Here is a 57,391-nt window from a genome sequence, read left to right on the forward strand (position 1 = left end):
GCCTCAATGACGCCGTATGCGGTGGTGATGGGCTGCATGGTCGCTCCTTGATTGAAGTGGGGGGGGTCATGATTGGCGGTTCTTTTCAGAGTCGCGGCATCCTTCGGTCAGCCGGGCGAATTCCGTCCTGGTCAAGGGCCGCCTGAGTTCCCAGGCCCGCTGGCGGACGGTGTTTACAAGATTCGGGATGGCTGTGTCCGGGCAGTGCAGGTTGAAATCGGCCAGGGCGTTGACCACGGCCCCGCGTCCGCTCTTGCCGCCCACGGCGATGCGCCGACCTGCGCCGATGCGAGCCGGATCGTAGGGCTCGAAGAGGTCCGGCGACTTGCTCAGGGCGTGGGCATGCAGCCCGGACTCGCAGGCAAAGATGTCATCGCCCGCAATGGATTTGGTCCTGGGGATCGGCACTCCGGCTGCCTTTGACACGAAGCGGCACAGGGCGCGCAGGCCGTCGGTTCGATAGGGGCGGCAGGGGCTGTTGTTTCCGTTGAGGCAAAGATGGGCGGCCAGCTCCTCGGTGGCCGCTATGCCTGACCGCTCGCCGATGCCAAGCACGCTGGCGTCGGCATAGTCCGCGCCCGCGTCCAGGGCCGTGACCGCGTTGGCCGTGGCCATGCCGAAGTCGTCGTGGCAGTGCACGGCCAGATCAATGTCCAGGGCGGGCCGGAACAGGTCGATGAGCGCCTGCATCCGCACCGGGGTCAGGATGCCCAGCGAGTCCGAGAGGCGCACCCGCGAGGCTCCGGCCTCGGCAGCGGTCAGGGCGGCGGTCAGGGCGAAACCCAGGTCGCTGCGCGAAACATCCTCCAGGCCGACGGACACGGCGCTGACGTCCATGAGCCGGGCAGCCAGCACGGTGGAGGTGATCCGCTCCAGCACTGCCTGCCGGTCCATGCCCAGCCGTTTCTCCATGTGCGCGTCAGACACCGGCACCCCGATGTTGACGCAGTCCACCGGCAGTCCGGCGGCGGCGCGCACGTCCGCCTCGCGGCAGGGCGACCAGACGCTCAGGCGCGTTGCGCCCGCCCGCTTGCGCATGGTTCGGACCAGGGTTTCGAGTCCCTCCTGCCCCACCCAGCCCAGTTCAATCTCCTCCACGCCGAGGTCGAGCAGACCGGCGATGATGGCTTCCCGCGTGTCCAGGGTGAAATAGGCTCCGAAGAGCTGGGCACCTTCCCTGAGTGTCGTGTCGATGAGCATGATCGTGTCCCCTGGTTCCAGGCTGTCTCTTGGTTACAGGCTTTCCCTGCACCACCTGAGCATGAAGGGTGCCAAACAATCGGATTCTTGCAACATCCAGGAATAAAAGCGTTTTCATTGAATTTCCTCCTGCGGCGGTTCGCCTACGTTTTTGTAGGAAGCAACACTCTTGGTAGGTCAGCCGTGTCGCAACCTACATTTGTGTGGGGTGCCTGTCAGCGATAGATAAGTAATAAAGTCAAGTTATTTCAATATATTATGATTCAATACTTCATGTGGCACGGGCCTTGCCTAGGGAGGGCATCAACGCGAACAAACCCCTTTGGAGGAAAATCATGAGGAAAGTAGCGATTTACGGGAAGGGCGGCATCGGAAAGTCCACCACCACGCAGAACACTGTGGCCGGTCTGGCCGAGATGGGCCGCAAGATCATGGTCGTGGGCTGCGACCCCAAGGCGGACTCAACCCGCCTGCTGCTGGGCGGTCTGGCGCAGAAGTCTGTGCTCGACACCCTGCGCGAGGAAGGCGAGGACGTGGAGCTGGACGACATCCGCAAGCCCGGTTTCGGCGGCACCTGGTGCGTCGAGTCCGGCGGACCCGAGCCGGGTGTCGGCTGTGCGGGCCGCGGCATCATCACCTCCATCAACATGCTCGAATCCCTGGGCGCCTACGAGGAGTCCGAGGGCTTGGATTACGCCTTCTACGACGTGCTTGGCGACGTGGTCTGCGGCGGCTTCGCCATGCCCATCCGCGACGGCAAGGCCGAGGAGATCTACATCGTCTGTTCCGGCGAGATGATGGCCATGTATGCGGCCAACAACATCTGCAAGGGCATCATGAAGTACGCCGAATCCGGCGGGGTGCGTCTGGGCGGCCTTATCTGCAACTCCCGAAACACCGACCGCGAGGCCGACCTGATCACCGAGCTGGCCAACAAGCTGGGCACCCAGATGATCTACTTCGTCCCCCGCGACAACGACGTGCAGCGCGCCGAGATCAACCGCAAGACCGTCATCGAGTGGGACGGAACCGTGCCCCAGGCCGATCAGTATCGCGGGCTGGCCAAGGCCATTGACGGGAACACGATGTTCACGGTGCCCACCCCCCTTGAGATCGAAGATCTGGAACAGCTGCTTCTCGACTACGGCATCATGGAAGCCTAGTTAATCAAAATCAATTAAAATCAAAATGATAGGAGATATGTAAAATGATGATCATGGTCAGAGCCATTGTGCGCCCCGAAAAATCCGACGACGTGTTGGCAGCCCTGATGGACAACGGGTTTCCGGCTGTCACCAAATACTCCGTGGCCGGGCGCGGCAAGCAGCGCGGCATCAAGATAGGCGAAGTCACCTACGACGAGATCCCCAAGACCATGCTCATGAGCGTGGTCAAGGAGGCGGACAAGGACTTCGTCATCTCCACCATCATGGAAGCGGCGCGCTCCGGCGTGAAGGGCGCGTTCGGCGACGGCAAGATATTCGTCTCCCCGGTGGAGGATGTCTACACCATCAGTTCCGGCGTGCATGACACAGCCGCTGCCGAGGAGGCGTAGCATGAAGGAAGTGATCGCAGTGGTGCGCATGGACATGATGAACCGGACCAAGGCCGCGCTGACCGCTGCCGGGGTCGATGCCTTCTTCGCCCACGAGGCGCAGGGACGGGGCAAGGGGTTTGTCAATTCCGGCGTGCTTCAGGGCGCAGAGAGCGGCTACGAGGAAGCCGCCGCCGTGCTCGGGGAAAAGGGCAAGCTCTATCCCAAGCGCATGGTCACGGTGGTGGTCAAGGACGACATGGTCGAGGACGTGATCGAGGCCATCGCCAAGGTCAACCGCACCGGCAAGCCCGGCGACGGCAAGATATTCGTCCTGCCCATCAGCGACGCAGTCCGTGTGCGCACCGGTGAAAAGGGCGCGAAGTCCATAGCCTAAGCCCTGCAAGGAGAATGTGAAATGGCAAAGACCAAGAAGGCGGTACAGTTCAACCCCGCCGACATCAAGGAAGAGCTTCTCAAGAAGTATCCTCCCAAGGTGGCGAGAAAGCGCGCCACGCAGATAATGATCAACGAGGCCCAGGAAAGCGAGACACCGTCCGAGATCGTGGCCAACGTCCGCACCATTCCCGGCATCATCACCATGCGCGGCTGCACCTACGCGGGCTGCAAGGGCGTCATCATGGGCCCCACCCGCGACATCCTGAACATCACTCACGGCCCCATCGGCTGCGGCTTTTACTCCTGGCTCACACGGCGCAACCAGACCGACGCGGGCGAGACCGGCGAAAACTACATGCCCTACTGCTTCTCCACCGACATGCAGGACCAGGACATCATCTTCGGCGGAGAGAAGAAGCTGGCGGCGGCCATTGAGGAGGCCTACGACCTGTTCCACCCCAAGGGCATCTGTGTCTTCGCCACCTGCCCGGTGGGGCTCATCGGCGACGACATCCACGCCGTGGCCAGGAAGATGAAGGCGAAATTCGGCGACTGCAACGTCTTTGCCTTCTCCTGCGAAGGGTACAAGGGCGTGTCCCAGTCCGCCGGTCACCACATCGCCAACAACCAGGTCTTCACCCATCTCGTGGGCGAGAACCAGACCCCGCCCGCAGGCGAGTACAAGATCAACCTCCTTGGCGAGTACAACATCGGCGGCGACGGCTTCGAGATCGACCGCGTGCTCAAGAAGTGCGGCATCACCAACATCGCCACCTTCTCGGGCAATTCGTCCTACGAGCAGTTTGCCTCGGCCCAGCATGCCGACCTGAGCGCGGTCATGTGCCACCGCTCCATCAACTATGTGGCTGACATGCTGGAGACCAAATACGGCATCCCGTGGATCAAGGTGAACTTCATCGGGGCCGGGGCCACGGCCAAGTCCCTGCGCAAGATCGGGCAGTACTTCGGCGACAAGGCCCTTGTCGATCGCATCGAGGCCGTCATTGCCGAGGAGCTGCCCGTTGTCGAGGCAGTGGCCGCGGACGTCAAGACCCGCACCACCGGCAAGACCGCCATGCTCTTTGTGGGCGGTTCCCGTGCCCATCACTACAACGAACTGTTCCAGGAAATGGGCATGAAGACCCTGTCCGCCGGGTACGAGTTTGGTCACCGCGACGACTACGAGGGCCGCGAGGTTATTCCGAGCCTGACCGTGGACGCCGACTCGCGCAACATCGAGGAGATCGAGGTCGAGGCCGACGAAAAGCTCTACCGGGCGCGCAAGACCCCGGAAGAGATCAAGGCCCTGGAGGACGCCGGGTACAAGTTCAAGCATTACGACGGCCTGAACAGGGACATGGACAAGGGTTCCATCATCATCGACGACCTCAACCAGTACGAGGCCGAAAAGTTGGTGGAGCTCCTCAAGCCGGACATCTTCTGTGCGGGCATCAAGGAGAAGTTCTCCATCCAGAAGCTGGGCGTGCCCATGAAGCAGCTCCACAGCTACGACTCCGGCGGCCCCTATGCGGGGTTCAAGGGCGCGGTCAATTTCTACAAGGAAATCGACAGGCTCGTGAGCAGCAAGGTCTGGAGCTACATGAAGGCGCCCTGGCAGCAGAACCCCGAACTGACGGCCACGTTCGTCTGGGAATAGGAGACAAGAGACATGCTACTCAGACACACACCAACGGAAGTCGCTGACCGCAAGGCCCTGACCATCAATCCGGCCAAGACCTGTCAGCCCATCGGAGCCATGTACGCCGCGCTCGGCATACACGGGTGCCTGCCGCACAGCCACGGCTCGCAGGGATGCTGCGCCTACCACCGCTCGGCCCTGACCCGGCACTACAAGGAGCCGGTCTCGGCAGCCACCAGCTCGTTCACCGAGGGCGCGTCGGTGTTCGGCGGCCAGGCCAACCTGCTTCAGGCCATCAACAACATCTTCACGGTCTATGAGCCGGAAGTCATCGCCGTGCACACCACCTGCCTCTCCGAGACCATCGGCGACGATCTCAACCAGATATTCGACAAGGCCCGCAGGGAGGGCAAGGTGCCCGAAGGGTGTACCCTGGTGGGTGCGCCCACGCCCAGCTACGTCGGCTCCCATGTGACCGGCTTCTCCAACATGGTCAAGGCCATGGCCCAGCTGGCCGAGCCTTCGGGCAAAAAGAGCGGCAAGGTCAACATCATTCCCGGCTGGGTCGAGCCCTCGGACATGGCCGAGATCAAGCGGCTGGCCGCCCTGGTCGGTGTGCCCGTGACCGTGTTCCCCGACACCTCCGGCGTGCTCGATGCCCCGCTCACTGGCGAGTACAAGATGTTCCCGGACGGCGGCGTGACCATCAAGGAACTCAAGGCCAGCGGCGATGCCACGGCCACCCTGGCCATGGGCGAGTGGTGCTCGGCAGATGCGGCGCGCTGGCTTGACGCCAAGTGCAAGGTGCCGTGCACCGTGCTCGACATGCCCTTTGGCCTGGCTGCCACCGACCGCTTCATCGATGTGCTGCGCACCGTGGCCGGGGTGACCGTGCCCGACGCCGTGGCAGTGGAGCGCGGTCAGCTCGTGGACCTCATCTCCGACATGCACCAGTACTTCTACGGCAAGCGCGTGGCCCTGTGGGGCGACCCGGACCAGCTCATCTCCATGTGCGAGTTCCTGGTCAGCCTCGACATGCAGCCCGCCTACGTGGTCACCGGCACGCCGGGCAAGAAGTTCGAGGAGCGCATCCGGGATATCTGCGCTGGCAGGCCGTTCGAGGTCAAGGTCAAGGCCAAGGGCGACATGTTCCTGATGCACCAGTGGATCAAGAACGAGCCCGTGGACCTGCTTATCGGCAACTCCTACGGCAAGTACATCGCCCGCGACGAGGACATCCCGCTCTTGCGCTGGGGCTTCCCCATCCTGGACCGCCAGGGGCACCAGTACTTCCCCACGGTCGGCTACAGGGGTGGCCTGCGTCTGCTCGAAAAGATGCTCGACCTGTTCCTCGACCGCAAGGACCGCGACGATCCGGAAACCTCCTTCGAACTCGTCCTCTAACAATACCGTGCGCCCGCGGCGGGGGTCACCTCCCCTCCGCCGCAGGCCGAATTTCAGATCGCAAGGCGACCAGACAAGGCGGACACATGGCGACCACTTCTTCCTTCAGCTCTCTGCATCCCTGTTTCGGGAACGGCTCGCGCCGGATTGTTGGCCGGTTGCACCTGCCCGTGGCCCCGCGCGCCAACACCCGCATCCGTTTTGCCCCGGCCCCGGCGGCAACACCGGCCATGACACCTGAAGAAGGGCTGGCCCTGGTCGACCGCACGCTGGAGCACGGCGTGGCCGTGGACATGGTGGGCATCACCGGCCCCGGCGACCCGCTGGCCACGCCCGAGACGACTCTGCGCACCCTGCGGCTGGTCCGGGACAAGTACCCGGACATGGGGCTGTGCCTGACCACCGTGGGCATGGGCGGCGCGCCCGTGGCCGGGGAGCTGGCCGCGCTGGGCCTGTCCCACGTCACCGTGTTGTCGGACGCCGTGTCCGCCGGGGTGGCCGAGGGTTTGTACGCCTGGATTCGTCCCTCCACCCGGACCGTGCCGCTGCCCCAGGCTGCCCGGACCCTCGTGGACGAGCAGCGTCAGGCCGTGGCCGCGTTCGTCGAGGCCGGACTGACCGTCAAGATCAACACCACGCTCTATCCCGGCCACAACGCGGATCACGTGGAAACCATCGCCCGGACCATGGCCGGGCTGGGCGCGTCGATCATGGCCGTGGTTCCCTTCTGGCCCGGCGGAGAAGAGGGCGGGAAAAGGGCCGAGGCCGTGTCCGGACCGGACATGGACCTGCTCGATTCGGTCCGCGAGAGGGTGGCCGGCCACATCAGCCTCATGCCCTCCTGGGGCGAGTGTGGGCGGGATCTGGTCGGCCTGGAAAAGGGGGATGCCTCCATGATGGCATTGGCGGTGGCGTCGGTGGTGGCGTCGGCGACGCTGCCCCGGCCCGTTGCCGGGCGGCCCAACGTGGCCGTGGCCAGCGCAAGCGGCATGGACGTGGACCTGCACCTGGGCCACGCGGTCAAGCTGCTCATCTACGGCCCGCGCGAGGACGGGCTGGCCTGTCTGCTCGAAACCCGCGACGCCCCGGAGCCGGGGGGCGGGACCAGCCGGTGGGAGACCCTGGCCGACACGCTGGGCGACTGTTTCGCCCTGCTCGCGGCCAGCGCCGGGGAAAGCCCCAGGGAGATTTTGAGCCGTCGCGGCGTGGCCGTCCTGATCACCGAAGGCGAGATCGAGGGGACCGTGGACGCGCTCTACGGCGGCGGCAGAAAGGGAAGGGGCCGCAAGTAGCGGCGCAACATATATAAGGAGAACGAGAAAAATGGCTACCCCCGCAAAAATGATCATCTGTTGTCAGAGCTTCCGCGCCCAGGGCGATCCCAAGGGTATCTGTCACAAGCAGACCGATGGTTTTCTCCAGTACATCGAAGAGGAGATTCTCGACCGGGGCATCGACGCCCAGGTGGTGGCCTCCACCTGCCTCAAGCAGTGCGAGTCCGGCCCCATCATGGTCGTTCAGCCTGAGAACTGGTGGTTCAAGGGCGTTGCCAGCGAGGAGGCCATCGACGCTATCCTCGACGGCCTGGAAGCCGGCGAGCAGTGCGCAGAGTTCGCGCTGTAGGGAATTGAGAGAGTCCCTGGCTCGGCCCGCGCCGTCCGGCCCGAACGATGGGGCAGGACGGCGGGGCCGGGCACCCCGCAAGGCAGGAAACAACAAGCGTTCAGCCAGCAGAGGAAGCCATGAAGACGAGCATACTGGAAGAAAGGAAGAATCAGATCCACAGGACTGGCGAGGGCGCCATCGACATCGCCTGCAACCGCGAATCCCTGGCCGGGGCCGTCAGCCAGCGGGCCTGCGTCTTCTGCGGTTCGCGCGTGGTGCTCTATCCCATTGCCGACGCCCTGCACCTGGTCCACGGCCCCATCGGCTGCGCGGTCTACACCTGGGACATCCGGGGCGCGCTCTCCAGCGGGCCGGAACTGCACCGCCTCTCGTTCTCCACCGACCTTCAGGAGACTGATGTCATCTTCGGCGGCGAGAAGAAGCTCGAAGCCGCGCTCGACGAACTCATCGACCGTCACGGCCCCAAGGCCGCGTTCGTCTACTCCACCTGCATCGTGGGCATCATCGGCGACGACCTGGAGGCCGTGTGCCGCAAGATGAGCCAGAAGAAGGGCATCCCGGTGCTGCCGGTCCAGTCCGAAGGGTTCAAGGGCAGCAAGCGGGAAGGGTATCTGGCCGCCTGCAAGGCCATGTTCAAGCTCGTCGGCACTGGCGACACGGCTGGGATATCGAAGGTTTCACTCAATATTTTCGGCGATTTCAACCTGGCCGGGGAGATATGGATCATCCGTGATTACTTCCGGCGCATGGGGGTCGAGGTGGTGGCCAACGTCACTGGCGACGGGCGCGTGGCCGATATCGGGCGATGCCACGGCGCGGCCCTGAACCTGGTCCAGTGTTCGGGAGCCACCCTTGATCTCGCCAAGATGATGCAGGAGGAATACGGCATCCCGTTCCTGCGCGTCTCCTACCTCGGCATCGAGGACATGGCCGACTCCCTCTATCAGGTGGCTGATTTCTTCAAAGACACCGCCCCTGGCATAGTGGAGCGGACCCAGGAGCTGGTGCGCGACGAGCTGGCCCGGCTCATGCCCGAGCTGGCGTGCTATCGCCGCGACCTGGAGGGCAAGAAGGTGGCCATGTACGTGGGCGGTTCCTTCAAGGCGTTCTCCCTGGTCAAGGCGTTCCGCCACCTGGGCATGCAGGTGGTCATGGTCGGCTCCCAGACCGGCACCAAGGAAGACTACGCCGAGCTGGAGCAGATCACCGACCCCGGCACCATCATCGTGGACGACGCCAACCCGCTGGAGCTCTCGGCCTTCATCAAGGAAAAGGACGTGGACCTCTTTGTGGGCGGGGTCAAGGAACGGCCCATCGCCCACAAGCTCGGCGTCGGATTCTGCGACCACAACCACGAGCGCAAGGAGGCCCTGGAAGGGTTCGTGGGCATGCTCAACTTTGCCCGCGAGGTCCACGCCTCGGCCATGAGCCCAGTCTGGAACTTTGTCCCGCGCCGCGCGGGCCGCGCCGTCAAGCGCGAACAGGAGGCCGTCAATGAGTAAGTCCGCCGTCAAAACCGGGGCCAAGAGCGCAGCCAGGCCCAACTACGTTTCCACCACCAACGCCTGCAAGCTGTGCACGCCTCTGGGCGCGTCCATGGCCTTCCGGGGCGTGGAGGGGGCCATCCCCTTCCTGCACGGTTCTCAGGGGTGCGCCACCTACATGCGCCGCTACATCATCTCCCACTTTCGCGAGCCGGTGGACATCGCGTCCTCGGCGCTTGGCGAGAAGAACGCCATCTACGGCGGCGGGCCGAACCTCAAGAAGGGCGTGCTCAACGTCATGAAGAAGTACGAGCCGACCCTGGTGGGCGTGGCCACCACCTGTCTGACCGAGACCATCGGCGACGACGTGCCCAGGATTTTGCACGAGTTCCGCAAGGAGTTCGGCGATCTCGACCTGCCGGATATCGTCCATGTCTCCACCCCCAGCTACAGCGGCACCCACACCGACGGCTGGCACGGAGCGGTGCGCTCCCTGGTTGAGCAGCTCTGTACGCAGAAGGCGGCGGATACGGGCCGGGTCAACATCCTGCCCAACATGGTCTCCTGCGAGGACATCCGGCACTTGAAGGACATCTGCCGCGATTTTGGCGTCCATGCCACCATCCTGCCCGACATCTCCGAGACCCTGGATGGTCCGGCCCTGGAGGACTACGTCAAGATTCCCTCTGGCGGCACGCCCGTGGCCGAGATTCGGGAAATGTCCGGGGCGCGGGCCACCATCGAGTTTGGCCGCTGCCTGCCCGCCAAGACCGGCGGGGTCAGCCTGGAGAGTTCCTTCGGCGTCAAGAACCACCGCATCGGCCTGCCCATGGGCCTGCGCGAGTCCGATCGTTTTTTCGAGACGCTTGAGGCTGTCACCGGCACGCCCATGCCGCGCCGCTATGAGCTGGAGCGCGGTCGGCTGGTGGACGCCTTTGTGGACGGCCACAAGTACGTCTTTGGCAAGCGGGCTGTGGTCTACGGCGAGGAGGATCTGGTGGTCGGCCTGTGCGCGCTGCTGGCCGAGATCGGCGTGGACGTGGTCCTGGCCGGGACCGGATCGCGGGGCAAGGGGCTTGAGCGGGCCGTGGCCGCTGTCACTGAAGGCGTGTCCCGGATCGCCCCGCAAGTGCGCGAGAGCGTGGATTTTCACGACATGGCTGAGGAGGCGGAGGCGCTGGCGCCCGATCTGCTCGTCGGTCATTCCAAGGGGTACACCTATGCCAGGGGGTGGAACGTCCCGCTGGTGCGCGTGGGCTTTCCCATCCACGACCGGTTCGGCGGCCAGCGCAGGCTCCACCTCGGCTACCGGGGCGCGCTCGAACTCTTCGACCGCATCGTCAACACCCTGCTTGAGAAGAAGCAGACCGACAGCGACGTGGGCTACGGCTACCTTTAACAGCTTGGTTTTCATTCACTTTCCGACATGGATTCACGAATACAGGAGCAATATCATGGCCGCCAAGGACATCACCAGGCATCCCTGTTTCAACAAGGAAACCGCTGGCACCTGTGGCCGGGTCCACCTGCCCGTGGCCCCCAAGTGCAATATCCAGTGCAACTACTGCAACCGCAAGTACGACTGCGTCAACGAGTCGCGCCCTGGCGTGACCAGCGGCATACTCAAGCCGTTCCAGGCCGCGCAGTACATGGACAAGGTGCTTGAGAAGGAGCCGCGTATCACCGTGGCCGGCATCGCCGGACCGGGCGATCCCTTTGCCAATCCCGCCGAGGTCATCGAGACCATGCGGCTGCTCAACGAGCGCCACCCGGAGCTGCTCTTTTGTCTGTCCACCAACGGCATGGGCATTCTTCCATATCTGGACGACATCGCGGCCCTGGGCGTGTCCCACGTGACCATCACCATCTCTGCCGTGGACCCGGCCATCGGGGCCAGGATCTATGCCTGGGTCAAGGACGGCAACGTGGTCTACCGGGGCGAGCAGGGTGCGGCCCTGCTGCTTGAGCGTCAGCTGGCCGCCATCAGGGGGCTCAAGGAGCGCGGCATCGTGGTCAAGATCAACTCCATCATCATCCCCGGCGTCAACGAGGGCCATCTTGTGGAGGTGGCCCGCGTCACCGCCGCGCTGGGGGCGGACATCCAGAACATGATTCCCCTCAAGCCCACCCAGGACACGCCCTTTGCCGAACTGCCCGAGCCGGGCCGCGACGTGGTCCTGCCCCTGCGCAAGGAGGCGGGCGGGTTCATCAGCCAGATGACCCACTGCAAGCGGTGCCGGGCCGATGCTGTGGGGCTGCTCGGCAACGACCAGTCCGCAGCCCTGTGCGGCACGCTCCAGGCATGTGCCAAGCTCAAGCCCCTGGAGGCCGGGGCTGCGCGCCCCCATGTGGCTGTGGCCACCCGCGAGGGCATGCTGGTCAACCAGCACCTGGGCGAGGCCAAGACCTTTCAGATATGGGGACCGGACGGGAGCGGCTACCGCCTGATCGAGGAGCGGCAGGCCCCGGCGGCAGGCTGCGGCCCGCAGCGCTGGGCCGATCTGGCCGCGCTGCTCAAGGACTGTCGCGCGGTCGTGGCTGCGGCCATGGGCGAGACGCCGAGGATGCTGCTGGAGGAACACGGCGTGGCCCCGCACAGCGTCACCGGGTTTATCGAGGACGCGCTCCGGGCGATCTATGAAACCGGCGACCTGAAGGCGCTCAAGGGACGGCGCGGCGGCATCGCGGGCGGCTGCTGCACCGGCACGGGCGTCAGCTGCGGCTAAAATTTGTCAGGCAACGCCCGGTTTCGGCGCAATCCGCCGGATTCGTCACAGTAGGGGCATCGGCGGAGAGCATCGCGCCGGGCTATCACCCCCGTGCGAGGCACGGGGGTGTGTCACCCACAACCACAGGAGTCAAGACATGAACAGGGCCACGCTTGAGAAGGTGTTCGAGTACGCGTCCAGGCCGGTGCAGGGGACCATGTCCCGCAAGCTGCGCAAGGATGTGAAGATTCAGGTCAATGAAGGCGAGGTGTACGAGGCTGCGACCCTCTTCCTGGGCGAGGAGTTCATCCGCGTCACCGCTGTCAGGGATGGCGTGGCCATGAACACCTATTACGACTGGGACAAGATCGCCTCGGTCCGCACCCTCGGTCCTGCGGAATAGCCTTTCCTGAACATGTGCCATGACGCCCCCGCGCACGTGCGCGGGGGCGTCTTTTGGTTTCATGCGGATGCGCCCCGCCGGTCACGGACTGGCGGGGCGCATCGCTGATGGGGGAGGTGTGTGGCGGGAAAATTGTTCAGGGCGCATCGGCCTCAGCGCATGCGGCGAAGGCGCGCCCTTCCTTCGGCGATCATGCTTTCCAGGTTGTATTTCTTGACCCGGTAGCCCATCTGGCGGGCGGACAGGCTCAGCGCCTCGGCGGCCTTGTACTGGACCCAGCCGCTGCGCTCCAGCGCGGCCATGACCTCGTTGCGCTCCACCTCCTTGAGCGAGGTGCAGTGCAGCCCCTCGCCGTTTGAATGGAGCGCCTCCTGGACCGTGGCGATCTGGCCTGGGGCAAGGTACGACTTGAGGAATTCCAGGCTGATGCGCTCGGTGTCGGCCATGATGACCAGCCGCTCGATGAGGTTTTGCATCTCGCGCACGTTGCCGGGCCAGTCGTAGCGGATCAGGGCGTCCAGGGCGGTTGGGGTGAAGTGGATGTGCCGCCCGTAGTTCTCGGCCACTTCGCTCAGGAAGTGGTTGAGCAGACCGGTGATGTCGTCTTTTCGCTCGCGCAGCGATGGCACCCGGATGGGAAAGACGTTGAGCCGGTAGTAGAGATCAAGCCGGAACTGGCCGTGCTCCACCAGATCGCCCAGGTCGCGGTTGGTGGCGGCCAGGATGCGAACGTCGATGTGGCGGGTGCGGTTGGAGCCGAGGCGTTCCAGTTCCTTGTCCTGGATCACGCGCAGCAGCTTGGCTTGCAGGCCCATGGGCAACTCGCCAATCTCGTCGAGGAAGATGGTGCCGTTGTCCGCCTCCTCGAAGCGGCCCGGACGGGTGTTCGTGGCTCCGGTGAACGCCCCCTTCTCGTGGCCGAACAGCTCGGATTCGAGGAGGTTGGCCGGGATGGAGGCGCAGTTGACCTTGATGAAGGGGTGCCCCTTGCGGTCGGAAATCTCGTGGATGATGCGGGCGATGAGCGTCTTGCCCACCCCGGACTCGCCGAGCAGCAGCACCGTGGCCCTGGTGGGCGAGACCTTTTCGATCTGCCGCTGCACCTCGATCATGGGCGCGCTCTGGCCCACGATGTACGGCCCCTTGGTGTTCTTGGATATCTGGTATTTGAGCGAGGTGTTCTCGCGCTTGAGCACAGCCTCGCGCTCCATGATCTTCTCGTTGAGGCTGATGAACTGGGCGATGAGGGTGGCCACCACCTTGAGGAAATCCACATCCTCCTCAAAGGCGATCTCGTCCTCGAACAACCGGTCCACATTGAGCACGCCGATGGGTTCGCCGTGCAGGACGATGGGCACCCCGATGAACGAGATCATGCCCCGGCGGATCTTGCGCGAGCCGGTCTTGTCCAGAAACAGCGGCTCCTTGTCGATATCGGGCACGAAGTAGGGCTCGCCGGTCTGGAAGATGCGGCCCGTGACCCCCTCGTCAAGCCGGTAGACGCCGCGCTGCTTCTCCTCGCGGGTCAGGCCGTAGGAGGCATTGATGGACAGGTGTCCGGTTTCGGGATCGTAGAGCGTGACCGTGGCGCGTTGCATGCTCAGCAGTTCCGACAGGATGCCAAGCACGCCGTCCAGGGCCGACTCCAAATGCAGAGCCTGATCGATGACCTGACAGATGGCCAGCAGGGCCGAGAGTTTGAGTCCGTGGACAGTGGGAGCCATGGCCTGTGGTAAGCAAAGGCAGTGCCACAATGGGTTTTGTGGAAAAATATTTAAAAAACAGATAGTTAGCTATTCAGGCGAGCAGCATTTTTGATACAAAAATGTAATATTCGCGCCGCGAGTATACATATCTGCAAATATGCGGGGACGATAATAGCTGGTCGGTCGGCGGCAGCGGCTGGCAGGGGGGAGTCCTGTCGATCAAGGCGGATCAGTGGCCGAGGCAGTGTCGGCGCATGGCCGTGACGCGGTCGATGTAGGCTGTCTGATAGAGGGGGCCGTTGGCGGTGAAGGCGCGGGCCGCCTCCAGGTGGGCGTCGCACCACAGGGCCAGGGCCGGGTTGCGGTGGATGCGCCCGTAGGCCTTGATCATGTGCAGGGTCATGTGGCAGACGGGCATGCGCTCGCGGGCGAGGACCAGCAGGTCGGTGTGGTCGCGGTCGAGATCGAGGAAGAACGCGCCCACGGCCTCGGCACTGTGGTAGTTGGCCCCGGAGGCGAGCCGTTTGAGCAGCGCATCGTCGTCCAGGCGCGTGAGACGACAGTGCGCCCGCCACTGGGCCGGCACGGTCTCGTTCTCCCGGTATTGTACCGCGCCGGTTTCGAGGAACCGGGTCACGGTGTCGGCCAGCCGGTCGGGCATGGAGGCGATGTGCTCGATGTCGCGCCGGGCGCGCAGGCCGGTGACCTGTCCGTCTTTTTCTTCCAGGGTGATCTTCAGGAACGGGCACTGGGTCTCGATGCGCTTGTCCGAGTCGGCCCAGATGCCGCCGAACACGCGGTCCATGTCGATGACATGGACGCCCGGCAGGCTGCGGCTCCAGCCGCGCAGGGTGTCTATGGCCCCGCGCGACACTTCGGTCCATCCCTTGAGATATGAGAACGGCTCCGGGCCGAACGCGGGATACGGGGTCAGCCGCGAGAGCACGAGGATGGGTGGCGACGGAAAATCGGCCCTGACGCGGGCCAGCATCTCTCCGTAGCGCTTGAGGTAGGTGGCCGGATTGGGCTCGAACATGCGGCACTCCGCCTGGGCCCAGGCCATCAACTCCTGGTTGTCAGTCAGGGCGCGCGGGTCCATGTAAAAGACGTATTTCTCCTTGTCGTGGACAAAAAGCGGCGTATTCTCGTGGAAAAGGCTCATGACGATGAGTGCGGGTTCCGGGTCGTCCGGGCCGATGGGTTGGAACTGGTGCTTGAGCTCCCGTCCGTGAAAGTAGTTGCCAAGGCCCATGGTCCGGTCGAGGCGGGCCAGGGATTCGGGAATGCCGTGGTGGCTGGGCAGAGTCAGGGGCGAGGCGAGCACGCGATAGATGGCCTCGAAGCCGCGTCCTGCCATGGCGCGGCTGAGGAAATCGGCCTGGCAGTTGCCAAGAAAGTAGAGCATGGCGCGTGTCCCCTGGTTGGCGTTATCCTGTTTTTGACTGGAATCCATCGTCATATCGGCAGGTTTGGTCGAGGACATGAGGGGTGGCTGGCGGTGGTAGGGCTTTCGAACGGCCCGCGTAACATGTCACCAAAGCGTAACAGTGACCCCATTGTGCTGTAACAGAGCCGGGCTAGTCTCTGCCCATGCCAACCACGGATTTCCACTTTCATAAATCTTATTTTCTGAGGAGACCCTTCAATGCGTAAATTTGTCAAGCTGCTCGTCGCTGTCGCCGTCATCACCTTCGGTGCCGGCATGGCCCATGCCCGCGACCAGATCAAGGTCGTTGGCTCCAGCACTGTCTACCCGTTCTCCAGCTATGTGGCCGAGGAACTGGGCGCCACCTCCAAGTTCAAGTCCCCGGTTGTCGAGTCCACCGGTTCCGGCGGTGGTTTCAAGCTCTTCATTCAGGGTGCCGGCATGGACACCCCGGACATCACCAACGCCTCCCGCCGCATGAAGTCCTCCGAGTTCGAGGCTGCCACCGCCGCTGGTGTCACTGAGATCACCGAGGCCCTGATCGGCTACGACGGCATCGCCATCGCCCAGAACAAGGAGAATGGCGAGTTCTCCATCACCATGGACGAGCTGGCCCTGGCCACCATGGAAATGGTGCCTGTGAACGGCAAGCTCGAAAAGAACCCCTACACCACCTGGGACCAGATCAACCCGGCCCTGCCCAAGCGCAAGATCATCTTCTACGGCCCGCCGACCTCCTCGGGTACCCGTGACGCCTTTGCCGAGATGGTTCTCGGTCACTTCGGCAAGGCCAACGGTGCCCTGTACGACGCCATCGCCCCCAAGGGCAAGGGCGAGAACTACAGTGCCGTGCGCCAGGACGGCATCTACGTGCCTGCCGGCGAGAACGACAACCTGATTGTTCAGAAGCTGACCAAGGACAAGGACGCCTTCGGCATCTTCGGCTACTCCTTCCTGGGTGAGAACTCCGACCGCATCGTCGGCGCCAAGATCAATGGCGTGTTCCCCGAGCCGGAAACCATTGCCAGCGGCAAGTACCCCATCTCCCGCTCCCTGTTCTTCTACATCAAGAAGGCCCACCTCGATAAGGTTCCCGGCATGAAGGAATACGTCGAGCTGTTCATGAGCGACAAGATGATCGGCCCCAAGGGGTTGCTCAAGCGCATCGGACTGGTGCCCCTGGCCGACGACATGCGCGCCAAGGTCCAGAAGGACGTGCTCTCTCTCAAGAACCTGACCCTGGACGACCTCAAGAAATAATTGCATCCTGACCCGAAGGAGACCGGCCCGGCAGCGGTCCGGTCTCCTTCGACGTTGTCGTGGAATCGAAGACAGACAAAAGGCAGGGTGTTCCGGGCGGCGGAAGCCGCGTGTCCGGGCAGCCTGAGCAGGGGCCACCGTGGAAACAGGAACCATTTTTCTCTATCTCGTTTGCGGGCTGATCCCACTCGCAGTGGTCGCCTACTTTCTGGCGACCAGGCGAACGTTCTCGGTCAAGTTCGAGGGCGAAAAATTTCATTCGACACCCGGCAGTTATGGTTGGTACGCCACCATCTGCACCCTCTCGCCAGCTCTGCTGGCCTCGTTCGTCGCCGCCGTGCTTCAGTTGACGGGTGTGGTGGAAGTGCCAGGAACCGCGCTGGTGTCCACGGTCATCGCCCTGGCCGCAGGCGGACTGTATGTGGGAGTGCTGACCGTCAAGCCCAGTCTGCGCGCCCGGGCCATCGTCGAGCAGATGGTGGTCAAGATGCTCTTCGTCGCGTCCCTGGTCTCCATCCTGACCACCATCGGCATTGTCCTGTCTGTGGTCTTTGAGGCCATCCGCTTTTTCGAGATCGTCAGCGTCTGGGACTTCATCACCGGCACCTCCTGGAGCCCGGACGGCGTCTCGGCGGGCGATTCCGATGTCAAGGGCATGTTCGGCTCCATCCCGCTCTTTGCGGGCACGTTCATGATCACGGCTATCGCCATGCTGGTGGCCATCCCCATCGGTCTCTTCGCTGCCATCTGCACGGCGGAGTATGCCTCGCCCACCTTCCGCAAGATCGCCAAGCCCGCTCTGGAGATCCTGGCTGGCATCCCCACTGTGGTCTACGGCTTTTTTGCGGCCATCACGGTCAGCCCCCTGGTGGTCCGGGCTGCGGAGTATGTCGGCCTGCAGGCGGATTTCACCAACGCCCTGGCCCCCGGTCTGGTCATGGGCGTGATGATCATTCCCTTTGTGTCGTCCCTGTCCGACGATGTCATCACCTCGGTGCCCAACTCGTTGCGCGAAGGTTCGCTGGCCATGGGCGCGTACCATTCGGAAACCATCAAGACCGTGATCCTGCCCGCCGCGTTGCCCGGCATCATATCCGCCTTCCTGCTGGCCGTATCGCGGGCAGTTGGCGAAACCATGATCGTGGTCATGGCCGCCGGGTTGCGCGCCAACCTGACATGGAACCCGCTTGAAGGCATGACCACGGTCACGGTGCGCATCGTGGACGCCCTGACCGGGGACCAGGCATTCGACAGCCCGGAAACTCTTTCCGCTTACGGCCTGGGGCTGGTGCTGCTGGTGGTCACATTGGTCCTCAACGTCATCTCGCTGGTGGTCATCCGCCGGTTCAGACAACAGTACGAATAGGCGACAGTATGAAATACTCCATCGATCCCAAAGTATTGAAAAGAAGGGCCAGCCGCGACAAGCGGTTCAGGACCTATGCCTACACCGCCATCCTCATGGCCGCGGCGTTTCTCGTCTTCTTTTTCACCGACATCATCACCACGGCCCTGAGCGCCTTCAAACAGGCCGAGTTGCTGGTGGAGGTGCACTATGTGGACGAGGCCAGGAAGATGGGCGACTACGCCCTGGACGACGATGTGAGCCCTCTGGTCAGTCGGGGCTTCACCCGTCTGATACCAAACCAGATGCGCGAGGACCGCTCGCTGCTCGGAACCGCCGAGGAGAAATGGGTCCTGGCCGAGGCCGAGGTGGACCAGTACCTCAAGGGCAAGCCCAACCGCCTCAAGAAAGACGAGAGAAAGATCGTGGACACCATGCGGGCCGAGGGCAGGGCCAGACTCGCCTTCAACATCGGCTTCTTCGAGAACGGCGATTCCAAGCTGCCGGAGATGGCGGGCATATGGGCCGCTGCCGTGGGCTCCATGTACGTGCTCATCATTACCTTCCTCTTCAGCTTTCCCACCGGGGTCATGACCGCCATCTATCTCGAGGAGTTCGCGCCCAACAACCGGATCATGCAGGTCATCGAGGTCAACATCAACAATCTGGCCGCCATTCCGTCCATCCTTTTCGGACTGCTCGGCCTGTCCATCTTCATCAACTTCTTCGGGGTGCCTCGATCCTCGGCCCTGGCTGGCGGTCTGACGCTGGCGCTCATGACCCTGCCGGTGATCATCATCTCGACCCGTGCGGCCATCCGCGCCGTGCCCGATTCCATCCGCGAGGGCTCGCTGGCCCTGGGCGCGACCCGCTGGCAGATGGTGCTGACCAACGTGCTGCCCCTGTCGCTGCCCGGCATCCTGACCGGCACCATCATCGGGCTGGCCCAGGCCATCGGCGAGACCGCGCCGCTGCTTATCGTTGGCATGATGGCCTACATTCCGGATGCCCCTACCAGTTTCACCTCCGCAGCCACGGTTCTGCCCGCCCAGATATACACCTGGTCCTCGGATTCCCTGCGCGCCTTTACCGAGCGCACCTCGGCGGGCATCATCGTGCTGCTGGCGGTCATGCTCTCCATGAACGCTGTCGCCATCTACCTGCGCAACAAGTACGAGACCAAATGGTAGCCTGAATCCAGATCGTCAAAAAGAGGGGGCATGCCGCATCGCGGCATGCCCCCTCTTTTTTGGCGGATGAACCCGGCGGTCAGTTCTGCATTCTGTCAATGGCCGTGCGCAGGTCTTCGGAAAGGGTGTTGAGCGCCTGGATGGCAGCTGCGGATTCCTGCATGGCCTCTGCGGTCTCGCCCGCGATGGTGTTGACTGTGTCCGTGGCCCGGTTGATCTGCTCGCTGGTGGCGGCCTGCTGCTCGGCGGCAGTGGCGATGTTGCGCACCTGGGCGACTGATTCCTCGACCTTGCCCACAATGGCCTGAAGCGAGGTGCCGGAGCGCTCGACCAGCTCGCGGCAGGCCTCAAGCGCCTGGTTGGCCGTGTCCGTGCTCTCGATGCTGTTTTTGGCGCTCTTCTGGATGGACTTGATGGATTCGCCCACCTCGTGGGTGGCGTTCATGGTCTTTTCGGCCAGTTTGCGCACCTCGTCGGCCACCACGGCGAAGCCTCGGCCCGCCTCGCCCGCCCGGGCGGCCTCGATGGCCGCATTCAGCGCCAGGAGGTTGGTCTGGTCCGCGATGTCGGTGATCACGCCCATGATCGCGCCGATGCCCCTGGCGTGCTCGCCCAGTTCGGCCATCTGGCTGCGCAGCCCGGCGGACTGCTCGTGCACGTCGCGGATCATGGCCACGGACCTGCCCACCACGTCCTCGCCGGAGCGCGCCAGTTCGCGGGTTTCCTCGGCCATGCGCGCCGTGTTCGAGGCATTGGCCGCCACCTCGATGACGGTCTTGTTCATCTGCTCCATGGCGGTGGACGCCTCTTCGGCCCGGTCGCGCTGTTTGCGCGCCCCGTCGCTGGCGGCGTCGATGCGCTCGGCCAGGCTGCGCGTGGCTGCCGAGACGTTGCGCGCGATCTCGTTGGCATCGCGCGCGGCCTGCTCAATGAGCGCGTTCTTGGCCTCCACGGCCCGCTTCTGGGTGCGCTCCTCGGTCAGGTCCACCCAGATGGTGATGGCCCCGATGAGCTCGTTGTCCAGGTCGTAAATGGGCGTTGCCACCACATGCAGGGTCACGGTGGCGTTGTCGTTGTCGCGGGTCAGGTCTATCTCCCATTCGGACTGGCTGCGTTTCTCCATGGCCACCTGGGTCAGGGTCCTGCGCGACGGGTCGTGGTAGACCACCTCGTTGAGCAACAGGCCGAGATATTTGTCAGGCGTCTTGCGCTTGCCCAACATGCTCACGGCGGCCTGGTTGAAATGGGTCAGCCGGTTGTCGAGGTCCACCACGGCGCAGGGAATGGTCACGCCCGCCAGCACGCCCCGGCTGAAGCCGAGCTGGGTCTTCATCTCCTGCACCATGTGCCGAAACGAGGTCACGGTGCTGCCGATGGCGTCGTTGGCGCGGTAATCGAAATCGCATTCGAAGTTGCCCCGGCGCACCTCGTCGGCCACGGCGGCCAGCCGGTTCATGGGCGCCATGAGCTGGCGGCTCATGAGCCAGATGATGCCAATGGCCAGGATCAGGGGTATGGCGCCGCTGGCCAGGGCACCCCGGATGATGCGCGCGTCCACGCCGTCGAGCAGTTCGGCGTTGGTCACGCTGGTGGCGAGATAGGCGTCCCATGGCTCTATGCGGACAACGCGGGAATGGACCGCGCCGTTGCCGGTCTCCAGAAGTCCGGTGGTCGGGTCGGAACCGTTTTTGCCCAGGGTGGCGGCGACCACGGACTGTGCAAGGTCAGGATCAAGGGGGGCAACGTCAAAGGCTCCATCGGGCCTGAAGACGTATGAGAATCCCTTGCCGCCCACGGTTACCTTTCCGATGTATTGGGCCAGTTCATCCGGGATGACCGGATGGGCCACCTCCAGCGCGCCGATAACCTTGCTGTCGAAATCGCGGATTGGATCATAGGCCGTGACGTAGGACCGCCCGTCGATGCGGCTCATGCCCTCGTACCGTTCGCCCGTGAGCACGGTCCGTGTTGCCTCGCTGTCGGCGGGCATGGCCAGCCCCCGGACAGGTCGGCCATCGGGACCGGCGATGGTGGTGCTGACCCGGATGAGCATGCCGTCGTGCAACTGGAGTATGGACGAGGCCACTCCGGCGGTTTTGAGCACGGAGTCCGTCAGGTGAGTGGACTCGTGCAGATAGTGACTGCCGAGCTTGAAGGCGGGCAGGACCATATCGCGCGTCTGGCCAGTGTGCTGGTCGCGCACGGTCATGTCGACGTCATAGAGGACCTCGAACATTGGGAGGCCGCTGACGCCCATCATGGCTTTGAGGACGTTCAGGTCCGAGCCGATCTTTTTTCTCGCCAGGTCGTCCTGGAGCATGACCGTCTCGTGCAGGGTGGCCGAGACGCTTTCCAGGGTTGAGAGGCCGTTGTCGAGATAGGCGCGCCGCGATTGCCAGAAGTTGACGATGGACATGCATACGATGGTGATGACCACGATGGAGATGGAGACGATGAAGAGTTTGCTGCGGAATCCGAGGCGTGTCATGTGACGTCCCTGAAATATTATGAGGTTGAAGGCGGAAACCCTGATTTCTGCCTGTAGCTCATAAGCTGGGAAGTGTGACCGTTGTCACAAAGGGATGTTACAATCTGGTGAATTTGTTTCCGGCTGGAACAGGCTGAAATCAGGAGTGTTTTTTTTGGCCTGGCCGGGATTTCCCGCCTGATTTCCCTGGGCCGGGCCTGCCAGTGGTCGGCATGAGCAGCCCATGCTGGCGCAGCCGCTCGGCATCGGTTTTTGCCACCGGGATGGGGTTGCCCTTGAGGTCTGTCCCGGCATGGTACATGGCCGCCGCTGCGGTGCCGGGCAGGGGGATGAAGCACTGCACCTGCTCCGGTTTCCAGCCCCTGTCGCGCAGCCATTGGCCCAGGGCGCGCATGTCGTCGTCCGTGCAGCCGGGAAAGGCGCTCATCAGGTAGGGGATGACATACTGCCGCTTGCCCGCAATTTTCGATTCCCGCTCAAAGACGTCGAGGAACCGCTCAAAGGTGTCAAAGGTCGGCTTGCGCATGAGTTTCAAGACATGCTCGGCCATGTTTTCGGGCGCGACCTTGGCCTGACCGCCCACGTAGGTGCGGATGAGCCGGGCCAGGGGTGGCATGTCGGTCAGGGCCAGATCCATGCGCCAGCCGCTGGCCACGCGCACGTGTTTGACCGAGGGCACGGCGGCCACGCCGTCGAGCAGGTCGAGGAAGTCGGACTGGCTGACCGTGAAATGCTTGCACACGGCGGGGGTGAGGCAGCTCGCCCGGACGCAGGCGGACTGGTCCGAGGCGCAGCGTCCGCCCCACATGTTGGCGCTGGGGCCGCCCACGTCGCTGATGCTGCCGCCGAATCCGCGCACTCTGGTCACGGCCTCGGCCTCGCGCAGGAGCGATGCCCGGCTGCGCGAGCGGATCTGCCGCCCCTGGTGCAGGGCCAGGGTGCAGAAGGAGCAGCCGCCCGCGCACCCGCGATGGGTGGTGATGGAGGTCATGATCATGTCCGCCGCCGGGATGCGCTCCGCATAGGCAGGGTGGGGCAGCCGGGTGAAGGGCAGCCCGGCCAGCTTGTCCAGGCCGCGCGTATCCAGCGGCGGGCCGGGCGGGGTCAGGATGACCAGCCTGTCGCCGCTCTGCTGGACCGCGATCTCGCGGTTCTGGTGCACTTGCCGCTCCAGGAGCAGGGTGGCCCGGATCAGGGCCTGGGGATCGGCCAGGATATCCTCGTGGGAGGGCAGCTCCATGACCGGGGCGAAGTCCGGCACATCGCCGCTGGCCCCGGCGGTGACCACGCCCGGAATGCGCGCCAGGAGCGGGCGCAGGGTTTTTAAGTCCATGTCTTCCGCATTGTCAAAGGCGTCGGCAATGGCGTCGGCCAGGGCCACGATGGAGTTTTCGGCCATGCCGTAGGTGATGGCTGTGGCCTTGCTGTCCAGCAGGATGGAGCGGCGCACGGAGTCGGCCCAGAAGTCGTAGTGGGAGATGCGGCGCAGGGACGCCTCGATGCCGCCCAGGATCACTGGCAGGGAGCGGAAGGCGCGCTGGACCACGTTGGCGTAGGCGATGCAGGCCCGGTTGGGGCGGCTGCCAGCCATGCCGCCGGGGGTGTAGGCGTCGTCGCTGCGCTTTTTGCGAAAGGCCGTGTAGTGGGCGAGCATGGAGTCGAGCGAGCCTGCGGTGACCCCGGCAAAGAGGCGGGGTCTGCCCATGCGCACCACGTCGTCGGGCGTGTCCCATCGGGGCTGGGCCACCACGCCCACGCGGTAGCCGTGATGGATCAGCCAGCGGCCCAGGAGTGCCGCGCCAAAGGACGGGTGGTCCACGTAGCCGTCGCCGGTAATCAGGAGGATATCCAGTTCGTCCCAGCCCAGGCGGTCCATCTCCTGACGGGTCATGGGCAGGACCAGGGGCTGGGCAATGGCGGTGCGGGGGCGGCGGAGCGGGTCGGCGGGCGTCATGGCACGATGATGGCCCAAGGGCGGTGTTTGGTCCATACAATTCATGGGCGCGGGGGCGCGTGACGCGCCCGGATGCGGGCGAACAGGGAGGGTTTGCGGTCATACTGGTGGACCATGGCCGGGATCTGGCCGCGCGCGTTGCGCACACGGCCCTGCGCGTCCACCGCGGGTTCGCCCGCCGTGGACGCCAGGGTCAGGACCGGGCCGTCATTGTCGTGCAGGGTCAGGCTCGGCAACGCGCCCGTGTGTACCAGGACGTTGTGGACGCCCTGGTCGTATCCGGCCATGCGCTCGCCGGGCGTGAACGGGATCAGCCGCCGGATCATGGCGTCGAGATAGCCGAGCATGGCGTCGTGGTCGGCCACCACGGTGCCGGAGCAGGATACGGGGCTGTCCGCTACCGAGGCCAGCGCACCTTCGCCTTGGTGCTGGCGCACCCAGCGGCTGTTGTGCGGGCATTGGCTGATGGTGGTGCGCGGGTCTTCGAGCACGCAGTTGAGGCCGTCGGCCCAGCCTGCGTCAAAGGGGTCGGCCTGGAAGATCACGTCGCGCACGTCGGTGAGCAGGATGCGGCGGTAGCGGATGGCCGAGCCAAGCAGGAAATCGCGATAGAGAAAATAGCGCAGGGCGTTGGCGGGCAGGGTGTCTGGTCCGGCTGGCAGAGGCATGGGCAGAACCGTGACCCCGTGCGCCCCCACGCGATCCAGATCGCGGGTGGTGGGCGAGACAAAGAGCACGCATACGCCCCTGAAGCCCGACTCACCGAGGGAGGCCAGGAAGGGGCGCATGTCGCCGTAGTGATAGCCTGCGGCCAGGCCGAGGATCAGGTTTGCGTCCATGACTGCCGGCCCGGTGTGCGGGCTGCCTGTCGGCTACGCGCCGGACGAGGGTTTCTTGCGCCTGCGCCGTCTGGGCCGGGGCCTGGATATGGGGCTGTCGTTGTCCGAGTTTACGGGCTGCGCGGGTCTGTCATCCCGTTCAGGCCTGTCGTCTTGTTCGGGCCGGTCGTCCTGTTCGGACCTTTCATCCCGCTCGGGCCTGTCCTGCTGCTCGGACCTTTCCCGGCGTTCAGGCCTTTCGGGGCGTTCGGATTTTCCCTGACGTTCGGACCTTTCGGGACGCTCGGACTTTTCCGGACTATCGGATTGTCCGGGCCGCTCTGCGCGGGGTTCGTCGCGTCTGGGGCGGCGTGGTCTGCGCGGCCCGTCACGCTCCGGTTTCTCGGCATCGCGTTCCGGTGCCGGGCGCTGTTTGTCGGGCGCTTCCTGGCTTCTGGGGCGTTCCTGGCGTTCCGGCTGCTCCTGGCGCATCGTGTCCGAACGTTCCCGTTGCTCGTCGCGTTGTTCATCACGACTCTCACTGGGGCGGGCATCAGGCCGGTCGTCACGCTGTGCGGGCCGGCTCTGAGCGCGTCCAGCGTCGCCTTCCTCGTCCCGTCTTGAGCCGCGTCCCTGGCGGCGACCGCCCTTGGGCGAGCGTTCTTCGTCGCGGCTCACGGAGCGTTCGCGGGCCGGTGCGGGCTGCGTGCGTGGTGCGGGCTCGGCGGCGGGCTTGCCGTGCAGGGTGTGCTGGTAGAGCTCGTCGAGCTGCATGGCCAGCAGGCCCAGGGATTCCTCGTTGTCCGCATACTTGCGGGCCAGGGAGAGAAAACGGGAGGCGCGCTCGCGCTCCAGGTTGGTCAGCTTGCGGAATTTCTTTTCGAGCAGGGCGGTCAGCCGCTCCTCGATGATGGCCGCCACGTCCTGCTCGGTGGGATCCTTGATTTCCTCGAACTGGATGGAGAAGCGGGTGGCGATGCGCTCAAGCTCCATGCGCTGGATGACGTCCACCAGGGTGATGGCCGTGCCCGTGGCTCCGGCCCGGCCCGTGCGGCCTGCGCGGTGGACGTAGGACTCCGGGTCTTCGGGCGGCTCCAGCATGAAGACATGGGACAGCTCCGGGATGTCGATGCCGCGCGCGGCCACGTCGGTGGCCACCAGGAAGCGCAGCTTGCCCTCCTTGATCCGGGCCATGAGGGATTCGCGCTTGCCCTGGGTCAGGTCCGAGGTCAGCCCCTCGGCGTCAAAGCCGAACTGGGAGAGCAGGGCGGCGGTGAATTCCACGTTGCGCTTGGTGTTGGAGAAGATCAGGGCCGAGGTGGGGTTTTCAAGCTCGATGAGCTTGATGAGCTTGCGCTCCTTGCCCATGGCCGCCACCTCCACGAACTGGTGGGCGATGGAAGAAATATTGGCTTCGTCGCTGGACAGGCTGAGGAACTCCGGCTTGTCCATGAATTCCTCGGCCAGACGCAGCACGCTCTGGGGGAAGGTGGCCGAGAACATGTAGGCCCCGCGCAGGGTGCGCGGCAGGTAGCGCTTGACCTCGACCATGTCGGGGTAGAAGCCCACGGAGAGCATCCGGTCCGCCTCGTCGAAGATGAGCGTCTTGAGGTGGTCCAGCGTCAGGTTGCGGCGCACCAGATGGTCGAGGATGCGGCCCGGGGTGCCGACCACGAGCTGCGCGCCGTCGCGGAAGGCGTCGAGCTGTTCCTTGTAGCCCACGCCGCCGTAGACCGCGACCACGCCGATGCCCTCCTCGCCCGAGAGCATCAATGCCTCATCCGCCACCTGGCGGGCCAGCTCGCGGGTGGGGACCATGACCAGGGCCTGGCACTGGGGCAGGTTGGCGTCGAGCTTCTGGAGCAGCGGCAGCACGAATGCGCCGGTCTTGCCAGAGCCTGTCCGGGCCTGGACCATCACGTCACGGTCTTCGAGCAGGAAGGGCATGGCCTTCTGCTGCACGGGCATGAGCTTGGTCCATCCGGCGCGGTCGCACGCCTTGCGCAGTTTGTCGGGCAGGGCTTCAAATGTCAGTATTCCGGAGTCCGCGTCGGCCCCGGTGTCCTCGTTCATCGATTGGTTCGTGATGTCGTTTTCCATGGTATCCTGAAGTGTATGGTGTGTACCCCGGTCAATGGATTAGCGTGGCGGGACCGGGGTGTGAAATCGCGTTTGGCGGAAACAGCATACACCTTTCTGCCACGTTTGTACAACACCGTGGACAGAGGGGTGCCGAGGGGCCGGGCAAGGGGCGGGCCGGGGCCGTGCCGAGGGCGCTAATGCACGAACTGCTCGCTGAAGATGCGTTCTTCGAGGGAGTGGTCCGGGTCGAAGAGGACGCAGGCGTGGATCGTGGAATCCTCGAACACCGCCACATGGGTCACCTTGCGCACTTCAAGGGAGTCCGCCGAGACGCCGACCGGCCTTTTGTCAGGGTCGAGGATTTCGAATTCGACCGTGGCCGTGTGGGGCAGGAGCGCGCCGTTCCACCGCCGGGGCCGGAACGGGCTGACCGGGGTCAGGGCCAGGACATTGGAGCCCAGCGGGATGATGGGGCCGCGGGCCGAGAGGTTGTAGGCCGTGCTGCCTGCCGGAGTGGCCACCATGATGCCGTCGCAGATGAGGTTGTCGAGCCGCTGGCGGCCATTGATCAGCACCCGGACATGGGCCGACTGCTGGGAGTAGCGCAGCAGGGCCACCTCGTTGAAGGCCAGGGCCTTGTGCCGCTCGCCCGACAGGGTGGTGGCGGTCATGCGCAGGGGGTGGAGCAGGTGCGGCTGGGCGTTGTTGAGCCGTTCAAGCACGTTCCCGCAGTGGAACTCGTTGAGCAGGAAGCCCACGGTGCCCCGGTTCATTCCGTAGATGGGCAGCCCGCAGTGGAGGTATTCGTGCAAGGTTCTGAGCAGGAACCCGTCGCCGCCCAGGGCGACGATGATGTCCGCCTCCCCTACCGGCACCAGGGGGAGCGCGTCGGAGAGCTGCTTCAGCCCCTCCTGGGCCTCTGGCGAGGCCGAAGCAACGCAGGCGATTTTTTCAAATGACATGGCTGTCCTGTTTCGATGTTTTGCAAGGCATGCAAACTCCCTGACAAAAGCCCTACACCGCATGATCTATGAGGTAAAGCCCGGCACGCCGGATGGTCGGGAGAAAAAACCCCGGCCCGTCAGGGCCGGGGCGTGATGTCGCGAAGGGGCCGCTACCGCTTGTCGATGGGAATGTACGGGCGCGGGGTGTCGCCGATATATATCTGGCGCGGGCGGTGGATGCGCGTGGTGGAGTCGGCGTGGGCCTCGTGCCAGTGGGCGATCCAGCCGGGCATCCGGCCGATTGCGAACATGACAGGGAACATGTTCACCGGGATGCCCAGGGCGCGCAGGATGATGCCGGAGTAGAAGTCCACGTTGGGGTAGAGCTTGCGCTCGGTGAAATATTCGTCGTTCATGGCCACATCGGCCAGCTCAAGGGCGATGTCGAGCATGGGGTCTTGGTAGCCCGTGGATTCGAGCATCTCGTGGGCGGCCTTGCGCAGGATTTTGGCCCTGGGGTCAAAGCTCTTGTAGATGCGGTGGCCAAAGCCCATGAGTTTCAATTCCTTCTTTTTCACCCGCTCGATGTATTCGGATATGGAGGCTTCGCCGTCGCGGATCTGTTCGAGCATGGTGACCACGCCCGCGTTGGCCCCGCCGTGCAGACGCCCCCACAGGGCGCAGATGCCTGCCGAGACCGAGGCAAAGAGGTTGGCCTCGGTGGACTGGACCATGCGCACCGTGGAGCAGGAGCAGTTCTGCTCGTGGTCGGCGTGGAGCAGGAAGAAGAGCGAGAGGGCGCGCTCCTGTTCGTCGGTGGGGTCGAACTGCTTGTAGGGGATGGAGTGCATCATGTGCAGGAAGTTGCGGCAGTACGACAGCTTGGGGTCGGGATACATGAAGGGCAGTCCCTGGCCCTTGCGAAAGGACCAGGTCGCGATGGTGCGCACCTTGGAGATGATCTTGGCCGTGGCGCGCAGGAATTCCTCGTCCGTTTCGATCTCCAGCAGGTCGGGATGGTAGCAGCCCATGGCGTTGATGACCGCCGAGAGGATGGCCATGGGATGCCCGGCGGAAGGGAACCCGTCGAAATGATGGCGCAACCCCTCGTGCAGCAACTCCTGGTCACTGAGCAGGTCGCGGAACTGCTGGCGCTCCTCGCGGGTAGGCAGGGCTCCAAAGATGAGCATGTAGGCGGTTTCGATGAAGGAGCTGTTGGCGGCAAGTTCCTCGATGGAGTATCCGCGATAGCGCAGGATGCCGTTTTCGCCGTCCACAAAGGTGATGGCGCTGGAGCAGGCTCCGGTGTTGCCAAAGCCGGGGTCGTAGGTGATGTGGCCCGTGTCTTTTCGCAGGGCGCGGATGTCGATGGCGTGCTCGTTTTCAGTGCCCACGATGACGGGCAGCTCGTAGGTGGTGCCGTCCAGTATGAGATAGGCGGTTTTGCCCTTGGCGTCCTTGGTCTCTTTCAGCATGGTGTTACCTCTGGGAATCATGGGTGAAGCCCCCCTTCAGGCATCGGGTGCAAATAAAAGTTCTGGTGATCGGACCTGATGTCGAAGGGTTTCTTCGTCGTCCGCCGCTCGGGCGGGGTGGAAGCGATCCTGGCAATGCGGACTCAGAGTCGTAGCTTGTCTTTGGATAGTCGAGTGCGCCCGCCATGTCAAACTCCGCTGCGGTGGCATGTTCTATGGGAGATGGTATCATCCTGCGCCCGTGCCCGGGCGTCCGATGCGCAAGGCACGACCCTACTCCAGAGTTTCGCGCTTCTCAATCCCCGCAAAGGGGGATAATTGTGCAGACAGCAATGAATTGCGGGAAGGGAGGTTGACAACCGGAAATATACCCCTATAGGGTATGTTGCGAAGGGATGGCGGGACAAAGACCAAGCCGGGAGTTTGGACTATCATGAAGAAGGACAGCAGAAGATCATTCGGCGTGAGTCGGCGCGGGTTTCTCAAGGCCCTGGTCGTGGCCGGGGCCGGGGCCCTTGTGCCGTCGGTCGGCCTGGCCGGTGCCGGAGCGGACGCGGTGCCGTCGGGAGAAGAGCTGGTCACCCTGCTCGACCTGTCGAAATGCATCGGCTGTGGCGCATGTGTCGAGGCGTGTCGCGAGGCCAATGCGCCCAAGTTTCCCGAGCCGGAGAAGCCCTTTCCGGCCATGTCCCCGGCCAGCCGGGCCAAGCCCGAGGACTGGTCCGGGCGGCGCGACGTGGACGACCGGCTTACGCCATACAACTGGCTCTCCATCCAGACCGCGCAGGTGCGCTACCAGGGCGTGGACCATGTCATCAACATCCCGCGCCGCTGCATGCACTGCGTCAACCCGCCGTGCGCCAACATGTGCCCCTTTGGCGCGGCCAACAAGCAGGCCAACGGGCTGACCCGCATCAACGATTCCCTCTGCCTTGGCGGGGCCAAGTGCCGCACGGTCTGCCCGTGGCACATCCCCCAGCGCCAGTCCGGGGTGGGGCTGTATCTTGACCTCATGCCGCGTTTCGCGGGCAACGGCGTCATGTACAAGTGCGACCGCTGCTATCAGCGCATCGACCAGGGTGAGCTGCCCGCCTGCATCGTCGAGTGTCCCGAGGGCGTGCAAACTATCGGCCCGCGCCGCGAGATGATTGCCAGGGCGCGCACCCTGGCCGACGAGATGAACGGTTTTATCTACGGCCTGACCGAGAACGGCGGCACCAACACCCTCTATGTCTCGCCGGTTCCCTTTGATCTGCTGGACGCGGCGGTGGAGCAGGGCAAGGGCAGGCCTCATCTCAAGCCTGTGGCCGATGTCATGGCTGATGAAACGAATCTGGCCACGGCAACGCTGCTGGCCCCGGTGGCCGGCATTGCCGCCGGATTCCTTGGGCTTGGCGCCAGGCTGCTTGGTCGTGACAAGCCGGGGCTGCGGGATGAAGAGAGCCATGAAGAAAAGAGGGAGAGCGATAAGGGGGAGAGTGATGCGAGCTAGAGCGTATCCTGTCTGGATCAGTCGGCTGTTCATCTTTTCCGTGACCATGCTGGCCGTGACCGGCATGCTCCAGATGCCCCTGGCCACACGCTATTACCTTACCGAGGTGCCGGGGCTGGCCTGGACCGGGGATTTCTTCATAGTCCACCGGCTCCATTACCTGTTCGCGGCCCTGCTCCTGTTCATTGTGGGGCTGGCCGTGACCAACTGGCTGCTTGAGTGGCGCGACCGGCTCGCGCTGACGCCGTTTGGCGCGGCCCGCGCGGCCATCCTGGGCGGGCTGATCGTCAGCGGCGGCCTGCGCGTGTACCGCAACCTGCCCGGCGTGACCCTGGACCCCGCGTTCATCGTGACCATCGAGTGGGTCCACCTCGTGCTGGCCATGGCATTGGGCGCAGCGGCCCTGGCCGCGCTGATCCGCAAGTCCTCGGCCTATGCCGGGCCGCGATAGATTTCGTCGTCCCCTGACAGCCGAACGCCCTTTCCCTCACACTCCCTTCCTCTGTCAAAAGGGGAGCCGTCACGGCTCCCCTTTTCGTTTTGAAGAAAGACAGTTCGGCCCCTGGCCGGATGTCATGACGAGTCGTCCTCATTCATGACCATGCTTGCCTCGCATTCTCCGCCCACCTTGCGGCCATCGTAGGATGCCTCGCTTTCCAGTGGCTCCACGTGGATGGTGACCTCGGCCCGGGCCAGCCCGGCCTTGATCTCGTCCTCGATGACGCAGCACAGGTCGTGGGCGTCCCGCACGGTCGTTTTGCCGGGCAGGAGCAGGTGGAAGTCGATGAACCGGCGCGGACCGGATTTTCGGGTGCGCAGGCCGTGGAAGGTGGCGTTTTCGCCCTGGTGTTTGCGGATGGCCGCGCCGATGCGCTCGATTTCGTCGGGCGGCAGGGCGTCGTCCATCAGTCCGCTCACCGAGCGCTTGAGCAGGCTGACGCCAGTAACGACGATGTTTCCGGCCATGACGATGGCGATGACGGGGTCCAGGATGGACCACTGCGGCATGACGATCAGCACGGCCAGCCCTGCCACCAGCCCGACCGAGGTCCAGACATCGGTCAGCAGGTGCTTGGCGTCCGCCTCCAGGGTGATGGAGTCGAAATGGGCGGCGGCCCGGAGCATGACCCTGGCCGTGACGAAATTGATGACAGAGGAGAGCAGGGCAAGGAGGAGGCCCGGTCCAAGGTTGACCAGCTCCCTGGGGTCGAAAAACCGGCTCACGGCGGCGTAGGTGATGCCGATGGCCGCCACGATGATCAGGATGCCCTCGATGCCGCTGGAGAAATATTCGGCCTTGCCGTGGCCGTAGCTGTGGCTGCGGTCTGCCGGGCGCATGGCAATGGTGATGGCCGTCAGGGCCAGCATCCCGGCGGTCAGGTTGACGATGGATTCGGTGGCGTCGGAGAGCAGGCCGACCGATCCGGTCATGCCCCAGGCCCCGAACTTGAGGGCCAGGGTCAGGATCGAAGCGACTATCGAATAGATCGCGTAGCGTCTGGGTGAGGCGGCGATCATGGACGGCTCACACCCTGGGCTTGAGCCAGGGATTCTCCTCGCCGCGCGCCAGCCTGCGGATGTTCTCCTTGTGCCGCCAGAAGAGCAGGACCATGACCACCAGGGCCACGGGCACAAAGGCGGCATTGCCCGTGAGCAGCATGAATACGGGCAGGGCCAGGGCCAGGGTCAGCGAGCCCATGGAGACATGGCCGGACAGGGCGACCACGGTCAGGCACATGGCCGCCGAGAGCAGGGTGCCCCAGAAGGAGACGGCCAGGAATGCGCCCACCGTGGTGGCCACGGCCTTGCCGCCTTTGAAGTGCATGAAGCAGGAAAATATGTGGCCGAGGATGGCGGCCAGGACCACGAGGCTCAGGCCAAGATCGGATTCGATCCACGACGAGGCCATGAGCACGGGCACCAGTCCCTTGGAGATGTCCAGCACCAGGGTGGCGATGCCGTATTTGAGGCCGCACAGCCGGGCGATGTTGGTAGCGCCGATGTTGCGGCTGCCGTCGGTGCGCGGGTCGATGTTGCACAGGGTTTTGGCTATGACCAGCCCGAAGGGGACGGAGCCGAGGACATAGGCAATGACGATCCAGACGAGTATGGACATGCGGGATTCTCCTGATGTCGTGCTTTGGGTTCCGGTGTTGTAGCGTTTTTATCCGGCGATTGGAAGGGGTGACCGGCGCGCGGCTCAGTCCTCCAGAGCCTCGCCCAGCCGGATCTCGTTGGTCAGCGGGTCGATGCGGGAGAAGCTGACCCGGAACCGCTGGCCGGGATAGAGCTTGTCGCCCAGAAGCTTGCGCGGTGCGCGGACATTGAGCTGGTACTGGGGCATGGCCAGGGTGGCCATGGGGCCGCTGTCCTCCACCAGCACGGCGGGGTGCAGCTCCTTGCGCCGCTTGGCGAGGTAGACGAGCTTCCAGTATCTGGGCCGGAACCGCTGTACCGCGCCGACCGCCTTGATGCGCGCGCCCAGCTGGATGGCGAGATGATCCAGGGCGTCGGTGTCCAGGCGCGGCTGGCCGTGGGCGAGAAAGGTGCAGACCTGGGCCATGTTGATGAAATCCGTGTACCGGCGCAGCGGCGACGATATGGGCGCATAGGCCGGGACGCCCAGGGCCGCATGGCGCTTGGGCGTTGTCTCCAGGGCCGGGGGCAGCAGGAGCTTGACCGAGCGCAGGATCTCGGCGGGTTCGGTGAAGATGCCGGCTGCCTCCTGGGGCAGGGCGATGTCCTGGGTGCGGTGGAGCAGCGGCACGCCGTGGTCCCTGGCCCAGAGGGCAAGGCCGGAGTTGGCCAGGATCATGAACTCGCTGATGACCAGCTCGGCCATGGGACACGGCTCCTTGAGGGTGATGTCCACCACCAACTGCGCGCCCTGGCCCTCGACCGTGACCACGGGCTCGGGCTTGCGGATGACGCAGGCCCCGGTCTCGATGCGCTGGCCGATGAGCTTCTCAGCCAGGGCGTGGGCCAGGACCAGGGATGGGTCTGAGCCCTGGACAATGGCCTGCTCGGCATCCTCGTAGGTGATGTTGGCCCTGACCGTGGCCCAGGCCATGCGCGGGGTCACCGAGAGCAGCGCGCCCCCGGCGTCGAGGCGGAACAGGGCGATGAGCACGGGCCGACGCTCTCCGGCCAGCAGGCTGTACAGGCCAGTGCCGAATTGCTCGGGCAGCATGTGGCCCGTGCCTTCGGGCAGGTAGAGGCTGGTGGCGCGGTCGGCCACGGCCCGGTCAAGGGGCGAGCCGAACTCCCAGTGGGCATCGGGCCGGGCCAGGGCGATGGACAGGGCGTAGCCGTCACCGTCGCGCTCGATATGGAAGGCGTCGTCGATGTCGCGGGTGGTGGACGCGTCGATGCTGATGAACTCCAGGGGCGAGTCCTCGCCGGATTCATTGGAAAAGGCAATTTCTATCGCTTCGATTTCATTGGCGAAGGGTTCCGACCACTGATTGCCCCAGGCGTATCCGGCCTCGTCGAGCAGGGCGTTGTGGTGGTCGGGCAGCACGCCCCAGGCCTGGGCCAGGAGCAGGGGCAGGTGGGGGATGTCCGGCATGCCCTTGGCAATGGCCTGCCATATCTTGGCCTCGGTCTCGTCCATGGTTCCGGCGATGGCGTGCCTGAGGATGCGCTCGATGCCCGCTGCCAGCTCGCGGTCCATGGCCGGGATGGCGGGCTTTCGGCCCTGGCTGTGGGCGGTCCACAGCTCCTGGACCAAGGTGTGTCCGACGGTGGTGATCGCCTCGCGCTCCTTTTCCTCGGACTGTTCGCGCAGGCGCAGCTCGACCTTTTCAGCGGGCCATATCTCGAAATTCGGGGGGCGAAACTTGAAGTGGGTCTTGGCCGAGAGCATGGCCCGGCCAAGGGCGGCCACCTCGTCCGGGCCGGGGCCGTCGAAGAGCAGGTCGCAAAACCACGACAGCGGCGCGCTCTCCAACTCGCCCTGGGCCAGTTCCCACAGCTCCATGACGTTCAGCCCGGCCTGGATCTCGCCGCGGCGGTCCTGGTGGGCGTTGAGGATGTCCTGGATTTCCTGCCGGTTGGACTCCGGGCTGTGGGTCGGTCCGGACCACGGCAGGATGCGCGCCGCCGGGAGCTTGATCTCGCGCTTGTGGATGGAGACGAGCCTGAGCCGCCCGGCGGACTCCTCAAGCACCCAGGCCAGCTGGGGATGATCGCCCTGCATGAATTCCACCACGGTGCCGGGGCGGATGATCGAGGCGGGTGCTGTCTGTTTGACCATGTTCACTACTTGTTCACTGCTGTGCGTTGCGGTGGTTTTCGGGTGTGAGGTTTTCTATCATGAATCAGTTGTCAGCGTAAGTGGGGCGGTATACACGGAGCCATGGAACGCGACACCATGGAGATCATCGGCCTCGTGGCCGGCTTTTGCACCACGGCCTCGTTCGTGCCGCAGGTGGTGCGCACCTGGCGCACCCGGTCCGTGGCCGACATCTCGCTGCGCATGTATCTGCTGCTGTGCCTCGGGGTGTCGCTGTGGCTCGTCTACGGCGCGCTGGTGGGCTCGGTGGCCGTGCTGCTGGCCAACTCGGTCACCCTGGTCCTGGCCGCCTCGGTGCTGGGCATGAAGCTGGCCTTTGGCCGGAAGAAACCCGCCCCGCCCCCGCGCCGTTGAATCAAAAAGGGCCTCGCCGGATCGCGACCCGGCGAAGCCCTGGTCATTCATCCCTGGTACATCAGTGTTTGAAGGACCGCTGGCCGGTGAAGACCATGGCCACCTGCGGGCTGGCCTCGTTGACCGCCGCGATCACCTCGTGGTCGCGGATGGAGCCGCCCGGCTGGGCAATGGCGGTCACCCCCTGGTCGATGCACAGGTCCACGCCGTCGCGGAACGGGAAGAATCCGTCAGAAACCACCACCGAGCCGGGCAGGCCGCCCTTGGCCTCTGCCGTGCGGCGTTCAATGTCGGCAAGCTGCGCCTTGGCCTCCGGGTCTCTGATGGCCTTGAGCTTGAGCTCGAATATGGACAGGCCCAGCTCCTTGGACGAGAGCAGGTCCATGTACTTGATGTAGGCCTTGGTCACGGCCAGGAGCACGCAGCCCACCCGGTCCTGTTCGCCGGTGCCGATGGCCGTGGTCACGCCGTCCTTGACGAAGAGCACGGAGTTGGAGGTCACACCCGCCTCCACGGCCCAGGCGAAGAGCAGGTCGTCCGCCTCCTGCCTGCCGGGCGCGCGGGCCAGGAAGACGTTGCCGTCCTTCTCGGCCCTGGCCGGGAGAAAGTCTTCAGTCGCCAGGATGGCGTTGCGAAACGAGAACTGGACCACCATGCCGCCGTCCGACAGAGACTTGATGTCCAGAAACGGCGTGCGCGACAGACTTTCGAGGTCGGCGATGCCGGGAATGCGCAGGATGCGCAGGTTTTTCTTTTTCTTCAGCTCCGCCAGAGCGTCCGGGGCGTAGTCCGGGGCGGCCACCACTTCGAAATAGACGGAGTTGATCAACTGGGCTGTGGCCAGATCAAGGGTGCGGTTGACCACCACGGCCCCGCCAAAGGCGGCGATGCGGTCCGCTTCAAAGGCGCGCCTGAGGGCCACGGCCACGCCATCGTCGGTCCAGGCCGCCCCGCAGGGGTTGTTGTGCTTGAGGATGAGGGCTGCGGGTTTGGCAGACAAATATTGCAGGATATTCAGGGCGTTGTCTACGTCGGTCAGGTTGGTCTTGCCCGGATGCTTGCCCGCCTGGAGCATGTGCTCCTCGGTCAGGGCCGAGACCAGCCCCTGGCCCGCGCCGATGAACTTCACGCCACCCACCTCAAGGCAACCCTGCGTCAGTTCGTAGAGTGCTGCGGGCTGGTCCGGGTTCTCGCCGTAGCGCAGCCCTTTGGTCTGGCCGTCGATCTCCCAGGTGCGCTTCTTGAAAACCAGTTCCTGGTCGCCCAGAGTCAGTTTCAGGTCTGCCGGAAACGGATCTTCCTGCAGCGTCGTGTACATCTTCTTCAGATCACTCATGGCCTTACCCCTTGTTGCTCCTGTGTCTTCGTGTCCCCTTGGAGGACGCGGTCATAGCACAGCTTCCCCCTGCGGGCAAATTGTTAGACACCCCGCCGCCAGCAGGGCCGGGTTTGCTCGCTTCAAGTGCGGATTGATTGTCCAGTTAGTCTATTTGTTGAAAATAATCATACCTTCAGCACGAATTATGTGGCAATGTCATGGCAAAGTCGGGCGGAATTTCATGGGGAATGATGGAACGATTCCCGAGAATTGATCAACAGACTGGAGGAGAACATGCGGCGTTTTCGAGATTGGGGGATGAGAAGCAAGGTCTTGAGCCTTTTTCTCGCTGCGGTCGTGCTGGTTCTGGGGGGGCTCCTTGGGTACTTCATCCCGGTGGTGGGGGATTCGCTTATGGAGGAGAAGAGCATCGCCACCAGGAGCTCGGTGGAGACTGCCTATTCTGTCATGCAATATTACGGGGATCAAGCAGCCAGCGGCAGCCTGAGCCAGGAAGAGGCCCAGACCAGGGCCAAGGCGGCCATCAGGGCGATGCGCTACATGGGCGATAACTATTACTGGATCAACGACCTGGGTCCAACCATGATCATGCATCCGCTCAGGGCAGACATGGATGGGCAGGATCTGACCAACTCCAAGGACCCGGACGGCAAGGCGCTCTTCGTGGAAATGGCCGAGGTGTGCAAGAAGGCCGGGGAGGGCTTTGTGCCCTACATGTGGCCCAAGCCGGGTTCGGAAAAGCCAGTGCCCAAGATATCCTACGTCAAGCTCTACAAGCCGTGGGGCTGGATGGTGGGCAGCGGCATCTATGTTGATGATGTCCAGGCTCAGATATCTGCCCTGCGCTGGCAGATTCTCATTCCAACCATCATCGCCATGGGGCTGATCATCGCTGTGGTCGTGTTCGTGGTCCGGGGAATCGTCACCCCGCTGGTGGAGGCCGTGCACGTTTCCAACCGCATGGCCGAGGGCGACTTGAGCATGGATGTCAATGTCCGCAGCCGCGACGAGGTGGGCCAGCTTTCCCAGTCCATGGCCAACATGGTCGCCGCGCTTCGGCGCGTGGTGGGCGAGGTGCGCTCGGCCAGCGAGCAGGTGGCAGCGGGCAGCGAGGAGCTTGCCGCCTCGGCCATCGAGCTGTCCCAGGGCGCCACCGAGCAGGCCGCCAGCGTGGAGGAGGTCTCGGCCTCGATGGAGGAGATGACATCGAGTATCGGCCAGAACGCCGAGAACGCCCAGACCACCAACTCCATGACCAATCGGGCAGCTGTGGACACAGACAAGGGCGGGCAGGCCGTGGCCAAGACCGTGGAGGCCATGAAGCAGATCGCGGACAAGATCCTCATCGTCGAGGAGATCGCCCGGCAGACCAACCTGCTGGCGCTCAACGCGGCCATTGAAGCGGCCCGTGCGGGCGAGCACGGCAAGGGATTTGCCGTGGTCGCAGCCGAGGTGCGCAAGCTGGCCGAGCGCAGCGGCACGGCTGCCGCCGAGATCAGCGAACTCTCAACCACCAGTGTCAGGGTGGCCGAAGAGGCGGGCGGGCTGCTCGCCAAGATCGTGCCGGACATCCGCAAGACAGCGGAACTGGTGCAGGAGATCGCGGCGGCCAGCAACGAGCAGAACGCTGGCGGCGAGCAGGTCAACAAGGCCATCCAGGAACTGGACAAGGTCATCCAGCAGAATGCGTCCGCCTCGGAAGAGGTGGCGTCCACGGCAGAGGAGCTGTCGAGCCACGCCGTGCAGCTCCAGCAGTCGATCCGTTTCTTCAAGGTGTCGGACGGCGACATCTCCGCGCCTGCGCCTCAGAGGCTCAAGGCCAAGAAGGCATATGATCCGAACACAGGCAAGGTGACGGGCGGCAAGGCGAAGCTGGCCAAGCCGGTTGGCAGGGCGGCCGGAGCACCCAAGCCGCTTCCATCGGCCAGGTCCGGCCCGGCGCCGGGTTCTGGTGGCGGCGTTGATCTGTCCATGGACGACGACGATTCCGGATTCGAGCGTTTCTGATAGTTGCCAAATAGGGACAATGATCGGAGCCGCCTGAATCGTGGGCGGCTCCGACGTTGTGTTTTGCGGTGCAGCGTTGTATTGCTGGGAACGCTTCCCACCTGGTCCAGAGGGCAAGCGCGCGTCGCCCCACCGCAGATCATCGACCGTCCGGAGGAACCCCGTGAATATATCCTTTCGTCTGATTGGCTCCGTTCTCCTCATTTTCCTCATCATTGTCGGCATGTTCGCCGCCACTTGGATGGTCACGTCGAGCCAGCAGAGCGACAGTCTGGTCATCAACATAGCCGGGCGCCAGCGCATGCTGGCCGAGAAGCTGGGCAAGGAAGTCCTGGCCTTTGGCGCACAGGGCGACACAGCCCTGCGCGGTCAGATCGAAATGACCATCGCCCTGTTTGAGAAATCCCTTGCCGCCCTCGATGATTCCGGCCCAGTGCCCCTGACCCTGAAGCCCGCAGGCCCCAAGGGTGAACTGCCCAAGGCGAGCAAGGCTGCCAGCGAAAAGCTGGGCAAGGTGCGCCAGCACTGGAACAACTACAAGGCGCTGGTTGAGCAGGGGGTTGCCACGGGCAAGCCCGATGTGGCGAAAATATCGGACCTGAGCGAGGCGGTGCTCATGTCCATGAACGAGGCCGTGGTCCTGATGCAGCAGGAGTCCGAGGGCCGTGTCACCACGCTGCTTGTCAGTCAGGCGGCGTGCGTGGGCATCGCCATCGTCATCGTGCTGCTGGTGCTCTATAACCTCAAGGTCAAGCTGACCAAGCCGCTCAATTACCTCAAGGAATACGCCGAGGCCGTGGCCGGAGGCGACTACAAATCCGTGATCCGAGGCGAGTATGCCGAGGAGCTGCTCGACCTGAAAAACGCCACCGTGACCATGGTGGGGGCGCTGGGCGAGAACATGGCCCAGGCGGAGATCCGGGGGAGGGAGGCCGAGAAGAGCGCCGACGAGGCCAGACAGGCCGTGGCCAGGGCCAGCGAGCAGCAGGCCCAGGTCAGGGAACTGCTCGACACCATGGGGCGGGCCGCGTCCAAGGCGAGCCGCATCTCCCGCGATGTGGCCGAGTCCGTGGCCCAGCTCGCCACCCAGGTGGACGAGGTCAATCACGGCACGGACGTGCAGCGCGATCGCATGGCCGAGACCGCCACGGCCATGGAGGAGATGAACGCCACGGTGCTCGAAGTGGCGCGCAACGCATCCAACGCGGCCCAGTCGGCTGACCGGGCCAGGGAGAACGCCCGGACCGGGGCCGAGGGCGTCCGCGCCGCCGTGGCCTCCATCGACGCCATCAAGGACCAGATTCTCGAACTCAACGCGAGCATGGGCGAACTGGGCAAACAGGCCGAGAACATCGGCAAGATCATGAACGTGGTCACGGACATCGCGGACCAGACCAACCTCCTGGCCCTCAATGCGGCCATCGAGGCTGCCCGGGCCGGGGATGCGGGTCGCGGCTTCGCCGTGGTGGCCGATGAGGTCCGCAAACTGGCCGAAAAGACCATGCAGGCCACCAAGGAGGTGGGCGACGCGGTGTCGTGCATCCAGGCCCAGGCCAGGGAGAATATCAAGGCCGTGGAAACCTCGGTCCAGGACATCGTCAAATCTACCGTCGCGGCCAACGAGTCCGGCGAGTTCATGGCCGAGATCGTGTCCATCGTGGGCGAGACCGCGAGCCAGGTGGAGTCCATCGCCACCGCCTCGGAGGAGCAGTCCGCCGCCAGCGAGGAGATCAACCAGGCCGTGACCGATGTCACGCGCATCGCCTACGAGACGGCCCAGGGCATGACCCGCGCGGCCCAGGCCCTGGACGCCATGGCCGCCATGGCCGCTGACCTGGACGCGGTGATCCGCGACATGACCAGGGAGGACGCGGGCGGGGAGGCAAGGCCTGCCGAGCGCCATGCCGGGGAACACGGGGATAAGCGCGGAAACGGTCACGCGGCCACGCCTGCCAGGACCGCCCCGGCCAAGGCCCCGGCGAGTCACAAGGCGTTATCGCCAGCGGCCTCGTCCTCCAGCGGCAGGGCGCAGCAAAAGCTGTCGGACCGCTCCGGCCTCAAGTCCGCCGATCCGGGCGGCATCATGCAGTGGGCCGACGACCTGTCCGTCAACATCCGCGAGATCGACGAGCAGCACCTGCGCCTGATCGACCTCATCAACAAGCTGCACAACGCCATGCGCACCGGCAAGGGCATGCAGGCCACGATCAAGGTGCTCGAAGAGCTCAAGGACTACACCGTTTTCCACTTTTCCACCGAGGAGGCCATGTTCGAGGAGCATGCCTATTCCGGCATGATCAACCATGTGGCCGCCCACAAGTCCTTTGTGAACAAGGTGATCGAGTTCGAGGAGAGGATTCTGTCCGGCAAGGCGGCGGTGACCATGGAGGTGATGAACTTCCTCAAGGACTGGCTGGTCAAGCACATCAAGGGCGTGGACAAGAAATACAGCGGATTTTTCAACGACCGCGGCGTGTATTAGGCCAGGGCCGGAAGCCTCGATGCGCCCCGGCTTGCCCCGGCCATGGACCAAGGGCGGGCCTGGGGCGTTTTTGCGTGGCGGGCCGTGGATGTTTTTGCTATTGAGGGTGTTGCGGTGTCCGTCACCGGTGGTGTGTCGGGCGCGTTCACGTCGAGAATCTGTTTCAAGGAATACCGATGTCCGAGAGTTACATGGAAAAGGCGCTGGTGAAGCTGGCCAGGCAACTCAACGCCTATGACGAGGCCTCCCTCATGAGCCTGTGGGAGAAGTATGCGGAGAAAGTGCGCCAGTTCGAGCCCACCAAGCGGTGGGAGGAGTCGGTGCTCATCTTCAACCTGATCCAGTCCACTCGCCTCAAAAACCAGCTGTTCAATTACAATTGGGCGCAGTCGCGCATGCCCGGCGACCCGCATGCGGACATAGACCTTGCCGCCCTGACCGCCCCTGAACGCACCATGCACGAGGTGACCAAGCCGCCACGCTCCGCCGGTCCGAGCGAAGTTCCGCCGATCAGGCCCAGAGCGGACCGCAAGGGCAAGCTGCTCACCCTTGAGCCCAGGAAGAAGAAATAATTCAAGCCCTGCGCGGTTGACAGACGTGCGCGTTTGTACTTACGGAAGATAACCGTTTGTGCGCGCAATTCACGCCGGGGCGGGTTCCCGGTTTTTCAAGGAGCAATTCATGGCCAATATAGTCGTTTTCGGCTCCCAGTGGGGAGACGAGGGCAAGGGCAAGATCGTCGATATCCTTGCCGAGCAGGCGAGCGCGGTCGTCCGTTTTCAGGGCGGCAACAATGCCGGTCACACCCTGGTGGTGGAGGGCGAACAGTGCATCCTGCACCTTATTCCGTCGGGCGTGCTGCATCCGGGCAAGCTCTGTCTCATCGGCAACGGCGTGGTCCTCGACCCTGTCGTCTTCTGTCAGGAGGTGGACAAGCTGGCTGCCAAGGGGCTTGATGTTTCCCCCACCCGGATGATGATCAGCAAGAAGACCCACGTCATCATGCCCTACCACCGGCTCATCGACTCGGCCCGCGAGACGACCAAGTCAGAGGCCAAGAAGATCGGCACCACCGGTCGCGGCATCGGCCCTTGCTACGAGGACAAGATGCACCGCTGCGGCATCCGGGCCTGCGACTTTGCCGACCCCGAGCTGCTGCGCGAGAAGATCGGCAAGGCCCTGGAGGAGAAGAACGTTCTCTTCAAGCATTTTTACGGGGTGGGCGAGCTTGATCCCGAGGCCGTGTTCGCCGAGGTGCTGCCCTATGCCGAGCGGCTGGTGCCCTACCTGGGCGACGTGTCCACGGCCATCCAGACCGCCCAGAAGGACGGCATGGTCCTGTTCGAGGGTGCTCAGGGCACCCATCTGGACATCGACCACGGCACCTATCCCTTTGTCACGTCGAGCAACACGGTCACGGCCAACGCCGCGTCCGGCTCGGGCTGCTCCCCGCGCGACCTGCACCGCATCGTGGCCATCGTCAAGGCCTACACCACCCGCGTGGGCGGCGGTCCCTTCCCCACCGAGCTGCTGGACGCCGACGGCGACTACCTCCAGAGCAAGGGGCACGAGTTCGGGGCCACCACCGGGCGCAAGCGGCGCTGCGGCTGGCTCGATCTGGTGGTACTCAAGGAGTCGGTGCGGCTCAACGGCCCCACCGAGCTGGCCATCACCAAGCTCGATGTGCTCTCCGGCCTCAGCGAGCTCAAGCTCTGCGTGGCCTACGAGTATCGAGGCGAGACCATCCTCTATCCACCGCAGGAGCAGAACGGCATGGGCCACGTCACGCCGGTCTACGAGTCCATGCCGGGCTGGGACGAGGACATCTCCGCCGCGCGTTCCTGGGGTGACCTCCCGGTCAACGCCGTCAACTACCTGAGGCGGATCGAGAAGATCACCGGGGTTCCGGTGGGCATTGTCTCCGTCGGTCCCGACAGGGTGCAAACCTTCTGATACCGGAGCGCGCGATGATTCCCAACGCCGACCCGCTGGCCGCCCTCGTCGGGCAGGAACATGCAGTCAGGCGGCTCAACGCCATCGCGGCAGACCCTCCGCAATCCATGGTCATCGAGGGCGGCGACGCGGACAGCCGCGTCGCCCTCGCCCTGTACTGGGCCATGCGCCTCAACTGCGTGACCGGTTCAGTCCCGTGCGGCCAGTGTCCGGCGTGCAGGCAGATCGGCGACCTCGCCTTCAACGACCTGCTCTTCTACGATGGCCGCGAGGGGTTGATCAAGGTGGAGTCCGTGCGCGAGCAGCGGTCCACCTGGGGCCAGCCGCCCCATGGAGACGGCCATCGGGTGACCATCTTTGCCGAGGCCCAGATGTTCATGACCGAGGCGGCCAACGCGCTGCTCAAGTCTCTGGAGGAGCCGAGGCCCGGCAACGTCTTTGTTCTGGCCGCGCCGCAGCGCGAGCGGCTGCTCGAAACCCTGGTCTCGCGGTCGTGGGTGGTCACCCTGGCCTGGCCCGACATCCGCGAGAACGAGCCGGCCATTGCCGAGTGGACCACGGCCCTGGTCGGGTTCTGGCAGTCGGGCCGGGGATGGTTCGAGCGCACCTCGTCCAAGGGCGCGGTGGACAAGCATCTGGCCATGCAGGTGGTGCTGGGCATGCAGCGCGAATTGCGCGAGGCCCTCTCCGGCTCCTGCGCCACGCCGCTCTCGGCCAGCCTTGCCCGCTCCTACGACCTGCGCGGCCTGCGCCGCATCGGTCTGGCCCTCGATCAGGCCCAGGACGCCCTGAACACCCAGGTCCCGGTCAACCCGGCCATGGTCCTCGACTGGGTGGCCACGCGCATGATTTAGAGGCGTTTGCCTCCATATTGCCATGGCCTGTGCGGCCACTGGAAAAAACAAGGGCGCTTCGGCATGAAGCGCCCTTGGTGCGTTCGTGGGACAGGTGCGGCTCAGGCCACTTCGATGAGCAGGGGGATGACGTGCAGGGTGGCCGAGACCTCCCTGGTGGAGCCGAGCTTCCAGGAGGCGGTCCCGCTGCCGGTGGCCTGGGCCACGGCCTCGGCGATGCCGGGCACGTTGATCACCGGATGGCGCGAGAAGACCTGGGGCAGGCCGTAGGTCAGGTTGCAGGCCAGACATTTGCCTGGACGCTGCATGAGCCGAAGCTCGAAGTGCAGCTTGGTGTCGCAGCCGCCGGAGTAGCCCAGCTCGATATCGTAGCTTCCTTCCTCGGCATCGCCGAACAACGCCTCGAAGAACTGCTCGGTGCGGTCTGCGGGAAAAAGGTCCGCGAGTTTCTCCTGGGTGAAGATATCCTGGTAATGACCCATGGCCGGTTCCCCCTGTGTGCTGATGTGAACGTCTGTGCGGGAACGAGTTGTCTACAAAAAAATATCGCCCCTTTCAAGGGGTTTCGACTTTGTGTCAATCCAGCACCGACAGCCAGAACCAGAACACGCCAACACCTGAGAGCAGGAAGATCAGGGACGGCCAGAAAATCTTCCGCCAGGTGGTGCCCAGCTCGCAGTTGAAGTATTGGCAGGTGAGCACGAAGCAGATGTGGATGGGCGAGACCATGACCCCGGTGAATCCGAAAAAGGTGGCCAGGACGAGATAGGGGATGGTCTGGTCCTGCATGCCCAGGGTGTTCAGCACGCCAAGGAGCAGGGGGAAGGTCGCCCCGACAAAGGCCACGTTGATCCCGGCCACCATGCCCACCAGAAAGGGCAGGAAAGTGGCCGAGGCGATGAGCGCCGCCTTGCCGCCCGCCACGCGCGACATCTCGTCCACCACGCCGCTGGCCTGCATGATGTCCTTGAAGACGAAGATGGAGATGACCACGAAGAGCATGGACCACAGCGACTTCTTGGTCAGCACCTGCCGCAGGAAGGGCAATCCGAGCTGGGTGTTCTGGATCATGACGCAGACCACGCTGGCGGCCAGGGCGGCGAGTACGCCCCACTCGAAGGCGATGGAGGGCGCAAAGACCGAGATGGCGCTTTCAAGGCCGATGGCTCCGCAGATGGCGATGATCAGGGGCAGCCCCTCGCGCAGGACCGCGCCCTTGCTGCGGCTGACAGACAGCCCGGTCACGGCGATGTCCTTGGCATCCAGCACGCCGGGGCGCAGGAAGAAGAACCAGCCCGTCAGCAGCATGAGCGGGGTGCCCGGCCAGGTCTTGGAGATGAGGTCGATGATGGGGATGTCGGCCAGGGCCACGGTCAGGATGATACCCGGATACAGCGGCCAGCACATTTCCCAGACATGGCGGAACCAGTAGTTGAGCATGGCCCGGTCGCTGTTTCTGATGGACATGTTCTCGGACACGGTCTTGACCATGGGCGCGGAGAAGACCGCCCCGCCGGGCATGGGCAGCAGCCCGATCAGGGCCGGGAAGAAGATTAGCCTGAGCCGGGGGCTTGTCAGGTAGCCGGACAGAGACCCCATGAGTCGGCTCGACTGCCCGGAGCGCTCCATGGCATCGGAAAGCAGAAGGATCAGTCCGACGATGGCGGCCAGGAAAAGAAAGCTCTCCTGGGCCAGGGCCAGGACACCGGTCTGGGCAATGGGCAGCGGGGCCATGCCAAAGAGCAGGCCGAGGATCACGCCCCCGGTCATGATGGACAGGCCAACGCCAACCTTGAAGCGCATGCCTGCGAGCATGACGGCAAAGGCGAACAGAATCTTGAGGAAGGGCGCGAATTTGACGAGCAGGGGTTCCACGGTGAGAGTCCTCCGAAACGGTTTGCATACACCCACGGATGGTCCTACTCCCATTCGGCCCGAATGAAAACGGCGAATTCCCGGTTCTGCCCGCCTGACCCCTTTGCTCCAAGGCCCAGGGGGCGCTTGCCGGAATGCTCGCATTGGGCTAAACTCGTCAGCGCCAGCCCGGCGCGTGTTCACGGCAAACCACTCGGGAGACGACAGCTCATGTCCATGACCCCCAAGCAACTAAAAACGCACATCTTTTCCGTCATCATCAGCAAGGTCGAGGAGCAGGACGAGGCCAGACGCTCCGAGGCCCTGGCCGAATTCATGTCCGTCACTGGCACGGCGGGAAACGCAGCCGAGACCGTGGCCGATCTGATCCCGCCGCTGATGCACGACCTGTACGAAAAGTGGATCACCCTGTTCGTGGACCGTCTGCTCGAAACCGTGGACGCCCGCAACATCGAGCTGCTCTGTGACGGCAGCGCGGACAACAACGCCGCCCTGGTCCTGGCCTACATCATGTTCCTCGAATCGGCGCGCATGGAAAAACAGATCGACGCCGACCTGCGCGAGCATGGCCTCAAGGCGGCTGACTCGGACCTGGGCGATGTGGCGGCCAACTACATCCGCGCCCAGATGGCCCGCGTGGCCAAGGCGACCAGGGATTCGGAAGACGACACGCCCAAGGGCAACGCCTGACTCAAGTTGCACGCGGGGCGCATCTGCGGGTGCCAGAAAGAATCAGGGCCGACGCATGGGTATCATGCGTCGGCCCTGATCCTTTCTGATTTGCGCAGCGGGTGGTTTAGAGGGCGTCCACCCGCAGAGGCTCGCCCTTTTCCGGGGCCAGCCGCAGGGAGAGGGCGTCCTTGGAGCAGGCCTCCACGCACACGCCGCAGCCCATGCACCGCTTGGCGCGGATAAAGGCCATGCCGCCCCGAAAGCCGATGGCCTTGAACTGGCACTTTTCGGCGCACAGGCCGCAGCCCACGCACGTCTCCTGGTCCACCTCGGCCAGGTAGCCGGACGAGCAGAGCATTTGCACGCCCATGCGCTGGGCCTTCATGGCCCCGCAGCAGCAGGAGCAACAGTTGCAGATGGCGTAGAACCGGCCGAGCATGACATCCTTGAAAAAGGCGTGGGCCACATGGCCGCGCGCGTTCTCGGCCTTGAGGATGCGTACGGCCTCGTCCGTGTCGATCTCGCGCGTCTTGTCCGGGTGGTGTTCGAGCATGAAGGAGCAGAACGGCTCGCCCACCAGCAGGCAGACATCAATGGGCGTGCAGGGGTTCTTCATGCCCGCCCGGCACGGACAGTCGAGCAGGACGATTTTTTCGGGGTTGTTGAGCACAATCTCGCGGGCGCGGGTGTAGGGCAGCACCTGCTCGGAGACCGAGGTGTTGACCGCCCGGTCGAGCCGGATCAGTTTGGTCGCCTCGGCCAGGGGCAGGGCCTTGCCGTGGTAGGTGTCGGCAAAGGTGGGCTTTTCTTGACCGGGGTCGCCGGTCCGGCTTTGGTCCGTGGGCTGGAAAGGGGAGTGGCGGTCGAGCAGCAGGACCAGCGGGGCCATGAGGTATCGCCACCACGGTTTTTTGTCGCCCGCCATGCCGATATACTGGTAGGCGAAGCGGCCATAGAGATAGCCGTGCAGCCAGTCGATGAAGGGCATGCCCTGCTGGCGGGCCATACGGCGGTAGTTGATGGTGGACTGTTTTATGAAGGGTATGCGCATGGTGGTCCGCCGTGTTTTTTTTGGGTGAGACTTTGGTGCCAAAGTGTACCCTTGGGGAGGATAAAGTCAATGGTCCTGCGCATCACGCTTCAGGGCAACGAAAAAGGGGAAGCCCGGTTTGCGGACTTCCCCTGTGTTTTCTTTCGGGCTCGGTCTAGTCGGTCTTTTTCTTCTTGCCATCCTCGCGGTGGCGGACCAGGGCCGAGAGCTGCTGCTTGCGCAGTCGGATGGATTTGGGGGTGACCTCCACCAGTTCGTCGTCCTTGATGAAGTTCAGGGCGTATTCCAGGGTCATGGTCTTGACCGGGGTGAGGGTGACGGCCTCGTCCTTGCCCGAGGCGCGCATGTTGGTCAGCTTCTTCTCTTTGGCCGGGTTGACGTTGATGTCGTTTTCCCGGTTGTGCTCGCCGATGATCATGCCCTCGTAGATGGGCTCGCCGGGCAGGATGAAAATGCGGCCCCGCGGCTCCAGGTTGAACAGGCCGTAGGCCACGCCCTTGCCCGAGCGGTCGGCCACCAGGGAGCCGGTGTAGCGCGTGGCGAAGTCGCCCCGGTACTCGCCGTAGCCCTCAAGGTAGGAGTTCATGATGCCGGTGCCCTTGGTGTCGGTCAGGAACTCGTCGCGGTAGCCGATGAGCGAGCGCGACGGGACCGAGAATTCGAGGCGCACGCGGCCCGTGCCGTGGTTGACCATGTTGGTCATGCGCGCCTTGCGGGCCGAGAGTTTCTCGGTGACGATGCCCATGAAGGCCTCGTCGCAGTCCACATAGAGGTGCTCGATGGGTTCGAGTTTGACGCCGTCCGTATGCTTGTAGATGACTTCGGGGCGGCCCACGGAAAGCTCGAAGCCCTCGCGGCGCATCTGCTCCACGAGGATCGCCATCTGGAACTCGCCGCGCCCTTTGACGATGAACGCCTCGCGGGTGTCGGTCATCTCCACCTGAATGGCGACGTTGAGCAGGGTCTCCTTGAACAGCCGGTCGCGGATCTTGCCCGCCTGGACCAGCTTGCCCTCGGTGCCTGCCAGGGGCGAGGTGTTGATGCCGAACTTCATGGACACGGTGGGTTCGTCCACGGTGATGCGCGGCAGGGCCTTGGGGCTTTCCTTGGTGCAGATGGTGTCGCCGATGTGCACATCCTCGATGCCAGCGATGACCACGATGTCGCCCGGTATGCAGGTCTCGGTGGAGACCACCTTGAGGCCGTCGTAGGTCTGGAGCTTGGTCAGCTTGAGGGAAATGGGCTTGCCGTCCTTGGGCAGGCAGACCAGGGCGTCGTTGGAGCGGACCTTGCCGTGGTGGACCTTGCCGATGGCCAGACGGCCCACGTAGTCGGAGTAGGAGAGGTCGGACACGAGCATCTGGAAGGGCTCTTCGGGGTCATGCACCGGGCCGGGCACCTTGTCGATGATCATGTCGAGCAGGATGTGCAGGTTTTCGCCGCGCTCCTCGGCCGTCTTCATGGCAATGCCGTCGCGGCCAATGGCGTAGAGCAGGGGGAAGTCCACCTGATCCTCGCGGGCGTCCAGGTCGATGAACAGGTCGTAGATTTCGTCGAGCACCTCGGCGGGGCGGGCGTCCTGCCGGTCCACCTTGTTGACCACGACCATGAGGGCCAGCCGCTGCTCAAGCGCCTTCTTGAGCACGAAGCGGGTCTGGGGGAGCGGGCCTTCGGAGGCGTCCACCAGCAGGATGGCGCCATCGGCCATGGACAGGGAGCGCTCCACCTCGCCGCCGAAGTCGGCGTGGCCGGGGGTGTCGATGATGTTGATCTTGACGCCCTTCCAGGTGACCGAACAGTTCTTGGCGGAGATGGTGATGCCGCGTTCGCGTTCAAGGTCCATGGAGTCCATGATGCGGTCGTCCACGTTCTGGCCTTCGCGGAACAGGCCGGACTGTTTGAACAGGGCGTCCACCAGGGTGGTCTTGCCATGGTCGACGTGGGCGATGATTGCGATATTGCGAATTTTTTCGTTGATGATTCTGGTGCTCATTGTGACTCCGGTATCCAGTATATAGTAATGGGCGCATGTGCGCAGGCAAGCGGTTAGCCGAAACCGTGAGGGCTGGCAAGCGGAGAATGCGTGTCGGGCAAGAAATCCTTTTGATTCCGAAGAAAAATGCGATAGCTTGGGCGCGTCCCGATTCTGCCACCTCACACGGAGATCCGCATGGCTCAAAGCTCCCCCTCCACCGGCAAAGTCATTACCACCTCGCTCATCGTCACCGGCAACATGCTCGGCGCTGGCATCCTGGCCCTGCCCGTCGATCTTGGTCCGGCGGGGCTTTTTCCGGCAGTGCTGGGTGCCCTTGGCGTGTGGGCGCTCATGACCTGCACCGGGCTGATCATCGCGCGCCAACCCTTTCTCGCCCAGAACAGGGACGCGGATCTGCCCACCTTCTTCGAGGTGGTGCTCGGCCCGGTGGGCAAGTGGGTCAGCGTGGCCGCCAACCTCGTCATCTTCTACGGGCTGCTCACGGCCTATCTGGCCGGGGTCGCCTCGGTGCTGGTGGAGTCGCTGGGGCTTGCCGTGCCCAGTTGGGTTGCCCTGGCGGGCTATTTCTGCATCGCCACGCTCTTTGCCTCGTTCGGCGATGTGGTCCTGCGCAAGGGCGCGACCGTGTTCATGACCATCATGTGGGGGCTTTTCGCCGTGCTGGTGGTCATGGTGGTGCCGCATTTTGAGGGCCACGGCGCGCGCGGGGTCGATCTCGTCTTTTTCACCTCGGCCCTGCCCATCCTGGTGGTGGCCTTCAACTTCCACAACGTCATCCCGACCCTGTGCCGGGTGCTCGACCACGACCGCCAGGCCATCACCCGGGCCATCTGGTTCGGCTCCGGCCTGGGCCTGACCATGACCCTGATCTGGACCGTGGCCGCCATGCTGACCCTGCCCATGGAGTCGGCCAACGGCGTGGATATCATCTCGGCCTTCAAGTTGAACGAACCGGCCACCGTACCCCTGAGCCGACTGATCACCTCGAGGTTATTTCTCGATGTTTCCGTGGCCTTTGCCGTGGTGGCCATGACCACAGCCTATATGGCCACCGGCGTGGCCATGCTCAGCTTCCTGCGCGACGTGGGCGGGCGCATGGGCCGCAACCGGCTGGTTGTCTGGCTGACGGCCTTTGTGCCGCCCCTGCTTGTCGGCGCGCTGTATCCCAATATTTTCATCGACGCCCTGAATGTGGTGGGCGGCATCGGCGTGGGCAGCCTGTTCGGCATCCTGCCTGGACTGCTGCTCATCAGACAGGGCGAACCGGGATCGCGCAGGCGGCTGGCCGGATGGGGCATTGTCTGCTTCTTCTCCGTGGTCCTGCTGGTGGAGATCGCGCAGATGACGGGCCTTGTCCACATCACGCCGGATGTCGAGTACTGGAACGCCCGTCAGGGAAGGTGAACCCCATGACCAGCGGATTCAGACTGGAGCACGACAGCCTGGGCGAGATGCCGGTCCCGGCAGAGGCCTACTACGGCATCCAGACCCTGCGGGCCAGGGACAACTTTCACATCACGGGCATCACCATGGCCCACTATCCCCGGTTCATCACCGCCCTGGCCCACGTCAAGCACGCCGCGGCCATGGCCAATGCCTCCCTGGGGCTGCTCGACGAGCGCAAGAGCCGGGCCATCGGACGCGCCTGCGAGGAGATGGTCTCGGGCCTGCTGCACGACCAGTTCGTGGTGGACGTGGTGCAGGGCGGGGCCGGCACCTCGGCCAACATGAACGCCAACGAGGTCATCTGCAACCGCGCCCTGGAGCTGCTGGGCCACGAGCGCGGTCAGTACGAGTTCCTGCATCCGCTCAACGACGTGAACATGTCCCAGTCCACCAACGACGTGTATCCCTCGGCCCTCAACATCGCCCTGATCTTTGACCTGCGCGAGCTGATCGAGGCCATGGAGCATCTGCGCAAGGCGTTTCGGCGCAAGGGCGAGGAATTCGCGGACGTGATCAAGATGGGGCGCACCCAGCTTCAGGACGCGGTGCCCATGACTCTGGGCCAGGAGTTCACGGCCTGGTCGGTGACCATCGGCGAGGACGTGCAGCGCGTGGACGAGGCCGAGGACCTGGTCTACGAGATCAACATGGGGGCCACGGCCATCGGCACCAGCCTCAACGCCCATCCCGACTACACCCGCACCGTGACCGAGAAGCTGGTGGAGATCACCACCCTCAAGCTCGTCTCGTCGCCCGATCTGGTGGAGGCCACCCAGGACACCGGAGTCTATGTCCAGCTCTCGGGCGTGCTCAAGCGGGTGGCGGTCAAGCTCTCCAAGATATGCAACGACCTGCGCCTGCTCTCCAGCGGCCCCAGGTGCGGGCTGAACGAGATCAACCTGCCGGCCATGCAGCCCGGCTCGTCCATCATGCCGGGCAAGGTCAACCCGGTCATTCCGGAGGTGGTCAATCAGGTGGCATTTGCGGTCATCGGCCATGATGTCACGGTGTCCATGGCCAGCGAGGCCGGACAGCTCGAACTCAACGTCATGGAGCCGGTCATCGCCTTTTCCCTGTTCCAGACCATCAACATGCTCAGGCGCGCCTGTCTGACCCTGGCCGACAAATGCGTGTCCGGCATCACGGCCAACCGCGAGCGGTGCCGGGAGCTGGTGGAGAATTCCATCGGGCTGGTCACGGCCCTCAACCCGCACATCGGCTACGAGAAATCAGCCGAGATCGCCAAGGAGGCCATGCGCACTGGCGGCTCGGTCTACGACATCGTGCTCCAGAAGGGGTATCTGAGCCGGGACGAGCTTGAGGACATCCTCAAGCCGGAGAACATGGTCAGGCCCAGGTACATGCCCCGCAAGTGACCCTTGACCCCTGCCAGGAGCTGTGTCCCTTTGCTGGGTATCAGTGCCCACTGTTGCGGCCCTTCAAATGGAGAGCATGGAACGAGTCAATCAGGCTCGAAACGCCGTGGCTCTTTGGCCCGCTTGCATTCCGGCCCGATCTGGCGTAATGCTCTAGACATTGTCGAGACTGTTTCCGGGCATCTCGCCCGGAATTTTCATCTGTGGAGGAGACATGCGCTGCATCAGAGCACTGTCGGTCGGTCTGGTTCTGCTGGCCGTGGCCGGGTGTGCCTCGCTCAACCCTTTCCCAAGCCACATCTATTCCACGCCGCCGAGCAGCCGCGACACGCCGGGACCAGTCACCCACGATCCCAAGACGAACCCCTATACGGTCCTTGGGCAGACCTATTACCCGCTGACATCGGCCCAGGGCTACGACGAGGTGGGCGACGCCTCATGGTACGGCGAGGATTTTCACGGCAAGAAGACCGCCAACGGACAGATATATAACATGCACGGCATCTCGGCTGCGCACAAGACGTTGCCCCTTGGCACCAGGGTGCGCGTGACCAATCTTGAGAACGGGCGCAACGTGACCCTGGTCATCAATGACCGTGGGCCGTTCGTGCGCGGGCGGATCATCGATCTTTCCCACGGGGCGGCGCGGCAGGTAGGCTCGGTGGAGCGCGGCGTGGTCCGGGTGCGCGTCACGGCCCTGGATTCGCCGCCGGTCGAGCCGACGCGCTATGCCACTTCGGCCATCAAGTACTACCATGTGCGCGTGGGTGCCTTTGCCATCCGCTCCAACGCGGTCCGTGTCTACGACCAGCTGGTGGCCAGTGGCTACGGCGAGGCGCGGGTGAGTACGGTGGAGAGCAACGGCATGACCCTGCATGTGGTCCAGGCCGGGAGCTTTGTCAGCCGCGACAAGGCCGAGCAGGTGCTGGCCCGGCTCAAGCCGAGCTTTCCGGCCAGCTACATTGCCAGTTGAGCCTGACTGAGGCCGATGGACCGTCAGGTACGAAGAACCCCGCGCACGAGCCATCGTGCGCGGGGTTATTTCACGTTGCGAACCGGTTGGCCGCTGCGGGTGGGCTACTGCTTGAGGTGCCAGACGCCCTTGTCGTCCCGCCAGGCCTTGGCCATGATGGACTCGCCGGTCTTTTCGTCCTTGATGACCACATCGCGGTAGACGCGGTTCTCGGCCATGTAAGGCTCCTTGGGCGTGGCCGAGTAGGTGCTGCCGGTGTCAGGGTTGGTCCAGCTGGAGGGCTGGCCGCTCCTGTTGGTTTCCAGGGTCCGCTGGACCTGGGCCTCGTCGTGCTTGTCCCACTCGTTGCCGACGATGTAGCCCATCAGGGTGCCGACGCCCGCGCCGACAGCCGCGCCGAGCAGCTTGTCCTTGAAGGTCAGGGCGCCGATGGTGGCACCGGCGAGGCCACCGACCGTGGCTCCCTGCTGGGCCTTGTTGGCGCAGCCGAAGCCGGCGACCAGAAAGCAGACGAGAAGGGTGATGACAGCGGTATGTTTCATTGGGTACCTTCCTTTGTTTTGGGTTGGTCTTATGATAGCCACATTCGGTACTCTTTGTACAGAATGGGGTGGGCCGTTTTTTGGGAGGCTATCACGGGCGCATGCTCTTGTCATGCCTCTGCGCAGATTTCAGGCCCGCCTTTTGCAGGACGCGAACCGGCCCGCGCCGATGCGCCCGTCGGACACTGACGCCGAAATCAGGATTGAGGAAAAACGATGCTAAAAGCTCGATATATAATATTTTTTCTCTTTGCCATCTTCTGCCTGACGCCCGCTGCGGGGCAGGCCGAGATGGCCAAGAAGAACGTCCTCTATCTCAATTCGTACCACCGGGGCTACAAGTGGTCGGACGACATTTTCGATGGCGTGCGCTCTGTGCTTGAGGCCGGGCCGTACAAGATCGACCTTCAGATCGAATACATGGACATCAAGAAGTACCGGTACGAGGATGTCACCGGCATGCTCCTGCATTTGTACATGGAGAAATTCCGGGGCGAGCGGTTTGATGTGGTGCTGGTCTCGGACAACGATGCCTTCAATTTCGCGACCTATTACCGCGAAGAGCTTTTTCCCGGCGTCCCCCTGGTCTTCTGCGGGGTCAACGCGCTGACCCCCCGCGACCTCGAAGTGGGCAACCTGACCGGCGTGGTGGAGAATTTCGACCTCTCCCTGACCCTGGACGTGGCCCGCAGGCTCCACCCGGACAAGAGACACATGGTCGTGGTGGGCGATGCGTCCACAGCCGGGCTCGCCATCAAGCGTCAGATCGAGGACGCCGTGCCCCGGTACGAGCCACAGCTGGTGGTGGACTACTGGACCCACCTCTCGCTGCCCGACGTGCTCGAAAGGGTCAGGCGGCTTCCGCCCGACACCTTCCTCTTCTTCATCCCCTACTATCAGACCATGGGGAATAATTTCTACACAGCCGAGGAGGTGATGGCGGCCATCTACGCCAATTCGAGCGTGCCCATCTACACGGCGTGGGAATTTCTCATCGGCCACGGCGCGGTGGGAGGGCGCGTCCTTTCGGGCTATCAGCACGGCCAGGCAGCGGCGGGCATGGTCCTTGAAATCCTCGGCGGCAAGTCTGTCGACGACATTCCCGTTGATCACGAATATGCCGGAGACTTTGTCTTTGATTACAACGTAATGGACCGGCTGAACCTGACCGAGGACATGCTTCCGGAGGGCAGCCGCATCATCAATGCGCCCAAGGCCTTCTACGAACTGCCCAAGGAGCTGTTCTGGACCATCATGGTCAGCTTCGCGCTGCTGCTGGTGGTGACGGTGTTCCTGATCTTCGCCATGCTCGCGCGGCGCAAGGTGGAGCGCAAGATCAAGGACCAGCTCGCCTTCCAGGAAACGCTCATGGACACCGTGCCGCAGTTGCTCGCGTGGAAGGACATGAACGGGCGGTATCTCGGCGTCAACCGGGCCTTTGCCGAATTCTTCGGGTACAAGGATTCCGCGTTCGTCGTCTCCAAGACCACCCGCGAGGTCATCGTCGATAGCGAGTACGCCACGTGGGCCTTCAATGCGGACCAGCAGGCCATGCGCGACCCCGAGGCCGTGCGCAAGGTACGCCGCAAGCTCGAAGACGGGGCGGGCAACCAGGGGTGGCTTGAGATCAGCAAGGTGCCCATCCGCGACCAGTCGGGCCGGGTGGTGGGCCTGCTCAGCACGGCGGAGAACATCACCAAGGAGCACAACCTCGAAAAACAGCTCCTGCAATCGCAGAAAATGGAGGCCATCGGCACCCTGGCTGGCGGCATTGCGCATGATTTCAACAATATCCTGACTTCCATTATCAATTCTACCGAGTTGGCCCTGGGCGATGTGGAGCCCGATTCCGTGACCCGGCGCGACCTGGAGCGCGTGCTCAAGGCCGCCCGGCGGGGAGGTCGCGTGGTCAAGCAGATCCTCGCCTTCAGCCGCCCCTCCACCGAGGGGTTTCGGTCCACGGACGTTGGCGCGGTGGTGTCCGAGGCCTTGGGATTTCTGGAGGCGTCCATGCCCAGCAACATCGCGGTCCGCTCGCTTGTGGCCCCGTCTCTTTCCTGCGTGCTGGCCGACCCCACCCAGCTGCATCAGGTGGCCATGAACCTGTTCACCAACGCCTTCCACGCCCTGCGCGAGCAGGGCGGGGTCATTGAGGCGCGGGTGGAGCAGGTGCTTCTCGACGAGGACGAGGCTGGCGTCATCGGTCTGAACCACGGCTGGCATGTGCGTCTGACCATTGAGGACAACGGACCGGGCATCCCGCCGGAGATCGTGGACAAGATATTCGACCCGTTCTTCTCCACCAAGGACAAGACCGAAGGCACCGGGCTCGGACTGGCCGTGGTCCATGGCATCGTCAGGAGCCACAAGGGCGGGCTGCAGGTTTCGCCCAGAATCGGCGGCGGCACGGTCTTTGAGGTCTATCTGCCCAGAGCCGACGAGGCCGATGCCGAATGCCAGGCCCCGGCCAGCGACCGGGCGCGGCAGGGCGGCCACATCCTTTTTGTGGAGGATGACGAGGACCAACTCGATGCCACCCCGCGCCTGCTTGAGGTCATGGGCTACCAGGTGACGCCGGTGCGCAGCCCGGAGTCGGCCCTGGCCTTGGTCAGGATGTCCCCGTGCCCCTTTGACCTGCTCATTACCGATTACGACATGCCCGGCCTGAGCGGCACCCAGCTGGCCCGGCGGGTGGGCGATCTGGTGCCGCTGCTGCCGGTGATCCTGGTTTCCGGGCGTGAAGATGCCGCCATGGCGGCCTCGGACTTGCCCAATATCCGTCAGGTGGTTATCAAGCCATACGACAAGGATGATCTGGCAACCGCCATCGCCAGTGCCCTTGCTGTGGCAGGATGATCTGAGATAGTGGAAGGGACATGACCAATATCCTGGTGATAGACGACGACATCGAGGTCTGCGAGACTCTGGAGAGCCTCATAGGCAGGCTGTCGCATGTTTGCGACACGGCCCAGACCCTGAGCCGGGGAATGGCCCTGGCCAAGGCCGGAAGCTATGACGTCGTCTTCCTCGATGTGAGCCTGCCCGATGGAAACGGACTGGACATCCTGCCCCAGCTCATGGCACTGAGCGATCCGCCAGAGGTGATCATCCTCACGGGCCGGGGCGACCCGGACGGCGCGGAGATGGCCATTGAGGGCGGCGTGTGGGATTATCTGCTCAAACCGTCGAGCGTGCGCGAGATATCCCTGACTCTGGGCCGCGCCCTCAAATACCGCGAAGAGAAGGCGGGCAAGGCCGAGAGTGATTCCCTCGACCTCAGCGAGGTGGTGGGGGGCAGCCCGACTATCAAGGCGAGCTTCAAGCTCATGGCCCAGGCCGCGCGCTCGGACACCAATGTGCTCATCACCGGCGAGACCGGCACGGGCAAGGAACTTTTCGCTTCCACCATCCATCAGAATTCCAGGAGGCACGGTGGCCAGTTCGTGGTGGTGGACTGCGCCGGGCTGACCGAGACCCTGGTGGAATCCACCCTGTTCGGCCACCGCAAGGGGGCGTTCACCGGAGCCCAGGCTGACCGCATCGGCCTGATCAAGCTGGCCGACAAGGGGACGCTTTTTCTGGACGAGGTGGGCGAGATGC

Annotated in this window: 47 protein-coding genes (2 of these 47 only partly in view); 28 read left to right on the forward strand and 19 right to left on the reverse strand. The window is 64.0% G+C overall.

The window, feature by feature from the left end; genetic code table 11:
• Together DAES_RS05095 and DAES_RS05100 are read right to left on the reverse strand one after the other, a co-directional pair.
• Positions 1–38, reverse strand: the beginning of a protein-coding gene (locus DAES_RS05095; protein WP_013513966.1) for a hypothetical protein. Its footprint begins 913 nt before the window's first position; the window shows 38 of its 951 coding nt (coding positions 1–38); the start codon lies at positions 36–38; the stop codon falls past the left edge of the window.
• Positions 39–66: 28 nt separating this feature from the next.
• Positions 67–1,200: a LeuA family protein gene (locus DAES_RS05100; RefSeq protein WP_013513967.1), complete on the reverse strand. Its 1,134-nt coding sequence runs from the start codon at positions 1,198–1,200 to the stop codon at positions 67–69.
• A gap of 335 nt (positions 1,201–1,535) precedes the next feature.
• Between DAES_RS05100 and nifH the strand changes: the two genes are divergently transcribed.
• From nifH to DAES_RS05155, 11 genes are all read left to right on the forward strand, one after another.
• Positions 1,536–2,363, forward strand: a complete 828-nt coding sequence (gene nifH / locus DAES_RS05105; RefSeq protein WP_013513968.1) for a nitrogenase iron protein — start codon at positions 1,536–1,538, stop codon at positions 2,361–2,363.
• A gap of 44 nt (positions 2,364–2,407) precedes the next feature.
• Positions 2,408–2,755 (forward strand): P-II family nitrogen regulator, encoded by a 348-nt coding sequence (locus DAES_RS05110; RefSeq protein WP_013513969.1) that lies wholly within the window; start codon positions 2,408–2,410, stop codon positions 2,753–2,755.
• Position 2,756: 1 nt separating this feature from the next.
• Positions 2,757–3,131, forward strand: a complete 375-nt coding sequence (locus DAES_RS05115; RefSeq protein ID WP_013513970.1) for a P-II family nitrogen regulator — start codon at positions 2,757–2,759, stop codon at positions 3,129–3,131.
• 21 nt (positions 3,132–3,152) lie between these two features.
• Positions 3,153–4,790, forward strand: coding sequence for a nitrogenase component I subunit alpha (locus DAES_RS05120; protein WP_013513971.1), 1,638 nt, complete (start codon positions 3,153–3,155; stop codon positions 4,788–4,790).
• A 12-nt stretch (positions 4,791–4,802) separates the two neighbouring features.
• Positions 4,803–6,176 carry a nitrogenase molybdenum-iron protein subunit beta gene (nifK, locus tag DAES_RS05125; protein WP_013513972.1) on the forward strand — a complete coding sequence of 458 codons (1,374 nt, stop codon included), beginning with the start codon at positions 4,803–4,805 and terminating at the stop codon, positions 6,174–6,176.
• An 86-nt stretch (positions 6,177–6,262) separates the two neighbouring features.
• Positions 6,263–7,468 (forward strand): NifB/NifX family molybdenum-iron cluster-binding protein, encoded by a 1,206-nt coding sequence (locus DAES_RS05130; RefSeq protein WP_013513973.1) that lies wholly within the window; start codon positions 6,263–6,265, stop codon positions 7,466–7,468.
• Between the two features lie 31 nt (positions 7,469–7,499).
• Complete coding sequence (locus DAES_RS05135) at positions 7,500–7,799, forward strand: (2Fe-2S) ferredoxin domain-containing protein (protein ID WP_013513974.1); 300 nt, start codon at positions 7,500–7,502, stop codon at positions 7,797–7,799.
• 119 nt (positions 7,800–7,918) lie between these two features.
• Positions 7,919–9,304, forward strand: a complete 1,386-nt coding sequence (gene nifE / locus DAES_RS05140) for a nitrogenase iron-molybdenum cofactor biosynthesis protein NifE (RefSeq protein WP_013513975.1) — start codon at positions 7,919–7,921, stop codon at positions 9,302–9,304.
• Positions 9,297–10,685, forward strand: a complete 1,389-nt coding sequence (locus tag DAES_RS05145; RefSeq protein ID WP_013513976.1) for a nitrogenase component 1 — start codon at positions 9,297–9,299, stop codon at positions 10,683–10,685. The genes nifE and DAES_RS05145 overlap by 8 nt, the downstream gene beginning before the upstream one ends.
• A gap of 55 nt (positions 10,686–10,740) precedes the next feature.
• Positions 10,741–12,012, forward strand: a complete 1,272-nt coding sequence (locus tag DAES_RS05150) for a NifB/NifX family molybdenum-iron cluster-binding protein (protein WP_013513977.1) — start codon at positions 10,741–10,743, stop codon at positions 12,010–12,012.
• A gap of 139 nt (positions 12,013–12,151) precedes the next feature.
• Positions 12,152–12,397: a hypothetical protein gene (locus DAES_RS05155; protein WP_013513978.1), complete on the forward strand. Its 246-nt coding sequence runs from the start codon at positions 12,152–12,154 to the stop codon at positions 12,395–12,397.
• Positions 12,398–12,549: 152 nt separating this feature from the next.
• On the opposite strand, the gene DAES_RS05160 is transcribed toward DAES_RS05155, so the two are convergent.
• Entirely contained in the window at positions 12,550–14,121 is a 1,572-nt protein-coding gene (locus DAES_RS05160; RefSeq protein WP_013513979.1) for a sigma-54-dependent Fis family transcriptional regulator, read from the reverse strand.
• A 211-nt stretch (positions 14,122–14,332) separates the two neighbouring features.
• The gene (locus DAES_RS05165) at positions 14,333–15,556 is read right to left on the reverse strand and encodes an SGNH/GDSL hydrolase family protein (protein ID WP_236608466.1); all 1,224 of its coding nucleotides are present in this window, start codon (positions 15,554–15,556) and stop codon (positions 14,333–14,335) included.
• Between the two features lie 192 nt (positions 15,557–15,748).
• Between DAES_RS05165 and DAES_RS05170 the strand changes: the two genes are divergently transcribed.
• From DAES_RS05170 to pstA, 3 genes are all read left to right on the forward strand, one after another.
• Positions 15,749–16,789, forward strand: coding sequence for a PstS family phosphate ABC transporter substrate-binding protein (locus tag DAES_RS05170; protein WP_013513981.1), 1,041 nt, complete (start codon positions 15,749–15,751; stop codon positions 16,787–16,789).
• 139 nt (positions 16,790–16,928) lie between these two features.
• Entirely contained in the window at positions 16,929–18,155 is a 1,227-nt protein-coding gene (gene pstC / locus DAES_RS05175; RefSeq protein ID WP_013513982.1) for a phosphate ABC transporter permease subunit PstC, read from the forward strand.
• A gap of 8 nt (positions 18,156–18,163) precedes the next feature.
• A complete protein-coding gene (gene pstA / locus DAES_RS05180) occupies positions 18,164–19,324 on the forward strand; it encodes a phosphate ABC transporter permease PstA (protein ID WP_013513983.1) in 1,161 nt (386 codons plus the stop codon).
• A gap of 79 nt (positions 19,325–19,403) precedes the next feature.
• On the opposite strand, the gene DAES_RS05185 is transcribed toward pstA, so the two are convergent.
• The 6 genes from DAES_RS05185 to DAES_RS05210 all read right to left on the reverse strand — a co-directional run bounded on the left by DAES_RS05185 (position 19,404) and on the right by DAES_RS05210 (position 29,106).
• Positions 19,404–21,812 (reverse strand): methyl-accepting chemotaxis protein, encoded by a 2,409-nt coding sequence (locus tag DAES_RS05185; RefSeq protein ID WP_013513984.1) that lies wholly within the window; start codon positions 21,810–21,812, stop codon positions 19,404–19,406.
• Positions 21,813–21,951: 139 nt separating this feature from the next.
• Positions 21,952–23,766, reverse strand: a complete 1,815-nt coding sequence (locus DAES_RS05190) for a YgiQ family radical SAM protein (protein WP_013513985.1) — start codon at positions 23,764–23,766, stop codon at positions 21,952–21,954.
• Positions 23,767–23,807: 41 nt separating this feature from the next.
• On the reverse strand, positions 23,808–24,605 hold the full coding sequence (locus DAES_RS05195) for a hypothetical protein (RefSeq protein ID WP_013513986.1): 798 nt from the start codon (positions 24,603–24,605) through the stop codon (positions 23,808–23,810).
• A gap of 33 nt (positions 24,606–24,638) precedes the next feature.
• Positions 24,639–26,684 (reverse strand): DEAD/DEAH box helicase, encoded by a 2,046-nt coding sequence (locus DAES_RS05200; RefSeq protein ID WP_013513987.1) that lies wholly within the window; start codon positions 26,682–26,684, stop codon positions 24,639–24,641.
• 176 nt (positions 26,685–26,860) lie between these two features.
• Positions 26,861–27,628, reverse strand: a complete 768-nt coding sequence (locus tag DAES_RS05205; RefSeq protein ID WP_013513988.1) for an NAD kinase — start codon at positions 27,626–27,628, stop codon at positions 26,861–26,863.
• 152 nt (positions 27,629–27,780) lie between these two features.
• The gene (locus DAES_RS05210; RefSeq protein ID WP_013513989.1) at positions 27,781–29,106 is read right to left on the reverse strand and encodes a citrate synthase; all 1,326 of its coding nucleotides are present in this window, start codon (positions 29,104–29,106) and stop codon (positions 27,781–27,783) included.
• 412 nt (positions 29,107–29,518) lie between these two features.
• Here DAES_RS05210 and DAES_RS05215 point away from each other — a divergent pair, with 412 nt between their 5' ends.
• Both DAES_RS05215 and DAES_RS05220 read left to right on the forward strand, forming a co-directional pair.
• A complete protein-coding gene (locus DAES_RS05215) occupies positions 29,519–30,577 on the forward strand; it encodes a 4Fe-4S dicluster domain-containing protein (protein ID WP_013513990.1) in 1,059 nt (352 codons plus the stop codon).
• Positions 30,567–31,028, forward strand: a complete 462-nt coding sequence (locus DAES_RS05220) for a hypothetical protein (protein ID WP_013513991.1) — start codon at positions 30,567–30,569, stop codon at positions 31,026–31,028. Before DAES_RS05215 ends, DAES_RS05220 begins: the two co-directional genes overlap by 11 nt.
• A 122-nt stretch (positions 31,029–31,150) precedes the next feature.
• Here the strand turns inward: DAES_RS05220 and DAES_RS05225 are convergent, their stop codons facing one another.
• The 3 genes from DAES_RS05225 to DAES_RS05235 form a co-directional block, all read right to left on the reverse strand.
• Positions 31,151–32,095 (reverse strand): cation diffusion facilitator family transporter, encoded by a 945-nt coding sequence (locus DAES_RS05225; RefSeq protein WP_013513992.1) that lies wholly within the window; start codon positions 32,093–32,095, stop codon positions 31,151–31,153.
• Between the two features lie 7 nt (positions 32,096–32,102).
• Entirely contained in the window at positions 32,103–32,693 is a 591-nt protein-coding gene (gene plsY / locus DAES_RS05230; RefSeq protein ID WP_013513993.1) for a glycerol-3-phosphate 1-O-acyltransferase PlsY, read from the reverse strand.
• Between the two features lie 84 nt (positions 32,694–32,777).
• On the reverse strand, positions 32,778–34,832 hold the full coding sequence (locus DAES_RS05235) for a ribonuclease catalytic domain-containing protein (RefSeq protein ID WP_013513994.1): 2,055 nt from the start codon (positions 34,830–34,832) through the stop codon (positions 32,778–32,780).
• Positions 34,833–34,934: 102 nt separating this feature from the next.
• On the opposite strand from DAES_RS05235, the gene DAES_RS05240 reads away from it, so the two are divergent.
• Entirely contained in the window at positions 34,935–35,225 is a 291-nt protein-coding gene (locus DAES_RS05240; protein ID WP_041271358.1) for a SemiSWEET family sugar transporter, read from the forward strand.
• Positions 35,226–35,286: 61 nt separating this feature from the next.
• On the opposite strand, the gene DAES_RS05245 is transcribed toward DAES_RS05240, so the two are convergent.
• Positions 35,287–36,561, reverse strand: a complete 1,275-nt coding sequence (locus DAES_RS05245; RefSeq protein ID WP_013513996.1) for a phosphoribosylaminoimidazolecarboxamide formyltransferase — start codon at positions 36,559–36,561, stop codon at positions 35,287–35,289.
• A 276-nt stretch (positions 36,562–36,837) separates the two neighbouring features.
• Here DAES_RS05245 and DAES_RS05250 point away from each other — a divergent pair, with 276 nt between their 5' ends.
• The 5 genes from DAES_RS05250 to DAES_RS05270 all read left to right on the forward strand — a co-directional run bounded on the left by DAES_RS05250 (position 36,838) and on the right by DAES_RS05270 (position 43,860).
• Complete coding sequence (locus tag DAES_RS05250; protein WP_013513997.1) at positions 36,838–38,571, forward strand: methyl-accepting chemotaxis protein; 1,734 nt, start codon at positions 36,838–36,840, stop codon at positions 38,569–38,571.
• Between the two features lie 163 nt (positions 38,572–38,734).
• A complete protein-coding gene (locus DAES_RS05255; RefSeq protein WP_013513998.1) occupies positions 38,735–41,053 on the forward strand; it encodes a bacteriohemerythrin in 2,319 nt (772 codons plus the stop codon).
• 176 nt (positions 41,054–41,229) lie between these two features.
• Complete coding sequence (locus DAES_RS05260; protein ID WP_013513999.1) at positions 41,230–41,625, forward strand: hypothetical protein; 396 nt, start codon at positions 41,230–41,232, stop codon at positions 41,623–41,625.
• Between the two features lie 109 nt (positions 41,626–41,734).
• Positions 41,735–43,006, forward strand: a complete 1,272-nt coding sequence (locus tag DAES_RS05265; RefSeq protein WP_013514000.1) for an adenylosuccinate synthase — start codon at positions 41,735–41,737, stop codon at positions 43,004–43,006.
• A gap of 14 nt (positions 43,007–43,020) precedes the next feature.
• Entirely contained in the window at positions 43,021–43,860 is an 840-nt protein-coding gene (locus DAES_RS05270; RefSeq protein ID WP_013514001.1) for a DNA polymerase III subunit delta', read from the forward strand.
• 101 nt (positions 43,861–43,961) lie between these two features.
• On the opposite strand, the gene DAES_RS05275 is transcribed toward DAES_RS05270, so the two are convergent.
• Complete coding sequence (locus DAES_RS05275; protein WP_013514002.1) at positions 43,962–44,342, reverse strand: hypothetical protein; 381 nt, start codon at positions 44,340–44,342, stop codon at positions 43,962–43,964.
• A gap of 94 nt (positions 44,343–44,436) precedes the next feature.
• Positions 44,437–45,735 carry a DUF401 family protein gene (locus DAES_RS05280; RefSeq protein ID WP_013514003.1) on the reverse strand — a complete coding sequence of 433 codons (1,299 nt, stop codon included), beginning with the start codon at positions 45,733–45,735 and terminating at the stop codon, positions 44,437–44,439.
• 210 nt (positions 45,736–45,945) lie between these two features.
• Between DAES_RS05280 and DAES_RS05285 the strand changes: the two genes are divergently transcribed.
• Positions 45,946–46,425, forward strand: a complete 480-nt coding sequence (locus DAES_RS05285; RefSeq protein ID WP_013514004.1) for a hypothetical protein — start codon at positions 45,946–45,948, stop codon at positions 46,423–46,425.
• A gap of 106 nt (positions 46,426–46,531) precedes the next feature.
• Here DAES_RS05285 and DAES_RS05290 read toward each other — a convergent pair whose 3' ends face one another.
• Both DAES_RS05290 and typA read right to left on the reverse strand, forming a co-directional pair.
• A complete protein-coding gene (locus DAES_RS05290) occupies positions 46,532–47,458 on the reverse strand; it encodes a 4Fe-4S binding protein (protein WP_013514005.1) in 927 nt (308 codons plus the stop codon).
• Positions 47,459–47,612: 154 nt separating this feature from the next.
• Positions 47,613–49,451, reverse strand: coding sequence for a translational GTPase TypA (gene typA, locus DAES_RS05295; RefSeq protein WP_013514006.1), 1,839 nt, complete (start codon positions 49,449–49,451; stop codon positions 47,613–47,615).
• 177 nt (positions 49,452–49,628) lie between these two features.
• On the opposite strand from typA, the gene DAES_RS05300 reads away from it, so the two are divergent.
• The 3 genes from DAES_RS05300 to DAES_RS05310 all read left to right on the forward strand — a co-directional run bounded on the left by DAES_RS05300 (position 49,629) and on the right by DAES_RS05310 (position 53,249).
• Positions 49,629–50,858 carry an aromatic amino acid transport family protein gene (locus DAES_RS05300; protein WP_013514007.1) on the forward strand — a complete coding sequence of 410 codons (1,230 nt, stop codon included), beginning with the start codon at positions 49,629–49,631 and terminating at the stop codon, positions 50,856–50,858.
• 5 nt (positions 50,859–50,863) lie between these two features.
• On the forward strand, positions 50,864–52,276 hold the full coding sequence (gene aspA / locus DAES_RS05305; RefSeq protein WP_013514008.1) for an aspartate ammonia-lyase: 1,413 nt from the start codon (positions 50,864–50,866) through the stop codon (positions 52,274–52,276).
• Positions 52,277–52,490: 214 nt separating this feature from the next.
• On the forward strand, positions 52,491–53,249 hold the full coding sequence (locus DAES_RS05310) for a septal ring lytic transglycosylase RlpA family protein (RefSeq protein WP_013514009.1): 759 nt from the start codon (positions 52,491–52,493) through the stop codon (positions 53,247–53,249).
• A gap of 104 nt (positions 53,250–53,353) precedes the next feature.
• Here DAES_RS05310 and DAES_RS05315 read toward each other — a convergent pair whose 3' ends face one another.
• Entirely contained in the window at positions 53,354–53,791 is a 438-nt protein-coding gene (locus DAES_RS05315) for a glycine zipper domain-containing protein (RefSeq protein ID WP_013514010.1), read from the reverse strand.
• Between the two features lie 216 nt (positions 53,792–54,007).
• Between DAES_RS05315 and DAES_RS05320 the strand changes: the two genes are divergently transcribed.
• Both DAES_RS05320 and DAES_RS05325 read left to right on the forward strand, forming a co-directional pair.
• Positions 54,008–56,647, forward strand: coding sequence for a hybrid sensor histidine kinase/response regulator (locus tag DAES_RS05320; RefSeq protein ID WP_013514011.1), 2,640 nt, complete (start codon positions 54,008–54,010; stop codon positions 56,645–56,647).
• A gap of 20 nt (positions 56,648–56,667) precedes the next feature.
• Positions 56,668–57,391, forward strand: the 5' portion of a protein-coding gene (locus DAES_RS05325) for a sigma-54-dependent transcriptional regulator (RefSeq protein ID WP_013514012.1). It continues 719 nt past the right edge of the window; 724 of the gene's 1,443 nt are visible here — the first part of the coding sequence; it begins with the start codon at positions 56,668–56,670; the stop codon falls past the right edge of the window.

This window comes from Pseudodesulfovibrio aespoeensis Aspo-2, assembly GCF_000176915.2.
GTDB lineage: Bacteria > Desulfobacterota > Desulfovibrionia > Desulfovibrionales > Desulfovibrionaceae > Pseudodesulfovibrio > Pseudodesulfovibrio aespoeensis.

What these genes read in the sequence shown, in the direction of transcription:
- DAES_RS05100 (WP_013513967.1), bottom strand. Translation starts at nt 1,200, where the DNA reads ATGCTCATCGACACGACACTCAGGGAAGGTGCCCAGCTCTTCGGAGCC.
- nifH (WP_013513968.1), top strand. Translation starts at nt 1,536, where the DNA reads ATGAGGAAAGTAGCGATTTACGGGAAGGGCGGCATCGGAAAGTCCACC.
- DAES_RS05110 (WP_013513969.1), top strand. Translation starts at nt 2,408, where the DNA reads ATGATGATCATGGTCAGAGCCATTGTGCGCCCCGAAAAATCCGACGAC.
- DAES_RS05115 (WP_013513970.1), top strand. Translation starts at nt 2,757, where the DNA reads ATGAAGGAAGTGATCGCAGTGGTGCGCATGGACATGATGAACCGGACC.
- DAES_RS05120 (WP_013513971.1), top strand. Translation starts at nt 3,153, where the DNA reads ATGGCAAAGACCAAGAAGGCGGTACAGTTCAACCCCGCCGACATCAAG.
- nifK (WP_013513972.1), top strand. Translation starts at nt 4,803, where the DNA reads ATGCTACTCAGACACACACCAACGGAAGTCGCTGACCGCAAGGCCCTG.
- DAES_RS05130 (WP_013513973.1), top strand. Translation starts at nt 6,263, where the DNA reads ATGGCGACCACTTCTTCCTTCAGCTCTCTGCATCCCTGTTTCGGGAAC.
- DAES_RS05135 (WP_013513974.1), top strand. Translation starts at nt 7,500, where the DNA reads ATGGCTACCCCCGCAAAAATGATCATCTGTTGTCAGAGCTTCCGCGCC.
- nifE (WP_013513975.1), top strand. Translation starts at nt 7,919, where the DNA reads ATGAAGACGAGCATACTGGAAGAAAGGAAGAATCAGATCCACAGGACT.
- DAES_RS05145 (WP_013513976.1), top strand. Translation starts at nt 9,297, where the DNA reads ATGAGTAAGTCCGCCGTCAAAACCGGGGCCAAGAGCGCAGCCAGGCCC.
- DAES_RS05150 (WP_013513977.1), top strand. Translation starts at nt 10,741, where the DNA reads ATGGCCGCCAAGGACATCACCAGGCATCCCTGTTTCAACAAGGAAACC.
- DAES_RS05155 (WP_013513978.1), top strand. Translation starts at nt 12,152, where the DNA reads ATGAACAGGGCCACGCTTGAGAAGGTGTTCGAGTACGCGTCCAGGCCG.
- DAES_RS05160 (WP_013513979.1), bottom strand. Translation starts at nt 14,121, where the DNA reads ATGGCTCCCACTGTCCACGGACTCAAACTCTCGGCCCTGCTGGCCATC.
- DAES_RS05165 (WP_236608466.1), bottom strand. Translation starts at nt 15,556, where the DNA reads ATGGATTCCAGTCAAAAACAGGATAACGCCAACCAGGGGACACGCGCC.
- DAES_RS05170 (WP_013513981.1), top strand. Translation starts at nt 15,749, where the DNA reads ATGCGTAAATTTGTCAAGCTGCTCGTCGCTGTCGCCGTCATCACCTTC.
- pstA (WP_013513983.1), top strand. Translation starts at nt 18,164, where the DNA reads ATGAAATACTCCATCGATCCCAAAGTATTGAAAAGAAGGGCCAGCCGC.
- DAES_RS05185 (WP_013513984.1), bottom strand. Translation starts at nt 21,812, where the DNA reads ATGACACGCCTCGGATTCCGCAGCAAACTCTTCATCGTCTCCATCTCC.
- DAES_RS05190 (WP_013513985.1), bottom strand. Translation starts at nt 23,766, where the DNA reads ATGACGCCCGCCGACCCGCTCCGCCGCCCCCGCACCGCCATTGCCCAG.
- DAES_RS05195 (WP_013513986.1), bottom strand. Translation starts at nt 24,605, where the DNA reads ATGGACGCAAACCTGATCCTCGGCCTGGCCGCAGGCTATCACTACGGC.
- DAES_RS05200 (WP_013513987.1), bottom strand. Translation starts at nt 26,684, where the DNA reads ATGGAAAACGACATCACGAACCAATCGATGAACGAGGACACCGGGGCC.
- DAES_RS05205 (WP_013513988.1), bottom strand. Translation starts at nt 27,628, where the DNA reads ATGTCATTTGAAAAAATCGCCTGCGTTGCTTCGGCCTCGCCAGAGGCC.
- DAES_RS05210 (WP_013513989.1), bottom strand. Translation starts at nt 29,106, where the DNA reads ATGATTCCCAGAGGTAACACCATGCTGAAAGAGACCAAGGACGCCAAG.
- DAES_RS05215 (WP_013513990.1), top strand. Translation starts at nt 29,519, where the DNA reads ATGAAGAAGGACAGCAGAAGATCATTCGGCGTGAGTCGGCGCGGGTTT.
- DAES_RS05220 (WP_013513991.1), top strand. Translation starts at nt 30,567, where the DNA reads ATGCGAGCTAGAGCGTATCCTGTCTGGATCAGTCGGCTGTTCATCTTT.
- DAES_RS05225 (WP_013513992.1), bottom strand. Translation starts at nt 32,095, where the DNA reads ATGATCGCCGCCTCACCCAGACGCTACGCGATCTATTCGATAGTCGCT.
- plsY (WP_013513993.1), bottom strand. Translation starts at nt 32,693, where the DNA reads ATGTCCATACTCGTCTGGATCGTCATTGCCTATGTCCTCGGCTCCGTC.
- DAES_RS05235 (WP_013513994.1), bottom strand. Translation starts at nt 34,832, where the DNA reads ATGGTCAAACAGACAGCACCCGCCTCGATCATCCGCCCCGGCACCGTG.
- DAES_RS05240 (WP_041271358.1), top strand. Translation starts at nt 34,935, where the DNA reads ATGGAACGCGACACCATGGAGATCATCGGCCTCGTGGCCGGCTTTTGC.
- DAES_RS05245 (WP_013513996.1), bottom strand. Translation starts at nt 36,561, where the DNA reads ATGAGTGATCTGAAGAAGATGTACACGACGCTGCAGGAAGATCCGTTT.
- DAES_RS05250 (WP_013513997.1), top strand. Translation starts at nt 36,838, where the DNA reads ATGCGGCGTTTTCGAGATTGGGGGATGAGAAGCAAGGTCTTGAGCCTT.
- DAES_RS05260 (WP_013513999.1), top strand. Translation starts at nt 41,230, where the DNA reads ATGTCCGAGAGTTACATGGAAAAGGCGCTGGTGAAGCTGGCCAGGCAA.
- DAES_RS05265 (WP_013514000.1), top strand. Translation starts at nt 41,735, where the DNA reads ATGGCCAATATAGTCGTTTTCGGCTCCCAGTGGGGAGACGAGGGCAAG.
- DAES_RS05270 (WP_013514001.1), top strand. Translation starts at nt 43,021, where the DNA reads ATGATTCCCAACGCCGACCCGCTGGCCGCCCTCGTCGGGCAGGAACAT.
- DAES_RS05275 (WP_013514002.1), bottom strand. Translation starts at nt 44,342, where the DNA reads ATGGGTCATTACCAGGATATCTTCACCCAGGAGAAACTCGCGGACCTT.
- DAES_RS05285 (WP_013514004.1), top strand. Translation starts at nt 45,946, where the DNA reads ATGTCCATGACCCCCAAGCAACTAAAAACGCACATCTTTTCCGTCATC.
- DAES_RS05290 (WP_013514005.1), bottom strand. Translation starts at nt 47,458, where the DNA reads ATGCGCATACCCTTCATAAAACAGTCCACCATCAACTACCGCCGTATG.
- typA (WP_013514006.1), bottom strand. Translation starts at nt 49,451, where the DNA reads ATGAGCACCAGAATCATCAACGAAAAAATTCGCAATATCGCAATCATC.
- DAES_RS05300 (WP_013514007.1), top strand. Translation starts at nt 49,629, where the DNA reads ATGGCTCAAAGCTCCCCCTCCACCGGCAAAGTCATTACCACCTCGCTC.
- aspA (WP_013514008.1), top strand. Translation starts at nt 50,864, where the DNA reads ATGACCAGCGGATTCAGACTGGAGCACGACAGCCTGGGCGAGATGCCG.
- DAES_RS05310 (WP_013514009.1), top strand. Translation starts at nt 52,491, where the DNA reads ATGCGCTGCATCAGAGCACTGTCGGTCGGTCTGGTTCTGCTGGCCGTG.
- DAES_RS05315 (WP_013514010.1), bottom strand. Translation starts at nt 53,791, where the DNA reads ATGAAACATACCGCTGTCATCACCCTTCTCGTCTGCTTTCTGGTCGCC.
- DAES_RS05320 (WP_013514011.1), top strand. Translation starts at nt 54,008, where the DNA reads ATGCTAAAAGCTCGATATATAATATTTTTTCTCTTTGCCATCTTCTGC.